The organism is Scytonema hankhaensis NUACC26 (assembly GCF_045865695.1).
In the GTDB taxonomy this organism is placed as follows: domain Bacteria; phylum Cyanobacteriota; class Cyanobacteriia; order Cyanobacteriales; family Nostocaceae; genus Scytonema.
The window spans coordinates 1-57,671 of record NZ_BAACAP010000218.1 but is presented as its reverse complement, the minus strand read 5'-3'; the positions used below and the strand labels follow the sequence as shown (position 1 = coordinate 57,671).

The following is a 57,671-nucleotide window of genomic DNA, read 5'->3' as shown; positions in this document are numbered from 1 at the left end:
AAGCCCAGGTTACTTTTCCAGCCATTAACAATAATGCAGGTGTACCTATAGGAGCAGTTGGGACTCCTGTTTCTTCTCTAGTCCGCCTTGGGGACAATGTTATCGATCCAGACGTTAATGCAGTTACAGGTATTGCTGTTATCAATGCTAACAACAGCAATGGCACTTGGTTCTACAGTTCTGATAATGGTACTAACTGGATACCTTTAGGATTGGTATCTGAGAATAACGCTCGTCTACTATCAGCTAATGCTAGTACTCGCCTGTACTTTCTTCCAAATGCTGGCTTTAACGGTCCTATTGATAATGTCTTAACCTTCCGTGCTTGGGATCAGACCGTTGGCACTAACGGTGGTAGTGCAGATACAGCACCCCCAGATAATGTTACCACTGCCGCCTTCAGCGGTAATACTAACAGCGTTACAATTACCGTTAATGCTGGTAACACTGCTCCTATCCTTAGCGATACTACTATTTCCTTAAGTATCAATGAAAATTCTGGAGTACCCACAGGAGCAGTTGGGACTCTTGTTTCTTCTTTAGTTGCTGTTGGTACTAATGTCACTGACCCAGACCTTAATGCTGTCACAGGTGTTGCGATCGCTGGTGCTAATACGACTAGCGGAAATTGGTTCTACAGCACGAATAATGGCGACACTTGGTCACCTTTAGGGGCTGTGTCTAATACTGAAGCTCGCTTACTAGCTGCTGATGGCATCACTCGTCTTTACTTCCAACCTATTTCCAACTTCAACGGCGTTATTAACGATGCGCTAACTATCCGTGCTTGGGACCAAACTAGTGGAACAAACGGCAGCACCGCAAACGCTACTGTAACGGGTGGGATCGCTGCTTTCAGCAGTACAACAGATACTGTTGCAATTACTGTTAACGGTGTTAATGATGCTCCTGTCCTGCTAGACACTGCCGTCACATTCTCTCCCGTTAGTCAAAATACGGGCGCACCTGTGGGAGCAGTTGGAACTCTTGTTTCCTCCTTAGTTAAGCTTGGTGTAAATGGAAACGTTACCGATTCTGATAGCAGTGTCACAGGTATTGCCATCACAAGTGCTAACACAACCAATGGAAGTTTCTACTACAGTATTGACAACGGTGTTAATTGGATACCTTTGGGAGTTGTATCTGACGCCAATGCTCGCTTAATAGCTGCTGACACCAACTCGCGCATTTACTTTCAACCTAATGCCAATTTCACTGGCACTATCGATAGTGCCTTGACTTTCCGTGCTTGGGACCAAAGTACTGGAACTAACGGCGGTACGGCAAACACCAGTGTCAATGGCACCACTACAGCTTTTAGCAGTGCAACTGACACTGCAACAATTACTGTTAATGCTGTGGGTGTTAATAATGCCCCTGTCCTGAGCGATATTAGCCTGAATCTCGCTACGGTTAATCAAAATGCAGGCGCACCTACAGGGGTAGTTGGTACTCTTGTTTCTTCCTTAGTTAGTCTTGGTAGTAATGTTACCGATCCAGACCTCAATGCGCTTACAGGTATTGCCATTACAAGTGCTAATACTGCTAATGGCAGTTTATTTTACAGCATTGATAATGGTAGTAACTGGATACCTTTGGGGTCTGTGTCCAACACAAACGCTCGCCTACTAGCAGCTAATCCCAATACCCGTATTTATTTCCAACCTAGCACTAACTTCACTGGCACTATCAATGATGTTTTAACCATCCGCGCTTGGGATCAAACTACTGGTGTTAATGGCAACGTTACGGATACAACAGTTAACGGTGGAATTACAAGCTTCAGCAGTGCCACTGATACAGTAGCGATTACTATTAATAGCAACAACACTGGCAACAATACTGCTAACAATGCTGGCAATAATGCTTTTGTTCTTAAACAACTATCTAACAATCTTTTCCAGTTGAACGATACTTCTGGTAGCGCTCGACCAAAGCTAGAAGTTGCTCTCGCGGGACGCAATTCTCAGTCAGTCAATGAACTGGGTGTATTTTTTGTTGATGATGACCAAGGAACAATTAATGGAATTGCTCCTGGTACAGACAATTATGCTCAAGCAGCGATTTCAAGAGCTACCACTATTTTCTCTGCGATCGCTAAAGTTCCTAACGGTTTTAGTACTGACATAAAACGACTACTGGAATTTAATTCAGGATCGCGCTTGCAATTCTTCTTAGTAAGGAATAGTAGTGTTGATGCCGTGCAAGCTGGTTTAACTCCTCTAAGTGATGTACTCTTTCCCAATTCTTCAAACCAAAAAGTTGTAGACTCAGGCAATGGCGAGTTTACATTATCTTGGAACGCCGGAGCGAATAGCAGTGCTTCTAGCTTCCAAGATTTGGAAGTCAAGATTAAAGCAACAAATCAACCCTTACCCTTGGGTAGCGGTATTCAAGGAAATCCTTCTGGAGAAATCATCGATTTGCGTAATGTGTCTACTCAGGTGAGAGCAGAATTTACTGCAAACCGAGAAGCACTCTTTGACAATGTAATTGGCTTCTACCGCATCGCTGATGTCAATGGTGGTATTGATACAGATGGCAATGGGACTATAGATTTCCGTCCCGGAGATGCAGGGTATACTCAGGCTGCAGTGAGAGGACGTGTCGCAGGACTTGACTTGACAACAAGCAATCAAGGTACTACCACATTTACAGGCACTCTTAGCCCTAATTCACTGTTTGCACCATTCATGATTGTTAATGGTAAACCGGAGGCAGTTCTAGACAATATTCCAAATAATGACCCAACAGCGTATTTCGCCTTCTTAGGAGCTAACACCGATAAAGCCGATCATATTCGCTTATTAAGCAATAACACCTTTGGCTTTGAGGATTTACCAGGTAATGGCGATCGCGATTACAATGACATGATTGTCAGAGTTAATTTGAGTATTGCTTAACGCATCCAGAACACAGAGATTGGGGAACTCAGCGTTCCCCTTTCAGATTCAGTAATCTTTTGATGGAAAGCGAGTAATGTGCTGACGCTCCAGATACTGGTTAATCCCAAGCAGAATTTTTTATCTCCTTGGATAGTAGGGATAATAGTTCCGATCGCGATCGCGGCGATTGTAATCCCTACCACCACGATAGTAGCGATCGCGATCTGGATATCGGCGGTTGAGCCTTCTTTCGTCTCTCCTCAAACGACGCATCTCTCGGCGAATTTCTCGGCGGCGGTTGCGAATTTCTTCTCGGTTTCGATAGTAATCGTCCCTGTCTGCTATGAGTACTGAGTTACGTCTAGTACCAATAATTTTCTGTTCTAATCCAAGAGTTTGTGAGTTAGACAGAACTGCAATAGCGGTAGGAGGCGTAAAAATAGAAAGCAAAGGAGCTGCTATTAAAGGTAAGCTGATTTTGAATAGAAGTGTTCGGTTCATACTCTTTACCTCTGGTTTTTGCCCAAGTCAATCTTCAAAGTGCAACACTAGCTTTTGAAGTTGTTTCAATACGTTAGCAAGGAAACATCAACAATCGAATCTGTCGCCCCATATCGCTATTGTACCGATTTTCTAACAGATGGACTCAGGCTAAGTGTTAAAGATATATTTACTTGAGACTAAAAAAGATGTATTCAAAGTACTCTTAGATAAGTATCTTTATTAGAAAATTTTATCTTCATTTCTCAATATACGACTCCTGCTCTTAAGCGGAGCGGAAGTTATATATAGCAATTTCCTCTTCCGTGAGGTACTCTAAGGAAGAATTAACCGTAGCCTGTAGTGGATGGACGCAGATAAATTTGTACCTCAGCAGACTAGGAAACGCTATATAGTTAACCCAACATATATTTATTTTTCAGGAAGCACCGTCTAAGTGGAAGTAAAGTGCCTCCTTTAACGTGTCTTTCTAGCTAATTTTTTAAGTCTGTTAATAGTATATCCAGCAGGAACGAGGTGCTGAACTACATTACTAAACAAACCACTGTGGCTTCCTAAACCGCGTACAATTGCTACAACTCCATGTGGATGATTGAGTTAAGTAGTGCTCCATTCAGATAGAGGTCGATTGTGTCAAAGCTTGTTAAACTGTAAGGACTATAGGCAAGATGGTTTTTTCTATGAGCAAACGTCCTATTCTGGGTTCATCTATCGAGCAGGAAAATAACGTAGAAAAAGATGACTTGCCACCCCTGACGTTTGAAACCATCCAGAGAGCCAGAGAAGGACTTGCAATGTCTCGCAATCCGGCGATTCGTAAGGCAATTCAAAAAGCACTAAAGCGAGTGACAGTTATTAGTGAGGGAGGTTCTGAATCTAGAGCCAGTGGTACTACTCGTCGTTTTGTTCTGCGGGCGTTTATTCAAACACTTTTTAAAGTTAAGGTTGAAAATTTGGAACGCCTTCCCCATGGTGCTGCGGTGCTTGCTGCCAATCACCTCAATCACATCGACCCTTTTCTATTGCTGTCTCAAATTCCTCCATCACCCTACTATTACATTTTTGGTGACGCACGCACGCTCCATAACAAATGGTGGAAGCGTCAAATTTTGAATTTTGCAGGTGGTGTCATACCTTTAGAACGGCGGTGGAAGGAAGAGATGGCAGCGATTGAGGGTGCTAAAGTAGGAAGAGAGGATTTGCACGATCTCGCCGGGGATAAATGCGATCGCCCAATCATCGGCAGTGCTAAAGTAGGAAGAGAGGATTTGCACGATCTCGCTCAAGCGATCGAACAAGATGTGCCGCCAGGAAATTCGATTCCAGTACTGCGACAAATTAACAGTACGATTCAGGCAATTTTTGCTCAGAACAACGGTATCCTCTTGTTTGCAGAAGGACGATTGGGAACACATGAGGGAAAACTGCACTTACCCCTAAAACAAGGTGCTGTCATTTACGCCTTGAAAGCAGGAGTACCAATTGTACCAGTTGGACTGATTGGGACAAAAAATCTCTATCTAGGAAAAGAGTTAACCATACGATTCGGCGAACCTTTGTACTTTCCCCAATCCAATCGACCAACACGACAGGAAGTGAGCACAGCCTTAGAAGCATTGCAGCACGCATTAATTTCCCTCTTACCACAAAACTATCAAGAGCCAGAAGGTTTAAAGCTCTTCCATCATTTCCTCAATCAAATGTTGTGCTAGAGTTCTCATTCCTCCATTCTGTTTTTGATAGTTGCAAGTCACTGCAAATACAGTAGTATCGGAATAATTTAAAGTTTTTGTTGAGCGAAGGTGGATTTATGTTCCCAGAAATTCCTGCTCAGCTTGCTTTTTCTTCTTCAGTTCTATATTTAGCCACAATAATATCATTACTATCATATTGGGAATAGTTAGCTGGCGCTGGTGGAAACAAAAGAACGCTTACAAATCTCTCCAGTCACTCCCCTCTCCGTCCAAACACTGGCTGTTAGGAAATGCCTCTCAAGTATTAGCAGCCGTCAAACAGAAAAAATACTTTCAATTATTGTTTGAATATACTGTAAGGCTAACAACTGTTCTTTTTCGGAATGGTTTTACAGCATTTGTAGGGGCGCAATGTCTTGCGCCCCTATGATTGTAGACAATTGTTGGAAAGTCAGTTTCCAAACCGTTTTTGGTATACTTTTAATCATTAAACTCTACCTTTAGGAGGATACTATATGCTCTCCTATCTACTAATGTTTTATACAATTTACTAAAGTTAAGAACAGGTTAAAAATAATTAGAACACTTATAAAAAGAGTATTAAACTTATGGAACAACCTAGTAAACACAAAGATATCGAAAGTTTTCTTTGCCCTCGCGCTAGCTATCGTGGTAAACTTACGCCTCAGCAATTGGTGTTTAACGCTAATCTACAGGAATTTTCTCATAAAGTTAGCTATATTGCAAGTCTACAGACGGGCGGAAAACTCAAGCCAAATGAAGCTTACGAACAGATTAAAGCTCTTTGGAAACAGTTAAAACGTAGTAAAAAAGAACTTGGGATCGGAAACGAACTCTCACATATTCGACCAGACTTACCAGATGAAAGTTGATTGTCCTATTATGCTTTCTTTCTCTGCTGATTGCTGCTGCTGGAATTCGGGGAACTCCTAGCGTTTTCATAGTTCCCCCAATTCTTCACGTACACTCGCAGTCGTCTCACGACTTGCAGCATCAAAACAAACGTGAGCGTGAAAACCAGTGATTTCAATAATATTTTCTTCGATCGCTATTAGCTCTACTTTTTGCTTTCAATGTCTAACATAATCGTAATCCCCCACGACGAGCGCAAAATTCCTCAGTTATAGTTGCAATAACCTTTTTATGCTCTTGGCAAAAGTTGCGAATGATTAAGAGGCATATATATATAGTGAATAGGAAGAAATTAAACTTAGATTTCGGGGAATTATGAATTTGGACGGACAACACTCAGTAAAAGCATGGCAGTTCCAAGGTGTGCTGCTCGAATCGTATCACTATGTCCCCGGTCCTTCATACACGCTCTTGCCCCACTTACACGAGGAGTATCAGTTCACTCTCAGCTTAACGCATACTGGGGAGTATTACTATCGAGGCACGAGTCATCCACATCCAGTTGGAAGTCTGAGTATAATTCATCCCGGCGAGGTACACTCCACGTGTCCTCCTGCTATCCGCTATGCTCCTAGGCAGTTTCGAGTGATGTACGTTCCTTGCGCTACGCTCAAACAAGCGGCAGTAGAAGTAGTAGGGCGCGAAATTAGCTTGCCGTTCTTTTCAATGCCAACAATTTCAGACCGAAACCTCGCTGCCCAGTTCTTAAGTCTCCACCAAACCCTTGAAGGGAATACTTCTCAACTTGAATCGGAATCACAACTTTTGCTCGCGCTGATACAACTGATTGTAAGTTATGGCGTAGACTATACCCTGCCATCTGCTTCTAGAGTAACACGTACCGTTATCAGGCGCGTTCGGGAGTACCTTCAGGAAAATTATTCCCAAAACGTCTCACTTGCAGAACTGGCAAGCCTTGCAGACCTAAGCCCCTTCCATTTGATCCGCATCTTTACCAAAGAAGTAGGGCTGACCCCCCATGCTTACCAGACACAGGTGAGGATTGGACGAGCCAAAAGCCTGTTAGCTAAAGGTTTACCCCCTGTTCAGGTAGCGATCGCTCTCGGTTTTTATGACCAAAGCCACTTTGGGAAACACTTCAAACAGCTAGTTGGAGTGACGCCAAGAAGGTATCAAGCAATCGCAATAATTTCCTAGACAACATTGGTTGACCCAGGTAAACTCTGTTGCAGGAAGCAACAAAAGCCTAAAACGTTAATAATCTGAAGGTGGTATGACAAAAAATCTTGACGGCTCTAAGGAAAGCGTAACAAACTCTCTTACCCGACGGCAGGTAGTGGTTGGAAGCACAGCCTTAGCGGGACTAGCAGCAGCGAGTACTTCCAGTTTCTCGCAGGAAGCAACACCGCAAACGGCACAAGCACAAACAACTTCGAGTGCAAAAGGTGGCAAGCTTTCTGGTCGAGTCGCTCCGATCGCTGGTGCAGCACGTGGAATCGGGCGTGCAACTGCTTTGGTGCTTGCACGTGAGGGAGCAGACATTGTTGCGATCGACATTGCCGATCCGAAAGCATTAGAGAACACCCTTGGTTATTCCCTAGCCACAACCCAAGACCTTATAGAAACAGAGCGTCTTGTCAAAGCATTGGGGCAACGCTGTCTTACCATCAAAGCAGATGTTCGCAATATGGCGCTCTTAAGGCAAGCGGTAGAGCGCACTATCAACGAGCTAGGCAAACTAGACATTTTGGTCGCCAATGCTGGTATCCTACCCCGTATGCCACTTGATAAGGTCACCGATAAGGTTTGGGATGACACTATCGGCATCAATCTTACCGGAGTCGGTAACGCAATCCGTGCGGTTGCTCCTCATATGATCGAGCGCAAAAGCGGAAGGATTGTCGCCATTGCCTCAGCTCACGCTCGCTATGGTGCCCACCAGCGACACGTCTACACAGCGAGCAAGTGGGGCGTCATCGGGCTGGTGAAGTCAGTAGCGCTGGAACTCTCCGAGCATATGATTACTGTTAACGCTGTCTCACCTGGTTTTATCCGCACTGGAATGACAGAGAATGCCGAGACATTCCGTCGCTTGAGACCCGATTTGGCAAACCCAACCTACAAAGATGTCGCCTCCGTGATTGTCAAGCAACGTCAAGAAGAAAACCTACTACCGATCGCGCTCTTAGAGCCGGAGGACGTGGCAAATGGCGTACTTTACCTCGTCTCGGATGAGGCAAGGTATATTACTGGGGTGGCGCTTGATATTACGGCTGGTGAAAACGCTCACTACACTGCTTAAAAAGCGAGCGGCGTCACCAATTAAGCATTTTGTAGCACTCTTTTGGCAGCACAGAGAGTAGATTGGGCGATAAGCTGGGTACGGCTTGCGCTTCGCGAACGCCTTTTTTGTATTTATGTTATCTTTTTTCTCTTTTGAATCCACCTTTCTCCACTCAGCAACGCAATTCCCAATGTGAATGAATGTGTATCGGATAACTCAAAATGTCTATCTCTAACAATAACAAAGCTGGGAAATGACGAATTATTTTCGCTCTCACATCGACTTAATGCCTGCTTATAGTCCTAGCGAGCAGATCGAACTCAATACCAAGATTATTAAACTTAACAGTAATGAGAACCCTTATCCTCCATCTCCTAAAGTTATGGAAGTGCTACACAACTTCAGTGGGGAGTTATTGCGACGATATCCAAATGCCTTTGCACAGGAGTTTCAACAAGCAGCAAGTCAAGCTTTAGGAGTTCCGGTTGATTGGATTATTGCTGGAAATGGAAGTGATGAACTGTTGAACGTTGTGATGCGAGCTTGTGCAGAACCTGGGCGGAAGGTAGTCTATCCAGTACCAACGTATATGCTGTATCGTACTTTAACCCAAATACAAGCTGCAGAAAGTGTTGAAATTCCTTACAGTGAGGACTATCGCTTACCCCTTGAGGAACTGATTGCTGTCAACGGCTCTGTAACATTTATTGCATCACCTAACAGCCCTTCAGGGCATATGGTTCCAATAGAGGATCTCCGAAAACTTGCAACTCATCTGTCAGGGATTTTAGTTATTGATGAAGCTTATGTAGATTTTGCTGAAGAAAATGCCTTAGACTTAACTCAGGAATTTGAGAATGTTATCTCTCTCCGAACCCTTTCCAAAGGTTACTCATTGGCAGGTTTGCGATTGGGATTTGCGATCGCAAACCCTAAGTTGCTTGGTGCTTTGTATAAGGTAAAGGATAGCTATAACGTTGATGCGATCGCAATAGCAGTTGGTGCGGCAGCAATGAATGACCAAGCTTATAAAAATGCTTGTATAGAAAAGATTAAAGCATCGCGAAAAAAGCTAGCAATAGAGTTGAAACAATTGGGTTTTCGTGTTTGGGACTCTCACACAAATTTCTTACTAGTGCAACCAAGAGAAGGTAATGCAGAAGAACTGTCTCAAAAGTTAAAAGAACGTCAGATTTTAGTGCGTTATTTCAAACAGCCAAGATTGGATGATAAATTACGTATCGCTATTGGTACTGATGAGCAAAATCAAATCCTCATAGAAACGCTGATTTCTCTTATCAAATAGAGTACTAGTGGTAATAGCTATCACTAGATCTAAAGAGCAGAGATTTTTTGAGTCATCCTTGAAGCAGGGACACGTATTATCTAAACAGATGTGGGAGTATGCGCGGTCTACACTGCTTCAATATTTGCCGCCCAATTATGGCTGAGGTACTTCTTCGTCGTTATGTTATGTTGAGATTTTAGATTTTAGCTCAATGTCAGATACCTTTATTTAATCAGACTTTTAATATCCTCTCGCTTTTTTGCAAAATAGTTGGTGACTTCTGCGGGACTAAGCGGTATCACAGTTGTTTCAGATCGAATGGGTTGTAACAAAGCGCTATGACTGCATTGAAAACTGTTTGCCTTTCTATATACTAATGCAGAATTCATACCAGGTATACGAAAATAATCACCTATTTGTAACTCTTGGAAAGTCATAAAAAAATCAAGACTTAACAACAATTTATATTATAGGACTCATATTTGATTTTTGAAATGTACGTAGGTAGGTAGGGCTAAAGCCTACCAAAAGCCTTACATGGTGGGCTTTAGCCCTACCTACAATACTTAAAATTTTTTATCAATCATTTATGATTCCTATATCACTATAATGATAGTCGGCGCTTACTCAAGGAGCGTGCAATTTTAGATAATTTAAGGATGCGCGAATAACCTATCCAAACTATTTTTGGAGTCCCTGCTGAAAGGTTTTGATGGCATCCACATGATTCACCATATTGATGCAACGCAACAGCAAATCTAGATCGATCCCTTTTATCTCCTCACTACTAAAAACTTTTTCATAGTTAAGTGTGTTGCCCTCACCCCGCAAGTGGTAAATTTCTAACACACCATCTTCCCAGAACCATACTTCTTTTATTTTCAGTCGCTTGTATGCCTCCAGTTTGTCGATACCGCCACTGGTAAATACAACTTCGATCGCCAAATCGGGACGCAATCGACCTGGAGCAAGTTTATATGATTCATCTGCCTCTCGCTTGACAGCACCCACTTCACTTTCTAAAGTCATTGAGCCAGTTGGAGTAAAGTCAAACCCTGCCATGAGCAAATACACTTCTATCAATGCAGCAATTCTCTTCTTAACAGTTTCGTGAGGTTCTCCTGGCATTCTTCGTATCTCCAAAACACCATCCAGGAAAGAAAGCCGATATCCTGGGCGGTCTAACAATTGCTCAACTGCTTTGAACTCTCTCCAAGTCAGTTCCTCAAACAAAAGGGGCGATTCTTTTTTGAGTGTTGCGATCGCTGCTGGGGTCATTTAAGTTCGCAATCTATTTTTAGATTAGAAATAGTAGTTTGGATGTCAATTTTTTCATCTTAACTTATTTTTGAAGCTATAGAACTGTTTGACGTAACTCCGGAAACACTTTAGACATCTTACTTAACAAATAATCTCCATAGGTTCCGCGAAAAGCATGAACGCTAGCCTTATCCCAACGTTCATTTTTCTCATCGCTCGCCATTACTCCTTTAAGTTCAATTGGTTTTACTTCCACATTAAAATTAGGCTCGAAGAAGAATGGGAACGACAAACGATCGCGCCCCGACAAATTCAGTACATGATGGACACAAATAATTTAGTTGAGCAACGGGCATAAATTCTATGCCCAATGCCTAATGCCCTAACTCAATCTCAGCGTACATTCTAAAATCAATTTTTGATTGACTTGGGAATAGGGCTGAATTTCCAAAGCAAGACGAAATGCTCTAATCGCTTCAGAATACTGCCCCAATGCGGCGTAACATAAGCCCATACCATGAAGTGCGCCAAAATGCACGGGGTTGATCTGAACAACCATCTGACAGTCTGATAAAGATTTTTGGTACTGACCGTTGATGTAGTAAAGAAAACCACGGCGATTCCAAGCCTCTGCAAAATCTGGTTGATCGTGAATGAGTTCTGTGAGAATTGTTTCGGCTTGATTCATTTCTCCCGCGTCCACTAGCTGTTGGCTGCGTTCGATGACTTCTAGCCCGTGAATCCCCTTTTGCTGAAACCAAATCCGCCAGAGTTTTTTGGTCGCCTCATCACGAACGGTCTCATCAGAATTTTTCAAATCTTCAAGTAAGTAATTGATAAATAAAGAATCCATGAATTCGCGGTCGGTAATAGTAGCTTTGGATCAAATTTCGCACATTGTTATCGAATTAGTCACCCTTGAAGTTACTAGAAGAATAAAGTGTAAAATAATATTTTTTTGAAGAAATTTGTAAAATTCTCCAAAATTTTACATGAAATAGCTGTTTTTCCCCCTTTATCCTTTATCCTTCATGCTTTTCTGTAGTCTCCAATACGATATAATGGCGAATTCAATCTTTAGAGTGAATAGCGATTGGTCAATAGTATCCCACATTTTTTTCAATTGGAATGTGCTGCTAGTTGCGATCGCTCGCTAATCGCTAAGAATTGAGCGCAAAAACACGAAAACTAACGACTATGCCAAAGCAAAACAGCATCTACAGGCATATTGTTCTCACTTCCCATCCCAGTCGCTTTGGTCCCAAACCAATTCCTATCGAGTGGGGAGAAGTCGATCCCATGCAAAGGGGTCCGGTAATAGCCACCCTAACCCAGCAAGCACACCGTAACGTTATTGGAACTCATTCTGGTGGTTACGCGGTGTACAGGGCATTAGCAGTAGCAAGCGGAGCACTTCAATCAGATCGCAGGGCAGATCTCACTAACACATCTCCAGTAGAGCACATTGGACCGCATCCAAGCTGGTTCGATCCAGATAAAATTGTCTCTCTTGACCCATTTGGCGCAGATGTTAGTGATGTTTTTGCGTCCTACTACACTCAGGGGTATGATATACGTCCAACGATTGCTATCACTAAGGCTCATATCAACATACCAGAACTACAAGAAGCAGTCTCTAATGGGCGCTTGCAAGTTGATGGCAAAATAATGAAATCTAATGGCGATTTGGTTGTAACCAAAGCAGCAATTGAGCCAGTTTGGTATTTACCAGGGATTGCCAAGCGCTTCCACATTTCAGAGGGAGAATTGCGACGCGCTTTATTTGAACAAACGGGGGGTATGTTTCCCGAATTGGTGACTCGATCCGATCTGGAAGTCTTTTTACCACCTATTGGAGGTATTACTGTATACATTGTAGGAGATGTGGCTGCAATTGACGATCCCAATAAACCTTTAACAGTTAGAGTCCACGACGAATGCAATGGTTCTGACGTATTTGGTTCAGATATTTGTACTTGTCGTCCTTATTTAGTCCACGGAATAGAAGTTTGTATCCAAACAGCACAAGAAGGTGGCGCTGGTATCATTGTTTACTGTCGAAAGGAAGGACGTGCTTTAGGAGAAGTTACAAAATTTCTGGTATACAATGCACGCAAGCGTCAAGAAGGCGGCGATCGCGCTGATGCCTACTTCAGTCGAACTGAGTGTGTGGCAGGCGTTCAAGATATGCGGTTTCAAGAACTGATGCCGGATGTGTTGCATTGGTTGGGTGTAACTCGTATCAATCGCTTGGTGTCAATGAGTAATATGAAATACAACGCTATCACTCAAGCCGGAATTGAGGTATTGGAACGGGTTCCCATTCCAGAGGAGTTGATTCCTCAAGATGCGCGAGTCGAAATAGAAGCTAAAAAAGCAGCTGGCTACTATACCACGTCTGAGGTATTAGATGCAGATGGTTTGGCATCTGTTCAAGGACGTTCTTTGGAAGGCTAGGGACTAGGGACACCGGGACTAGGGCGTAGGAATTCTCCAATCCCTAGTCCCCAATCCCCAATCCCAGTAATTTAGGGTGTATCGCAGGAAGAAAAAAATGGAGAGAAAAACTGTAGAGGCGTTGAGTTCCCAAAGGAAGGATGAAAGGGAGTTAGTTGATTATCTGCGATCGCCTACTGCTATTCGAGAACGGTGCGGTCAGTTATACAAACGAGTTATTGAAGGTAACTCGCGTCACTTCAATTGCGATTTGTCTCAATTAGAACGAGTAGCTGATTATACGATTCAGGTGATACGGGAGGAATATCCGAATTTAGAAATTCCTTTTCACAGCCGTTGGCGACATTTTGAGGTAGGGGGCGTACCTCGTCTGTTATTTTTGGATGAGAGGTTAGCAGGACTCACTCCTTTAGAGAAAGCTATTGCCAAGTTTGATTTGGCCATTATCAGTGTTTTACTGGATGCAGGAGCTGGAAAAAGTTGGTATTATAACGAGCCAGAAACGCAACTTCGTTTTAAACGTTCCGAAGGGTTGGCTGTTGCAAGTTTTCAAATGTTTTGTGCGGGAACGTTTGCAAGCGATGGTCGCACAACGCCTTTACAAGTGAATGCCGATCATTTACAAGCATTAACTGAAGAGGAATTAACACAAGGGTTCGGCGTTAGCAAGGAAAATCCCTTAGTGGGAATTCCTGGGCGTTTGAAGTTATTACAAAAATTAGGTTGTTCTTTAGTTTCTTCACCCGATGTATTTGGAGAACGAGATCCCCGTCCGGGTAATTTAGTAAGATACTTAATGACAAAAACTCGTAATAATCAGTTAGATGCAACTACAGTATTGAGTGCAGTTCTAGAAGGATTGAGTGATATCTGGTCTGGACGAATTGAAGTTGCAGGAATTAACTTGGGGGATGTCTGGTTTCACCCAGATGTCGTTGATGATGGTTTAGTGCCATTTCACAAATTGTCCCAATGGTTAACCTATTCCTTGTTAGAACCTCTAGAAGAACTCGGTTTAGAAATAACTGGTTTGGATGCCCTAACTGGATTGGCAGAATATCGCAATGGAGGGTTATGCCTTGATTTAGGGCTGATAAACGTCAAAAACCAAGATATTTTGCTCGAGCCTTACCCAGTTTCTTCAGAAGCGATCGTAGAATGGCGTGCTTTGACTGTAATACTTTTAGACTGCATTGCTGCCATGATTCGCGAAAAGTTGGGTATGAATGCTGAAGAATTGCCATTGGTGAAAATTTTACAAGGTGGAACTTGGACAGCAGGACGAAAAATTGCTGCCGAACTCCGAAAAGGTGCTATTCCTCCCATCCAAATAGAAAGTGATGGTACGGTGTTTTAACAGTGACCACCTGACCAGTGACCACCTGACCAGTGACCACCTGACCAGTGACCACCTGACCAGTGACCACCTGACCAGTGACCGGTAACTAGGTTTACAACTATTGGTCAAAATTCTATGCCCAATCCCCAATCCCCAATCCCTAATCCCCAATCCCTAATATGCACGATCGAATCACAATAATTAATCATCCATTAATTCAGCACAAACTAACGTTGATGCGTAAAGCTGAAACGAGTACGGCAAAATTTAGATCTCTTTTGAAAGAAATTAGCTTGTTGCTAGCTTATGAAGTCACTCGCGATTTACCTTTAAAGGACGAATTTATTAAAACACCTCTAGCGCCGATGAATGCGCCAATCCTTGCGCCGGAAAAAAAATTGGTGATTATTTCTATCCAACGCGCAGGTCAAGGAATTTTAGACGGAATGTTAGAACTGATACCCACTGCAAGAGTTGGGCATATCGGATTGTATCGCGACCCCAAAACCTTAATTCCTATTGAGTACTATTTTAAGGTTCCTCAAGATGTGGACAAACGAGATGTGTTGGTTATCGATCCGATGTTGGCTACTGGTAACACAGCAGTGGCAGCTGTGGAACGAATAAAATCAACCAATCCATTATCTATTAAGTTTATTTGCATACTTGCTGCACCGGAAGGTCTAAAGCATTTTACAGAGTATCATCCAGATGTACCTATTTATACTGTAGCTGTAGATGAGTATCTTGATGAGAACGGGTACATCATACCAGGCTTGGGAGATGCAGGAGATAGGTTATTTGGAACAAAGTAGCTTTCTTTTGAGCTATTAGGGATGTCCAAGAAATAAATTATCCATCTTGTGGGACGGGCTTCTAGCCCGTTCTTTATTAATGACGGGCTAGAAGCCCGTCCCACAAGAAAAAGTTGGTTATTTTTTTATTTGGAAGTCCCTTAACCCTTATCCACCATAAGACATTTCTGAAAAAGATGTAAGGGCGCAAGGTCGCCGCGCCCCTACCAATGACGAATGACTAACGACGATCCTCACTAGTTAACTTTAATTGTGCTGACTTACTTAGCTATCAGCAATTTTAGTAAAATTACTACTACCTGAAATAAATAAAAACAGCTACTCTATTAATATTTAAGCAGCTGCAAAACATCAAGGCTGCTGTGTTAAGGGAAGCGAAAGGATGAGAGACTGGATTAAAAGAACGGTAATCTGTATCTTGTTATTGTGCAGCATATTGTTAGAGGGGAACTATGCAGAGGCTAACCAACTTTCTGGTGTTTATATGCAGTCAATCAATACAATACCAGTTGTTGACAAGTTAGCTAATACTGACAATCCGGTTAAAGAGGTCAAAATAGAAGATTTTCGACGATATCACGAGATAGTTAAGAATACAGATAAGATAAACGGTCTCTTTACCCTGTATCGCCATCTAGAGTCCGAACGAATATATTTGGAAATTAAACCCGAACAGCTAGATAAAAATTTCTTGGGTGTCGTCACGCTAGAATCTGGCATCGGAGAAAGCGGTATTTATAGTGGGTTACCTTTACAGGATTTTCTCTTTTACTTCCGTCACATAAACAACAATTTACATTTTGTGATTCGGAATGTTAAATTCCGCACAGAATCAAATGAACCAGAATTGCGATCGCTTGCTCGTTCTTTCAGCGATTCAGTTCTTTACTCGCTTCAAATAGTTTGTATCGACCCATACAGTAAAAATATTCTTGTTAGTTTAAACGACTTCCTTATGCAGGATTTTCCTGGCTTAACTTCTTTATTGAAATATTCTTTGCAAGCGGATTATCATTTGGATGAACATAAGTCTTATTTTGGCAATATTAACAGCTTTCCTGAAAACGTAGAGATTGAGTCTATTTATGGTTTTTCATCGCCTGAAGGTGCATATTTAGTTACCGTACCTGACAGTAGAGCACTGAGTTTGAAAGTACATTATAGTTTTTCGCAACTACCTGAAAATAACGGTTATGTCCCCAGACTAGCAGACGATCGAGTAGGATATTTTATAACTGCTTTCCAAAACTTCTCCAGACATCAAGGGAAAGAGATGTTTGTCCGTTACATCAATCGTTGGCATCTCGAACCATCCGATAGTAACACTCAAATCTCCCCACCGAAAAAGCCAATTGTATTTTGGATTGAAAATGCAGTCCCTTTGGAATATCGCGATGCGATTGCTGAAGGCATTCTCATGTGGAACAAAGCTTTTGAAAAAGCTGGATTCCAAAATGCTCTTGAAGTATGGCAAATGCCAGATGATGCTGAGTGGCATCCAGCCGATGTACGCTACAACACCATTCGCTGGTTTAATTCTCTAGATGCAGGTTTTGCTAGAGGACCAGTGCGAGTGAATCCATTTACTGGCGAAATATTGGATGCAGATATCATTGTCGATGCAAGTATGGTGCGTTCTATTCAGCAAGAATACCGTACTTTGATGGAAGCAAATACATCTTTTGCTAATGGTTCTATTTCCCAGCTTGAAGATTTTTCTTGTCACAAGTCACCCCAAACTGCCTTGGAAAACAGGGCTGGTTACGTTGCAAACTTCAGAGATGACGTTTGCTACGGGATAGAATCCTCTTTTCAAGCATCTATGGGGGCGTTAGCACTGTCACTCGTACAAAACACCGTTCCGAATAGCGACCAAATGCAAAACTACGTGCATCAATATGTGCGATCGCTCATTGCTCATGAAGTCGGTCATACTCTTGGTTTGCGCCATAACTTTCAGGGTAGCACAATGTTACCTCCTGAAGAATTAAATAATACTGAAGTCACTCATACTAAAGGTCTGGTTGGTTCGGTGATGGATTACCTGCCTGTAAACATAGCACCTCAAGGAACGGAACAAGGTGATTATTTTCCGGCAGTTATTGGTCCTTACGATGAATGGGCAATTAAGTACGGTTATAGAAAATCTCCAGATTTAATTTCTGAAGCAGCAACTCCTTTTGCTGAAAAAGCTTTTTTGGAGCAAATTGCTGTGGCGTCGCCTCAACCAGAATTGTCTTATGCCACTGATGAGGATATTTGGGATATCAATCCTCTAGCAAATGTTTGGGATATGAGTAATGATGCTCTGCTTTATTCTCAATGGCAAATGGACAATGCTCGTTTAATGTTACAACGTCTAGATCGGCGTTATCCATTGCAAGGAGAGAGTTACAGTGACTTGCGCGTGTTGTTTAATAAGGTTCTCAAGTATTATTTTCGCAATGCTACGTTATTAACCCAGTATATTGGCGGGCAATCTTTTGGGCGTCATCATGCAAGTGGCAATATCAAATGGACGTTTGTACCCGTTTCTTTGGAAAAAGAGCGTCATGCATTGACAAAATTGCAGAAATATGTATTTGCAGGAGAGGCTTTCAATTTCTCACCGCAACTTCTCAATCAGCTTGCACCATCGCGTTGGCAACATTGGGGAAATCCCATCCCTGTTTCGCGTCTTGATTATCCAATCCACGAACGTATTTTGCGTTTCCAAAGTGGAGTCTTGCGATCGCTCTTAGATGGCGAACGTCTCAATCGATTGCGCGATATCGAATTGAAATCTCCGCCCAGCCAAGTCTTAACAATACCGGAATTGTTCGATACATTACAAAATGGCATTTGGACAGAAGTGTTCAATGCAAGCGAAGTGAAACCAATTTCTAGCATCCGCCGTTCGTTACAACGGGAACATCTTAATGTATTGTTAGCAATGGTATTGCGAACTGTAAATGTCCCTGAAGATGGTCGTACAATCGCTTGGTATCAATTGCGCCAACTACAGAAAGCTGTTGAAGTTAGTTTGCAGCAACAAGGTGAAAAGCTTGATATTTACACCCTGGCTCATTTAGAAGAAACTAGCGATCGCATTCATAAAGCACTCAATGCAAGATTGCTGTCTTATTAAGGTTTTCCAAGAAATAAATTATCTATCTTGTGGTGCGAGCATCCTGCCCGCCATTAAGTTTTTACATTTTCTGCGGAATGCCGATCGCTCGTTCTGTATATAGTTTATGACAAATTCAGCAAAACCTTTATACAAAAAGTAACAAAACAAACAGTTTTTTTGAGCTAGACTTAGATGCAAGCAGACATGGTATCTACGTATTTTTCCTGATAGAAAATTGATTCATAATTCCAATTCTCATATTTAAAAGTCTACAGTGTCCACACAAGTTAGAATTACCCCCCTTAGTCCCCCCTTGGAAAGGGGGGAAATCGAATATCCAGTTCCCTGCTGAGGATAAGGAAATCGAACATCCAGTTCCCTGCTGAGGATAAGGAAATCAAACATCCAGTTCCCTCCTGAGGATAAGGAAATCGAACATCTAGTTCCCTCCCCTTACCAAGGGGAGGGTTAGGGTGGGGTAAAAACAACGCTCAAACCTCAATTTGTAAGTTGTCAACGTGTACACAGTAGATACTTAAAAGTAGGGAACTAATTGGTCACTGGTCACTGTCTTATCGTATCAAATTTGACATATATCTAAGATGTTTGCATACACAGATCCAACAGGTTCAGATTTTCTTAAACTTCAAAATGCCCTAGAAATATATAGAACTGACATCGATCGCTTCTACAAGCGGTCTGCTTTCAGGCTGAATTCTGCTTTTACATTACTAGAAGCATTTGAGGGACTGACAAACGAAACAGGGCTTCAAGCTGAAACAATAAATTGGATTGCATTTCCCAAACTTGCAAATAGACCATTTGAAGCGATTGATAGCGATCGCTTTAATCTGCAGGACGAATACGTTGAATGGCAGACCGAGATTCAGGATGGAAAGGTAACGCGAGTTACTTTTACCACAGAGTTTCCTGAGTATTACGAAGCTCTAGCTCAAGTCAGTGTTGATGCCTTGATAGCAGGAATTCAAGATACGATTCCAGAAGCAAATCCCACACTTGAAGAGTTATTTGGTCTGGGATTCGATCCTCTATCTGCTTCACCACGAAGACGTGCAGAGCAATTTCGCCGACAGTTGCAACAAAATCCTTGGAACAACGGACAGAAGGGAATTCTTTGCCTAACTCAAACGAATAATACAGTAGCAGCACTATTCGGCTTAGTAGAACCTTGTTCAATCTCTCGATTTGACATTCCCGCATCAGCAATTTGCGGTCAAACTGCTTGCGTTCCCGGACGCAACTCAGATCCGGCTATTTGCCAAGCATCTCAGAATTTAGCCCGTAGCGATCGCGGTTTGAGCTTGGAAGATCCAGTAGGCATCAAGATGTCCAGGTTAGAGGGTATTTGGAAAATCAACGGTCAGGAAATCGATATCAATAATCCGAATGAAAATCAAGGTGCTTGGGTTATCAGTCGTAATGGTCGCCGTGCTGTCCTCGATGTTACTAAAGGGGTCACGATTGAAAACACAACTATTACTACTGGAGCACAAGTAGCAGCACAGTTAACAGTTGGAGCATCTGTCATTGCAGCGCCAGAATCAGTGCTTCCCGATTGGGCAGCAACTGGAGAAGAGTCTTCACGGTTAATTGGTCAAGTTTAGGAGCCTAAGAATAATGCGTAAATTTATCACAACAGCGATCGCATTCGTATTTTGTTTTTTCATCTTTACAAAGGTAGCCTTTGCTCAAGCTGCACCAGTTGCTCTAGCGCAAGAACAAAGTAGAGATGGGGCAAGAGTACAGCAAATTGCTTCAAGTACCTTCAGTTCTCTGGGAGATCCACTCTTTAATCTTGTTCTGAAAGAGCGTGCAGATGTTACAAATCTAGCTGAAATAGAAAATTTAATTAAAGGTCAACAAGGACAAGAGCGAACTTTCGTTGTCGATGAAACTATTGTCGATACTCGTCCAATAGTGGACAGTCAACCAGCTAGTAGAAGAGCCGTACTAACCTTTTCTGGTAACAATCAAGGAGAAGAGCTAGAGCGAAATGTTATGCTCTCCGTGTTTTTTAACTCCGAGAACTTCCCAGACGTACAATCGATTGAAGCTTTAGGTTGGGATAGTCAACGAGGTCGTTACAACTACTACAAGCTCGACCAACAAGGAACGCCAGGAAGGTTATCTTGGAAATTCCGCAACTCCAGCGTTCAAGCCGATTTACTACAATCCGCTCAACGAAGCGGAACTTGCTTGCAATGTCATATTAATGGTGCGCCAGTCATGAAAGAACTGGCTTTCCCATGGAATAATTGGCATTCATTTGCATTTAACGCTAATTACTTAAGATTAGATTGGCAGACAGGTACTAATCCTAGAATTGCTCAAAATTTAAACGGTGCTGAGAGGTTAGAAACTAACTTCATTCTTCCCGCAATTAATCAATTTAATGAAAAAAGAATTGAGGAAGGTATTACTCGCAATAATGATGGTAGCCCAATAGTAAATCCTGATGGTAGTCAACAAGTTATTCAAGGAAAACGCCTTTTACGTCCTCTCTTTGAAACTACTGAATTTAATTTAATCAGTAGCAATCAAGAAGTAGGAAACTTACATCCTTTTGCCAGTACTCCTACACCCGGACCTTTTGCTGATGTTCAAATTCCTAATACTTTCTTTCTTAACGCCAATTTAATCGGTGGTAATACACCTTCGATCTCGCAAGGTTTAAATATTGCAGAAAGTTTGGGGAAAATTCAACAGTTCTTTATCGCTAATCCAGTCACCTTCCTCACAACCCATAACTTTGAGCAGGATCGAATAGGTTTCATAATCGGCGTCTTTCCAATTTCCACTACTCAGCAAGTTGCGGAGTTGGGTGTAGTCTACATTGCGATCGCTCGACAGGTCATCAGTTTGTTGTATTCGGGTGTAGTCGCGGAGATTAGAACTTTCATCCTCGTTTTGATTTGTTGATTCTATCTTTTTTTGAGCAATACCCAACTTCCACATTGAAGGTATTATACCCTGTAAAAGGTTTTCTAGTTCTATAGCAACGATCCCCTCATCGAAAGCTCTTTGAATTACATCTAATTTATCAATATTGTCATAACCCAGCCCATCATAAAATCCTTGAGCAAAGACAATTGCTGCTCTATCTTGAATTGGCTGATTCATACCAATTACATAATTAACGTGTTGACCAATTGCCTCTGCTGCACTAGAAGAATAACAGGCATTCAGTAGTACACATTTCACACGCTCAGCGTGCAGCCTAAATAATGATACCAATCCTCTAGGGGATACAGGTTTATGGTTTCCACTCTCATCTTCTAAAAGCAGACTACCATCTTCTAACCCGTGTCCGCAAAAATGAACGATGGAGGGGCGCTCCTCTGCGATTGCACGACGAATATCTCTTGGTTGTACGGCGGTTATAATCTTAATGTCAAATGAATCTCGTTTTACTGCTCGTTTAATGGCTTCAACTATCTCCCGAATTTCTTTATCCAAACGCAATCCGTTAGGAATTGCTGCTAAAACTAAAATTTTCTGTGGCTCTTGATTTGACTCGCGGGCAACATTAGGCAATATAACAGGAGCTTCCGATGAAGGTATCTCCGGAGTTAACAATTCAGTTGCGATCGCATTCAACTGCGAATTTCCAGGATTTTCTTTACGTGCAGCCCGAACTAGCTCAACAAGCCATCCCTCAGCTTGCGCGATCGCTAAAATTCTTTCTCAGCACACAAATGTACTACTACAGAGCGATCGCCCTGTACCAGTTGCGTCATTTATGCTGGTACGCAAGTACTAAAATTGAGCGCTCGCCTGTGCCAGTTGCGTAAGTCCTGATTTATAACAATAAGCACAATATGAGGTGCGATCGCTGTTGACGTGTTACAGTTTGTAAATTCACTGGATTTAGGAGAATGACATTGCGGAGCAGCCAACCAGCATTGCTTGTAGTCACAGGTGCATCCGGCGCTGGGAAAACCACGCTGGTACGCGGGGTGGAAGTTCTCGGTATTCCTGGTGTAGGTTGCTACTACTTCGACTCCATTGGTGTCCCATCGCATGAGGAGATGACAAGTCGCTTCGGCAGTCCCAGACAGTGGCAGGTCGCTGCTCTTAACCATTGGATAAGTCTGTTGCTATGCAATGAGGACTCGGTTCAGGTGGCAGTGCTTGATGCACAGGTAAGACCGAGTGATGTCCGAGTAGCGTTTGAGTGCTTAGGTGCATACCTCACGCAGATTGTCCTAATTGACTGTAGCCACGCCGAGCGTAATGCTCGCCTACAGGGACCTCGCGCCCAACCAGAACTCGCGAATGCCGAGATGGACTGTTGGGCGGCTTATCTCCGTGGTCAAGCCTCGGCACTCGCTTTGCCGATTGTCAGTACGACCCAACTGCCTCCTGAAGATGCCGTTTCAAGCCTAATCGTTCATATACAAGACCTCGTGCAACGTCAGCTACAGTTCACTGTCACAACAAAGCGACAAAGTTTGTAGAGAATTCCGTATGGTGATGCGATACGGCAGTAAGCGCCGTAATCGCTCGCTTATCGCTGTTGTCCACCATGACCAGTATTGCCGATCGCGCAGCGCAAGCTGTACCCAGCTTATCGCACCTCGAACCGTTGCACCTCTCAAACCCATTGGGTATCAAACGCATCTTGTCCGGTTCCGTAAATCAAATCCCCGTATTCCTGCCAATGGGCTGTTTCTTGTGGGGAGAGTGGGGACGCATGGAGGACGGATAAGTTTTGAGCCAATTGCTGTCTGGTTTTTGGAGCAGTGAGTGCTAGATGGACTGCCGGATGGCTGAGCACATAACGGTAACAATCTGCTGCTGTGGGTGGTTCAAAGTGCCAGTTAGGATGACCTTTTAGCAGCGACCCCCAACGGGTGCAAGTGAATGCCACCAAAGGAATGTTAGCTTTTTGAGCGCTTGGTAAAACATCCTCTTCAGCTTTGCGATGTGCCATATTGTAGCGGTGCATGAGTACATCACATTGACCGCGTTCAATGATTTCTAGGGCAATAGATCGGTTGTGGGTGGTGACTCCTACGTAGCGAATCAGTCCTTTTTCTTTCTGTGAGTGCAATTCATCAAGTATCGCTCGAACTTGGTTCATGTCATCATCAGGAGAGACATATTCGATAAAAAACACATCCACTCCATCAACATTGAGGCGATGACGCACCCAGTTGAGGTAACGATCTAAAGAGCTAATATCTCGGTTTTCACTTCCTGTGGCAACCAAGACTTGTTCGCGCTTTGCTGTTAGGAGGAGTTTTAGTCCATCCAAAAAGTTTTCATAATCCAAATTGTAAAAAAAGAAGTAATTGATGAGAGCCTCAAAGGCTACTGCAACAGTTTCAGTGTCCATCTGCTGCTGTCCTGCTAAACCGAGAATGCTTGCTTTTTGTCCTGAAGAGTGTTGCGAGTTGCACTATCAACTGTACTTTTTATTCCACTATATATATTAGCAGAACGTCATAAATATATATTAGGTTGCACCCGCGTGGGGTTTGAACTTTATTTGTAATAATAAGCACATTGCTCTATTCTGCAAAAGCTACACTTGAGTTTGACAGTACCCCCCAGTGTACTTTGTGGCGGTTTTGGGGGATGGAGTGCGATCCGGATGTACTCCGTAATCGCTTCTTTATCGCTCTTCGGCACGTCTTCGTGCATCACGAGCGAGGACTGTCACCAAACACAAACAAAAATCCCCTGGCGGTAGGACTAGCCCTCCACTTTTTCCCACGTATTACACGGTATCAGCACAATCTCATCCTAATGAAGGTTTTTCCTTACTCTGTCAGGCATTAATCCCTCTCACCCTGACTGTTAGGAGCAAACGTACAGTAATTGACTGAGAACTTCAGCTAATTTAAGTAACTCAGGATAGATGAATAAATTTTTTCCGCTTAAAGTTCGTTCCAGAGCCAACTTCAAATATGCATAGAGCTAAAGAAAAGTAAGAAAAGTAGAAAAAATTTTAGTGTGAAAGATATTGAATAGAAGTGCTGAAATTGATATTTTAAAAGCACAGATGATTTTCTCTGGTGAGAGTCATAAAACCAGGTTAGGCTCTACCACTGAAATGCGCGAGTTTTACAATTGACTTTTACAATTCATTATTGCTTTGAAGCACTTATTTTATGACTACTCAAAAAAAATCAGTAAGATCCGACAAAAGTCAAAATAGTCTCATTCGCCCACAGACCACCTTACCCGAGTTAACGACTGATACTGTTATGGTGCCGCAGGGGAGCACTTCGCACACTCACCCAGAGGTACAACCATTATCCAGCCTTGCTCCTTCCCAGAAACGCAACCCCTTTTTCATACAATGGTTTTGTAACTTCCCTGTTAGTCACAAGCTGCTGATTGCTTTAATTGCCGCTCAACTTGTCACTATGGCAGGAATCTGTATAGGGGTGAGGTGGGTTATCACCTCGAAGTTGCTAACACAGTTGCAGGATCGAGCCAAATCAGAGGTCACTGTCACTGAGACTAATATTAACCTCAAAGTCAATCAAACAGGACTTGGCTTCCGGAGTCAGTCAGATAATCTTGCGATCGTTAACGCTGCTAAAGTTTATGCAAAAAGGTACACCATTACCCCTACTTTAAAAGAGCAAGTTAAGCACATTCTGCAAAACGAAATCAATGCCCGGAAAATTGAATATGTCACCCTGGTAGGGAGGGATTTTAGGATTATTGTCAATGCTAACGCTAATCGAGAAGGGGAGACTTTCAATCCTAACAACTTGGTTCGTAAGGTTTTTACTGATGGTAAGCAAATTAAAGCCAATGCAGTTGTAAGCTCGGCTGAATTGGCTAAAGAGTCTCCTCGACCGAGGAGTGCTTATCAAGATTTCCTAATGCGTTACACGCTCACGCCCATTCGCACTCCAGGTAAAACCAAAGTACTTGCAGTCTTGGTCTCCAGGGAAATTGTCAATGGCAACTTGCCAATTATGGCAGGAATCTTGAAAGATTTCAACGGCGGCTACAGTGGCATTTATTTTCGCAAACCCACAGGAGAACTCACCCTGGCTACCTCTTTAGACCAAGGCGAAACTACGGATCTAGAGCAAGCTAAACCCTACGTACCCTTGAGCGATACATCTCTAGTTACAGCAGCAGTAGCAGCTCCTGCAGGACAAATCGTGACCGGACGGATGGTCGTAGGAACCCAAACTTATACCATGAGCGCTAAAGCAATTCCTAATGTCATTATTCAAGATCGTAGTGGTCCTGTTCCTGTTTTTAGTGGTTTGCCCGTTACTATTCTGGTACGGGGAACCCCAGAAACTACTCTCAACAACTTGCTTAACCAAAAAATATGGCAAGAAGGGGTCATATTACTCCTGGCGTTAACGGTGTCTAGTATCTGGGTGCTCATTCTTAGGCAAACAATTATTAAACCTATTAAGAAGCTAGAGCAAGCCCATCAGGAATTTGCCGAAGGCAATCGCCAAGCGCGAGCCGAGGTTCTCTCCCTAGATGAGGTGGGTCAGTTAGCTGTCACTTTTAATAAAATGGCTAATAACATTGCGGTTTCTGAAACAACCTTGGCACAACAGGTTCGTCGCCAAGAAGCTGAAGCTAACCAAGCACGGTTACTAAATACAATCACCTCTCGCATCCGAGAATCTCTAAACAAAGATTACATCTTCACTACAACCGTGACAGAAGTCCGATCCGCTTTGCAAGCAGATCGAGTGGTAGTCTATCTCTTCGATGAGAATTGGCAAGGGCACATCTTTGCCGAATCAGTGAGTAGCGATCGGACTGTAGACCTAGGAACAAACATTGCTGACCCCTGTTTTGCTCAAGAGTATATTGAGAAGTATCAGAAAGGTCGTGTCAAAGACATCGAGAACATTGACGAAGCTAGTCTGACCGAAAGTTACCTCAACCAATTAGAACCATTTGAAGACAAGGGGAATTTGGTAGCACCGATTTTGGCAGAAGACAAGCTTTTGGGCTTGTTGGTAGCCCATCAGAGTTCTGAACTGCGTACTTGGGATATGTCAAAAATCAATTTCTTCAAGCAGGTGGCGATTCAAGTTGGCTTTGCCCTAGACCAAGCAACTCTCTTAGAACAGAGAGAACAAGCGCAACAAGCAGCTGAAATTGCTTCTCAAGAGCAACGTCAACAAAAAGAAGCCATCCAGCGTCAGGTGGTAGAACTGCTCAGTGATGTTGCAGAAGTATCCAAAGGCAACCTAACGATTAGTACTGAAGTTTCATCTGGTGAAATCGGCATAGTTGCCGACTTTTTTAATACCATCATTGAAAGCCTGCGGGAAATTGTGACGAGTGTGAAAAAAGCCGCTATCCAAGTCAACATTTCAGTTGGGGAAAATGAAGGTGCAATTCGTCAACTTGCTGATGAAGCGCTCAAACAGGCCGGGGAAATTAATTTCACCCTTGATTCGGTAGAGCAGATGACGCTTTCAATTCAAGCCGTGGCAGATAGTGCACGCCAAGCAGCAGTTGTGGCTCGCACTGCTTCTACCACCGCAGAAGCTGGAGGGGTAGCAATGGACTCCACAGTACAAAGCATCTTAAATTTGCAGGAAACGGTTGTAGCAACAGCAACAAAGATGAAGCATCTGGGCGAGTCTTCTCAACAAATTTCCAAGGTTGTTTCACTAATTAACCAAATTGCCCTGCAAACCAATATGTTAGCAATCAACGCTAGTATTGAGGCAGCTCGTGCAGGTGAGGAAGGTAAGGGCTTTGCAGTGGTGGCGGAAGCAGTCGCTCAACTGGCTGCGGAGTCAGGTGCAGCTACTCAAGAAATTGAACAAATTGTTGAAAACATCCAACTAGAAACCACTTCAGTGCTTAAGGCAATGGAACTAGGAACTACTCAGGTGGTTGAAGGAACCCATCTTGTCAAAGACACTAAGAAGAGTCTAGGGCAGATTTTAGATGTGTCTCGCCAAATTGACCAGCTGGTGCAATTAATTTCAAGTGCTACAGTGTCTCAGGCTCAGACTTCTCAAGCCGTTACTCATTTAATGAAGAAGATTGCCAATGTCTCTGAACGCACTTGCAATTCCTCTCGCCGAGTTTCTGCATCTCTACAACAAACTGTAGAAGTAGCGCAACAGTTGCAAGCGTCTGTGGGTGTGTTCAAAATTGGGGCAATAGAATAAAATTGCAAAAACTTGGTCCCCTCTGACCAGGTTTTTAAAGCTTGTAGTAAATCGGAGCGTGAGATTGGTATATAATAGAAATGCCATTAGATTTGCTCCTAGCAACCAATGCCCTTCTGTTACACCTTGAAGCCAAGGCACTAATGAACCTGCATTTGCACTACTTGGCTGAAAGGTTGGTTCTCTTAATGGCGAAACTTGGTACACAAGCATTCCACTGGCTCCCAATAGAAGTACAGAAAATCCAAGACTTAGAAAATAGAAGTGTCGAAAGCGTTGAAAAAACATACTTTAACTACGGTGATATAGAGATACTGCGATCGCTCTTGGTGGTGCTGAATTCAAAGATGATTGCACTTACCAAGTGGAGATGGATGAGAAGAGTGCTTAAAAAAAAGATATCCAAATCCTGAAATACCGTCCAGCAAACATTATTGGTTTAGCTGGGCGATCGCGCTCCCCCATACCAAATAAAAAAGGCAGACCGCAAATCTACCTAAAATACAGAAAAAGTTAATGAACCGATCGCTTCGGCGCAAGCTGTACTCAGCTTATCGCACAACCAACTCAATACCGTTTGGGGTATCCTCCATCCCTATTTCCTCGTCTAGCACCAAATGAAGAATCTCTGTCTTCCTTGGGCTTAGATTTATTCACCTTTAAACTACGACCCCTCTACTCAGCACTATCTAGACCCTCGAGCGCTGCTGCTTCTTCTGCATCCGATGACCCCTATCAAGGACTCAATCTCCAATCAGTAAGCTGAATCGCTACTTTATTATTCCGTTTTATCGATTCCGTCGGGTTTTACACGCTGCCCCGTAAAAGTGAACGTTCCCGTTACCGGAGCATCATCTTCGAGCGGATTTGCGTTTAGATCGAAGGTACGAACTGTGATTGTTGCTTGCACTGTTTGAGCATTAGGATCGAATGCCGCACGAAAATCACTCCTACCAATGGAGGCGGGGAATGTCGCCGTTGAGTAATTGAAGTTGACTGCCGTGCCAGTAATCTCTGTGTCTGAGGTACACTTCCAACTACCCTGTATGATACCGTAGGGTGGGTTGGCCGAACTGCCGCCTTGATTTGAGCCACTGAAGAAAAGATTGCCATCTTGGGTGTACGTTGAAATCCCACGAAACGAACCGAAGTCACCTGAGTTTGTTGTCGTGAGATACGTGCCTGTCACAATTTTGCGACAATCCGTTATAGATTCAGCTTTAACTTGGTGCAGATTCACGAAGAAAGTAGTTGTAAGTACCAACAGTACACAAATCGTTAACTTAACCAAAGCATTAAGAGTTTTCATTCTAAAACACCTGCTTAGAAGTACATAAACTGATTAACTCAAGTTAACTCTATAACTAAGCCTTATAGGTTACACGCGAGTTAAAACAGCTTACTTTCTAATTGGGTTCAGTAAAATTGACTTATGCAGTCATATTTAGGAATAAGCGTACAAACACCGTAATCGCTCGCTTATCGCAAGCAAACCTCTATGACTGACGAACCGACTTGAACATGACCGATACCGAAGGTTGCTGCTCTTGTGGCTAAAGGCTACAATCCGGATTTCGAGCACGATTTGGTAGAGGTTTTTGGTGAAGACGCACAAAAGGCAAAGAGGTTAACCCGGTTTATAGGGCTTATCAAAGGGAAAGCACCCGAAACCGATGAGGAGTGGCAAGAAGTTTTGGTAGCATGGGATAATGATTGCTTGGAGTAGAAAAAACCTTTTCCTAAAATTGGAATGAGTGGGCAGAACGCGCACTCAGAACAAAAATTTTCATCCAGCCTATTTTATATTTAAAACAGTAATGCTATCTGGTCAGCAGCTTAGAGAACTACAAAATGCCTTGATTGATGCTTTTCCTACTAAACCTCAGTTCGAGCAAATGTTATTTTTTGAGCTAGATAAGAGTTTAGACACAATTGCAAGAGACAATGATTTACAAGAAACTGTCTTTCAATTAATAAAAATAGCAAAAGCTCAGGGATGGCTTCTTGACCTAGCTCGCGCTGCGTGTATCTCAAACCCCGGAAATTTACGCTTAAAAGCTATTACTCAAGAACTGTTGGCTCCGGTTACATCTTCTTTCGCTCGTGACACTTTAGGGAAACAAAGAGTATCGGACTGGCACAATATTACGTCTGCGAATGAGTTGGTTAATGAAATTGAAAATTTAAAAGCCAAAATTCTTGATATAAGAAGGAAAATTTTTTCACCTCTAAAAAATTTAGAGGTACGAGATAAAAATTTCAAAGACAAAGCCAATAGCGTTATTGAAAAAATCGGTAATATCTCTTTTGAAGAGGAGGTTAAACAGTTAGACAAAGAAAGCCTAACAAAAGAAATTGAAGCTCTTCAAAAAATGCACGATCAATCTCTTATGGAAATTAAATATTTATTTGAATTTATTAGTAGTGCTTTAGATCGTGCCGAGCAAATGGATATAACTAGAGAGCAAAGAGTTGATGATATATTAGATAAAATATATCCCCAAACAAAGAATGATGAATAATATTTTTAGCAATTAAATTGGATGAATTTATAATATAAAAAATAAAATTTATAGATACAAATTAACATACTTTAAATAAAGTAAAGTTAAATTAAACTTTGAAAAGAATTCATTAAAATTAGATAGCACATTCGCTCAAATGGATGCTGACTCTTGTTCATAGATACTTGAAAAGCATCTCGATACAATGTCATATTGCTTGATGCTAATCTCAATAAACCTTCCCTCAGAGCTAGAGGGTTTATGCCAAAAGTATAGAGTAGTTCGGTATCATCAGCACGGAGGCAATGGGTAACAAGTTTGTCATACTCTATGAGATCTCTCTTAAAATTCTCTCTGTTTTCCTCTCGATGGAGAGGAAAAAGCTCATTATTTCTATCTAGATACTCATAATAAGTTTTAACAATTTTTTTATATTCTTCTCGGTCTCGATTTATTCTTTGTTTTAGTTCCTCTAATCTCTGTTCTAAGTGTCTGAGGTTAGTCATGTTTTTCTGTGTGTTAAAAATATTCTTAAGGAGGAGGATTCACTTAACTTATTCCAGCCTAAGAACATATATCAGGAAGCTTGTTTAACTCTGTAGGTTACCCCTGTTAAATAGAACCTTAGATATTGGCACTACGATCGCTTCAACTGTTCGGTGCTTTGAGACTATGGCGTTTAACCCATCTATAAGAACCATTAGGAAACTCAACTTGTACTTTAGAACCATGTCCTCAAAGTACTACTGCTTGAATCATAGCTGCTGCTACTGCTTGAATCATAGCTGCTACTGCTGTTATCGCAACTACTATTGTCTTGACTACTACTGCTTGAATCATAGCTGCTACTACTACCATAGTCATAGCTGCTACTACTGCCATAGTCATAGCTGCTGTTACCATCGGAACGATAACGGTTTTTGCCTCGATTGCGTGAAGCTCTGTTCTTACCTCGACTTGCAGCAGTCCATAGTACTACCAACACAATTACTACCAATACAACAATAAATACACCCATGACTATTTGTCCTCGCAGTAGTTAATAAGCTACTACAGAATAGATAACCATTATTCCGCAACGGCAAGTACCAATATCATTTAACCGCACCTGCCACTTACAGCAAGCCTTTAATGCATATATAGTCAGCAGTGCTTCCGACGGCAAGAGTGACAAACATAAAATAATAAGTCCTATTTTCAAACTAGGTAAGAAATTTCCTGGGGTTAGGTCAAAAAGTAATAAAGACTTACGTTATTGAAGTAGCAAATAAAGCAATTAAAAATTTACAAAATTCCGAAGAATTGCTTGAAGCTGGCTAAATTACTAACTTATTTAAGTAAGTAAATGAGAAAAACAAACTGTGTAAAGATATGTAAATCTACTAGAACCCTTAGAAGATGTTTGTAAAGTCTACCATTGTATCAAGATCCCCCCTAACCCCCCTTTAAAAGGGGGGGAAATACTCCAAAAGTCCCCCTTTTTAAGGGGATTTAGGGGGCTCGTGAATATTGGATACCTCAGTTATCACTTTTAAAACATCCTCTTACAAATAACCAATGACAAACAACAAATGACGCTCCTGACTAGTTAGCTTTACTTGTCGCTGTCGCAATTCTTGCAAACGTTCTAAATTGCGATCGCCTAGAGCAACAAGTTGTAGAACGAACGCAGGAATTACTTGAAGCCTTAGAACACCTTGCCCAAACTCAATCTCAATTGATACAAACTGAGAAGATGGACGCGGATGAATTTGTACCTCAGCAGACTGGGAAACGCTATAAATAAGTTTCCAGTCAGAGACTAGGAATGAGAGATGAAAGAGAGTCGTTATAAGGAAAAATCCTGATTTCTAGAAGGTTCCGTTTTGTTATTAGGTGTTGGTGTCGGACTATTAGGTGATAAATTTGGCTCTACTTTGATAGAAAATCCTTTTCTCTGTGGCGACTGATTAAATTTATCTGTCACAATAATTTCAATTTGAGATGGAAAGGCTGAATTTGCAATATACTGTTTTGAACCTTGAGGCTCAACGTTACCGAAGGGAGAAATTTGAACGTTAATATCTTCACCCACTACTTTCCATTTCAAGATCGCTGGTTGACCTTCTTGTAAAACTATATTTTGTTCTAAACTATTATTGATTGTAAAATATTCTATTTTAAATGATTTAGGGTTGATTCTAAATTTATTGGTTTCAAGTGCTTTTATGTTAGTTTGATTTATAGAATTAACAACAATAGGTTGAAGTGCTAAAGTATATGTTCCTGGTTGATTAACTGTTAGGGGAATATTTTCGCAGGTTACTTGCTGATTATCTTTCGTACAAAAAGAACTAATTTCCACTGGAATCCCTCGATCTAATTTATCAAATTCCCGTGCGATCGCTGCTACTCCATCTTCTTGTTTCCTCACAATCTGTAGTTGCTTTAATTGCTCTGGATGACGAATCTGCCAACTTAAACTGACTTTTTCATCTTTTTCATATTCAGATTTATCGACTCGAAAACTCACTACTTCTGGTACTGGATTTTGCTTTATCTCAACGGCTATAGGTGATATTATTTGGGATTCATTGTGACGATTGATGGCTTTCAGAGTAAAAGTATATTTACCTAGTTTGGAAACTCTAGTCGAAAAATTATTGCAGTTCAAAACTTTTTGTTGTATTCGACAACTTTTAGTTTCTTTCAGGTTCTCATCATATAATACATCTTGATTAATCTCCTCTCCTGTAGTTATCAAAGTTAAATTTTTTAGTTGCTCGATATTGCGAATCTCTAAGTTCAAATATACTGTATCTCCTTCTTTGTAATTTGGGCTACTTGACTCAAATTTTTCCAATTTCCAAGGTTCGGGGTATAAAATTAGCCAAACAATCCATGCTATACCTCCCAATAAACCTAAAACTAATAAAAACACGAGCAATAATTGCCATAAGGGGCGGGCTTTCCATTCTAGAGTACCAGAAGGCAATTTATCTGGAAGAGGAAATTCTTGTCGCTCTTGAATTTCAAGTTGAAAGCGAATCGCTCTCGATCCAAACAGCGATCGCTGCCACCAATGCTTGGGTTTAACTATCAGATTGACCCCTACATTTTTTCCTGGTAAAACTCTCACTTGGTGAGGTTGAAATTCGTAGGTACACAATTCTTCTTCATCTTGAGTTCTAGCATTGAAAGCTAGTTCGCGCAAAGTATTGCCCCGGTTATTCAATTTGACTTCGTACTTGCCAGAACTACGGCTCACTTTTCCTAAAATAGTATTCAATTCTATGTCCAAGTGATAAACCTCTGGAACTTGGATATATACCAAATCTAGCAGTACTAAATCGGGTGAATTATGAGAATGCAGACGAATTGTAGGAGAATAGTTTCCAGCTAAAGTATCTTTAGGAGGATGAAATTGTAATAAGATTTGACCTTGAGAACTGGGATTAAGTTCTAGTGCGCCACCACCAGATAGCAACCCCCCTCCTTCCAACCCTGTGGTTAAATATCGAATAGTAAACCAATTATCGTCAAAATCTGGGCAAGTCAAGCGAAAACGGTCTACTCGACTAGAGCGATTGTTAACTATAACTTCTAACTGCAAAAGCTCACCAGGCTTGAAAATGAGTGGTTTGCCAGGATTCGTAGTAGGCTTTACAGAGAAGGTAGGGTCGTGTTCTCGAATTACAGTATGTTCTTTGGGCAGAACTTTGATTTGTCGGCGATACGATATGGGTGTATGTTGGGGATAATGTTCGGGCGCATCAACGATTAGGGTATAGTCGTAAGTTCCTGTTTGAGCATGAATGGGAATTTGGAACTCAAAAGAGATTTCACTTTTTTGTTGGGGAGCAAGTGCAGTGCGTTGTCTTGGCGAAACAGTTGACTGGCTAAAAATTTGAAATGCTTCATCAAAAAATACATCGATCGCAGCACTCTGATTCCCTTGATTAATGATAACAGCATAGAGATGCAGGGTATCTCCCGGCATTCCCGATTGAACGCCAGGAGGATCGAAAATTACAAGCAGTGGGCTGGATTGAATTTGCATTCCATTCATTTCCTTATTCATTCAGGCGAAGTAAATTGACTGAGCAATGTTTAACACCTTGGCGGTTGACCTGACAGTTCTCTCCACCTGTAATAATGGTAGTGTTCTCGCTATTGACATCAATGCTGTTCAGTTTTTGATTGTTGAGACGTTTGATTTCTCTACCGTTAAATGCTGAAACTTCTCGTTTTCCCTCGTTCGTTAACAACCAAGCAACGACTCTTCCGTTATCTCCAGCACTCACTAACTGATGACTATCTGGTGCGAATGCTATACTACGTACTCCTTGTTTTCCGACTTCCCAGCGATCGCGAACGCAATCTTGACTAATCTCTTCCGATTGACTCTTGTTCCGATTCATTTGGCATTTTAAATCCAAAATTGTTATGTACCCATTCGAGTCAGCCGTTGCTAACAGCCCTGGTGCTTGAGGAGCAAACGCTAAACCCCAAATATAATCGTTATCTCCACGTCCAAATCCCGGTACTGTAACCGAAAATCTTCTTTGAAGACGATTCGTTTGGTTTAAATCCAACAATGTGAGATATTTATTGTTTCCAGCAATGGCTAGAGTTTGTTCGTCTTGACTCAAAGCCATCGATCGCGCTTGGTATCCCAGAGAAATTCTTTGTTGCGGCTGTGGCTGAAAGTTTTCTGTAGCTGATTTTCTTTCCCAAATCAACACTTTACCGCTACCATGTCCGCTTATCAGGTAACGTCTGTCTTTAGTAAATACCAAGTCAAAGACTTTATCTGTATTGTTTACCAGTTCTGGATCGCTAAGTTCATATTCGTGTTTGCGACGAGCTACATTCCATATTTGAATAACGCTATTGTCTAAGCCTGCTGCTACATGATTATTTTCTACCGGATCGAATCGCAATGCCCATACACGTTGCTTAGTATTTCCTAACACACCCTTTGACAGAGCGCCTTCGTTGTTACCCTCTGGCTCTAAACGATTACCATTGATTCGCCAACGTCTAATTGTTCGATCGTCAGAACCACTGACTGCAGACAGTGCATCGGTACTAAAACGAACTACATTCACGTAATCTGCGTGCGCGATCGCGTCTGGTTTAAACAATAAAGCTAAGAGAGCAGCAAGTAATCCCAGAAAAGTCAATTGCAACCACAACGGTAATACGGGTAAAACTCTTAACTCCAAAGATTGAGTAGGGGGTTCTGTGCTACCCAAACGCGGATCGGATAATGATGCACTCAAATCAAAGTGTAAAACTTTTGCCCATCCAATCCAAGGTCTTTTGGTGCTCGCTTCTAGAATTACCTTGGTTGTCTCGGATATACTCAATTCTGCATTTTCTGGTAATAGCCTATGCGACAATTTACAGTGATTCTTCCCTTGAAGCACAACATTAACTCGCTGTGATAAATTACTAGCATTTTTAAAAAGCAATTCAAACTCAGCTGAGTTGGAACGCCAGTTAGGTAACCATTGCCCTTGATGCGGGAGTGTTTGTTGTTGCGGTGTAGCAGTAAACTCTACAAAACCAACGGGTAGAACTTTCAAAATACCTTGAGTCGTATTTGAAGAACCATCCCGACTCATAGCTTCCACGGTAAAGGGATAGTCTTGGCTAGGTGCTTGGTTTACAGAAGGAGGTTGGCATTGAAAGGTTGTTTCGAGTTGAGCATTAGGTTCTAAAAACAATAGTCGTTCCGCACCACCGCTTAGCCAAGAAGGTTCAATACCCGCTAAACGCACGATCGCATTCATATGTTGTAGACTTAAATTCCGGACTCTGACGGGTATATCTACTGAATTACGGGGATAAACTTGAACTTCTTTTAGCAGTAAATCTATAGAAATAAGTTTTGTTTTGCTACCTGGTTCTATTTGCAAGCGGACTACAAGTCTGCGTTCTTGTCTTAATTGGGGTGAAAAAATCCTAACTGTAAGATTGACTGTACCGACAAATCCAGGTAAAGGTGTATCAAAAATGATGATTTGAAACCCAGTACTACTTCCAGGTGGCTTTGCTGCTGACACCTCCGGTGAAAGACGATACCACAAATGCCCGGAACTCGAGCTAGCTCCGGCGGCTAAGACTTCGAGTTGAAAGCTAGCAAATTGTTCGCTGTCATTGTTGACAGTAATATGAAATGAAACTGATGCACCACCCGGTCGAAATATTTGGCTTTGTGGGGAAATTCTGGCATCGATTGCACTGTTGTTCATACACCAGCTAGTTTATTATTTAATTAGCTAAGGCAGTTATAAAATTTACAATAGCAATGCATCCTGAAAATTCTTTGTATTAAAGCTCTTATATTGCTATAGTATAATCGTAATTCTGTCAATTGGGAAAATACTTACTTCTTTATTTTTATTTTACATAGATAAGTTATTGATAAATTTTACATTATGAACTCCCCAAATACACTTGATTCTTGGATTAATCGCTCGATTGGCGATCGCCAACGCTACCGTCTAGACAAGCGGTTGGGAATGGGCGGTATGGGAGATGTCTTCCTAGCAATGGACACTCTGTTAGGTCGGCAAGTCGCTTTGAAATTGCTCAAAGACACATTGGTAGCATCAGAGGATCTCAGAAAGCGTTTTGAACGTGAAGTGGCAGTGTCTGCAGCACTTAAAAGCAACCACATTGTTGAGGTTTGTGACTATGGAGTGACTTCTGAGGGTTATCCTTTCTACGTAATGGAATATCTACGGGGGGAGACACTAGGGCAACTATTACGACAACAGCAGAGTCTATCAGTTGAGCGGACAGTGAGTATCATCGCCCAGGTTTGTGAAGGACTACACCTTGCTCATGAAGGTGTGATTCTGTGGCGAGATTTTGCAACCTCTAGCGAGTCTGTTAAGGTCGTCCATCGCGACTTAAAACCGGATAATATTTTTCTAGTGCCGACAGCATTGGGAGAACTTGTAAAAATTTTGGATTTCGGTATTGCCAAAATTCGTAAAGATAGTGTAGAGAGTACGGAATTAACGAGTGCGTTTATTGGCACTTCCCATTATGCTGCACCGGAACAATTGGAAGGAGACAAAGATATTGATGGACGGGCAGATATTTATAGTTTAGGCATGATTCTCTACGAAATACTTAGTGGAACCGATCCATTTGGTCTTGGTTTGTATACAAACAACATTAGTCGGTTGTCATGGGCATTCGCTCATACCTCAAAGCAACCTGTGCCACTGCGATCGCAACCTAATTGCGAACAGTTATCTCCTGAATTAGAAGCGGTGGTGATGCGGTGTTTACAAAAGGAACCAAATGAAAGGTTTGCGTCAGTAGAGGAGTTGAAGCAGTCTTTACAAGCGGCTTTTACCCACCAGAACTCATCAGTCCCCCATACACACGCTAATAATGAAGATTTGACAGTTTCTCCTGCCGCATTAGGTGGTTCACAACCCTCTCCTATTGTGACAGACACCCAAGCACCAGAACTAGTAACTTCTCCTTCCCGTAAATTCTCTTGGTTACTGACTGGGGGTGGCATTACAGTTGCCATGGGTGTAATAACCGCGACTTATATATTTTTAGCAAGCTCGAAGCCTAGCGAAACGACAAATATAGATGAGATTGTAAATTTACAAGCACAGGCAAATTATAGTTTATGCGTGACTAAAGCAAAAACAGTGAGCGAGACTTCAAGTCTTTACGCCAAAGCTCAAGAACTTCTCTATCGGTGTCAGCTAAAACAAGCCAATCAACTAGCAGCAGAAAACAAATTAGCACAGGCAATTGCAGCAGCAAGTACCATCCCGAAAAATAGTCCTGTGTCTTCAAAAGCTCAGGAATTGAGTCAGCAGTGGTCTAATAGTATTATGACTACAGCAACAGATCTCTTCCAAAATGGGAAACTTGATGCAGCGATCGCTCAAATTCAAGAAATTCCAAAGACTAGTTCCGCATATCAAAAAGCTCAAGCTGCGATCGTTCAATGGCGAAAAGACTGGAAAGTTAGTGAAACTCAATTTAATGCTGCAAAAACGGCTTTAGACGAGGAAAAGTGGCAGGTAGCTATTGATGAATCTCATAAAATTCCAAATATTACCTTTTGGAAAGATAAAATCAAACCAGTTATCCAAGAAGCGCACTCCCAAATAGTAAAAGCAGAAGCAGAAAAAATCAAAGCCCAGCAGAATCCTCAACTCCAACAACCAACCTCAAATAAAGGAATTTCTTCCCCAGTTCTTCGTATCGATTCACAACCAGTCACCCGTTCTCAATCTAAATTACCCTCTCCTACTCCTTCAACACAAAATAGTTCTCCTAATGTATCCCCCCGTGTCCCAACCTCTTCTAGTGAGAGAGGATGGGAGGATTCTCCAAATGAAATTCAGCAACCAGATGGTATCTGATGTAAAACTCCTTGTTCTGTTGGAATGCAGAATCTGTACGGTCGGTGTGCAACGGGATTGTTAGACCGTGTTGATTTTGCGAAGTTCGACACAAATCTGCATCGTTAGCTGATAACCTTCCATCAATGACATTCCAACAAGCGGTTCTGAATCAGCTTCATCCACTGGAATGATTAGCAAGGTATCATCCCAAACGACACCAGCTTCATAAACGTTAAAAACTACTCACTGCCATCGCCCAGAATTGCTCGTCCTCGTCTTTTCCATTTCATGTTCAACTCAGCAATCAAATCAGGAGGTAACGAAAGCCAACCATTAAATCCTGTGTCTACGATCGCATTTTGTGTAAAGACTTTGCCATCAGCGCGACGAATTGAGAGTGGAACGATCGGTTCAAACTCGACGTTCACAAATCCAGTAATCATGCAGTTCTCCGGGTGCGTCCGCCAAATCGACGAACGTGACGAGAGCCAATGCGAACGATCCAAATTTGAGCATCAGGGTGACGGGCTTCGAGGCGATCGCAAGCAGCAATTTCGCTTCGATCGACTTCAAAATCTCCGGTTTCAATGTCGATCGCCACAATCTTGCCATGATTGCCTTCTTCAACTTGTGGGCGTACCTGAGATTCGTAAATCTCATCGCCACGTCGAGCAAATTCCTCTTTACTATAGCGGGGTTGTCTAATTGTCACAGGCTTAACCTCGTTTCACGATGACTCATCAATTTTAACTTGAGGTCATAGCCTATCTACATCAAAGATCGTGTTAGGTGTAGCGAACTGTAAACATAAACACTCAAAACTGCGAACAAGCTAAAATTGGCATCCTTGTTCTATCGGAATGCTAGCAATAGGTTGGAAAAGCTTGCTTTGTACGGGGAAATGCCGTACACTTATAAAAAAATAAATATTTGTTCATTCCATATAGTTATACTTACACAGAAATCAATATGAGTGTTTCAGCAAACTCCAGTCAAAAGATAAAGTCTGAGCGTTCAAAGACAGAACGTTTAGAAGCTCGTATTAGCAAAGAGCAGAAAGAGTTGTTCCAGTATGCTGCTGAAATTCAAGGACAAACACTAACAGATTTTATTGTCAATTAATCACAACGTTCATCCTTACCGCCCAGTAAAACAGTACGGCTTCCTCCTGAAGGACAATCGCGTGTACCTGAACGTTTAAATTCAATATTGAAACTCTTGTAAAAGTTATTAATGACATCAGCTGATTTTGGTCGATTTTCTGGTATTCCAGCTTTAATAATTTGGGGAGACGTTGGAGCAAAATTGAACGTTAAATCGCGAGGAAAAAGCCCATTTTTTCTAGCATTTTCTGCTTGAGTCATGAGATGATCGACCAGAATACCTAAATATTCTACATCGGTTCCACGTCCGTGTATACCAAAGACTTTACCTTTAGCATTAAATACGGGACCGCCACTCATGCCAGGTTGTGTTACAGAACTATAAGAGAGGCTATATCCACCATCAGAAGATGGAGATGCTTTAACTTCAATGACTTTACCAGACGAAAAACGGCGTTCTCTTCGAGGACTTTTATTCTGAGGAACTGGCCATCCGGAAACATAAGCTGGATTACCTTGAGTGACTTTGCTAAGGTTAATTGGTGCTAATGGATAGTTTTTGTCACTATCAAACTGAATAATTGCTAAATCAAATCCGTTAATAGTTACGTTTTGTCCTTCTCCTTGCTCTTTACCAAAAACATAAATATTGGAATTTTTATTTTGATCGTCTACTGGATGCACTTCACCATCATAAGTATAGACTCCATAGATACCACCTCTTCTATGCACGACGTGAAGGTTAGTTACAACGTAGTAAGTTTTACCTCGTTTGGCTACGATCGCTCCCGAACCCGATTCTTGTAACTGAATTTGTTTTTCAATGTCTCCTTTTTGTAAGCCAATAGCGATAACAACTGTCGTTTGTGCTGCAATTGCTTCAACTTCTGAAGCAGTTAAATTTGGAGCTTCATCAACTTGGTTTTGAGTCATCGTTTGTTGAGCAAGTGTATCTTTTTGCGAATTATTTAACGCATTCAGTTTTGAATTTTCTGAAGTCAGTGTTATAAAAATTAATGCAGTCATCGCTCCTAGTAAAAGCCTTTTATAAATAGTCATGATGTTTGCCCTCAATTTTATAAATGTGTCTAGAGCTCCGACTTCTCAAAGAAGTTGACGCTCTAACTTTTCACATATACTTAGGATTTTTATATAATGCTTTTCAATTGGGTGTAATACATAAAAAAGTTATGGAACCGCAGATGAACGCAGACGAACGCAGATAAAGATAAATCTGTATTTCATTTAAGTAAGAATCGCTATAATTGAGTTTGTCTGGGAGAAATTTTAGTAGCTTCTTGTTGAAAAGTAGCAATAGGAATTCCCCAACTAAGAGCCTCCATCTCCTGAAAAAGTTTTACAGATGGCTTAGTTCCATCTGTAAAAGTAAATACGTCTATTCCTTGTAATGGATACTTCAATCGACCATTGATGCCAATAATTTGTCCTCTTTTATTTAAAACGGGACCACCACTCATACCCTGCTCAACTTCATTGGTATAACCTAGACGATAGCCTCCGGATAAAGAACGATTTGATAGAAGAGAGACTTTTCCCTTCGTTAATCGAAACGCTCTTGTTCCCCAAGTACGAGTATCCTCTACAACATTTTTGCTTGGAAAATAATAATTGGGAAATCCTGATGCATATACTGGTTCGCCAACTGATAAAACATTAGAATCTCCTAAAATCCCTACCCTATAGGGCTTTTGACTCTCAAACTGGACAAGAGCTAAGTCGGCGTTTTTGATAGAGTGGACAGATTTGCGGCGAGCGCGATGAGTTAAGCCATCAAAAGTTAAAACACTATAGCGATCGTCTTGACTGTTTGCAACGACATGCAAGCAGGTTAAAACAGTATAGGTCTGACCCTGACGCTCAACAATCACTCCCGAACCCGAACCAGGTTCTGTTAAAACCCGAACCGTAACTTGCTCAGCAATTTCTGCAACTGTTATGCGGTTTTGTTGGTAAGTGAGGCTTGGGGTGTTAGCAGCGTATTTATCATCTAGAAGATCGTCAGAAGTTGATTGACTAACTAGAGTCATTGATGACAATTTCCAGAGTGATAAAAACACCAACAATCCTAGTAAACCGACAATGGTGAGAGATAGCTTCAAAATAGAGAATTGGTAAAATCCTTACTAATGACTAATGACGATCCTCAAAATAGAGAATTGGGATGAAATCCTTACTAATGACGAATAACCAATGACAAATGACTAATGACGATAAATTGTGCCGACTTACTTAGATGCTACTGTCCTGAGAGGAAGTTGGTTGTTGAATACTTGTATTAGCAGGTTGAGACGGAATAGGTTTTTGATTTTCAGACTGAGTAGGGTTAGGAGAATTAACGACTCCTTGAGCCTCAAAAGATTGCTCAACTCTCTCTCCAAAATTTGCATATCTTGGTAATTGACTGCTCTGATTAATAGAATTACCAGTACCTTTTACGCTAAAACTAACCAAACTGTCAAGAATTTTAGCTTCTTGACCGCGATCTTGCGATCGCAACGTCATTAAAATATTCCTATCATTACAAGCTCTTCCAGTGTCCTTAACGTAGCAAATCACTGACTTACCATTCACAACTCCATAAGTCAACAGTAAGTTTTTGAGCTTACCACCATTAGCTGCAACTGCCTTAGTCAGACGCTTGCTCACAATATTGCAGCGTTGCTTTGGCGTGTACTGAGAACCAAACTCCTTGCTATTCCAAGTAATGAGAGGAGGAGTTGTCCGTTCGCCCCTTTTAGCAACAGTAGCATAGCCACTACCCGCAGAAACACATTGAAAAACTGTTGCAGCAGAAGTTGGAGCAGGTTGCTGAGTTTGCGAAAGTGCAAAATTATTAGTTAATCCTACACTACTAGAGACAACCAGAGCCGTCATGAGAACTTTAGCAGTTAATTGAAAGGTCATTTTGAAGTCCTATATAAACTGTTACTACAAAACACCCTGATATTTACTACTACAAACTTTATACCTATAATTTCAGAAATCACCGTGTTTTTCCCAATTCATCTGCGTCCATCTGCGTTCATCTGCGGTTCCAAAACTTTTTATATCTTGCACCCAATTGAAAAACGCCATATTTATCTATCAGTAGGAATACCAACCGATAACCCAGCCGGTGCAGAAACAGGTTGGTTATCATCATTAAATCCATTAATATTTGTGACAGGCACTTGAATATAAATAGATTGGCTTGGATTATTTGGATCTGTCAAAAGTATAACACCACCAGCAGTATCGCTCTTATTGCTAAAACCAGCATTATATTCTACCGTTCTACCTTGGAAAGGCACAGGCTGACCGTTAACAGTACCAGTCACCGTCACAGTCCCTCTACGAGGATCTGAACCTTGGACAAAGTTAGAAAATGTGAGATTTGTACCAGTACTCGGATCGCTAAAATTAGTACCATTTAGAAAATTAGGATTATCAGTATCGCGATTTGTGACACTAAGAATACCCTGTATATTTCCCGGAGAATTAAACAATTGATATGCTTGCGAACGGAAATTAGAAACTTTCGCAGGATCTGCAAGAGCATTTTGTTCGCTATCCAATGCCGAGCGAAGAAAGTCACCAAATCCAAATCTTGGTAATTTTCTACTCTCTTCAAAAAAAGATGGTCTTAGCCGACGTGGTGCTTTTTGAGAGGAAGTTTGGTTAGTTGCAGATGGTTCAACAACTTTTTGCTGAGCCTTTGCTAATTTTACATCAAGTAGACTCAAAGAGAAACAGGTTGAAGACAATAAAATGATAAATTTAAAATAAACTTTGTCAGAATGTTTTTGTAGAATAGGCATACTATTTTCCTCTTTTAAAATCTAAATGTTGTACGAATCGTTCCTACATAAATTGTATTATTATTTTCTATATTTCCAGGGTTAGTTACGATAAAGAAACCAGGAGTGATAGAAATATTATTGCTGACTGTGAGGCGATAAAAAGCTTCAAAGTGGTAAGAAGTCGCACCTTCTCCCAGACCGCTTGAACCAGAGAAGTCTCCTACTTGAGCTAGCTTGGGAGGTTGACCAAACAAAACGGCTAATAAGTCTCCCTCTCTGCCAAATGGATCGGAATAGCCTAGAGAAAACAGATAAGTCGTGCTAACGGCAAATGCGTCTGTTGATGCAGCGTAAGTTCCAACAACACCTCCCCACGTGGCAAACGTCAGTTGCGGGTTGAGCCGCCATTGTAAAGTTCCATTCACAGCATAAATATTGGAGCGTTGATTAATAAAACCCGATGCATCTGCGATCGCACTACCAGTAAACGTGTTTAACCGACCATCCGGTGAGTAGCCATAAACAAAAGTCAGACCAGTGAGCACGCTGTTACCTGGTAAGAGAAGTAACTGCGCTCCTAAAGCATGAGCATCCTCTCCAAACAAAAAACCCTTACTCGCATTGTTAGCGTTTCTTGCTCCATAAGCAAATTGAAAACGCGCCCACTTGCTTATCAACCAGTCAAAGCCAAAACCAGCATCTAAGTCACCTATTTTAAAGATTGGGCTAGCCTCTGCAAAGCGTGAAAGCGTTCCTCGACCAGAATCAAAGTAAGGAGAGTTAGCAGTCAAAACACTGCTGAGACTAAAGCCAACTGGTCTAAACGTAAAGACAACGCGATCGCCAAATGCCGCAAAGCGATAATCCACTGATGATAACTTAATTCGGTTGTCAGTATCTGCTTGGAAAGAAAGCAAAGCAGCGTTAGTGTTGAGGACATCGGGGTTACCAAATCCAAAACCCTCAAAATTGCCAGCATCGAGTTCCAGTCGCAATCTGTCTTTGCCATTAAAAGTCGTAGTCGTTTGCAATCGCGTCAGATGTGTTAGAACTGCGTTAGATTCTCCCTTTCCTGGCGGACCTCCTCCAAAAGCTTGAGACAGCCCCAAAATGACTTCTCCTCCGAGGATAGTCGTTGATGAAGTAAATTGATTGGCTTTAAGATTGGCAACACTAGCTTCTAGAGTATCTACACGACTTCGCAGAGTGACTAACTCAGTTGCAAATTCTTCTCGAAGTTTTTGCAATATTTCTAAGTCTTCTTTTTTTACCCGATCGACTGTTCCAGCAGTGACCAGTTCATTCACTCTGTCTAGAGCTGCATTTAAACCAGCAGCAAATTCGTAGCGAGTCATAGCGCGGTTACCACGAAAAGTGCTGTCAGAATATCCAGCGATCGCGCCATATCTTTCTACAAGGGATTGCAAAGCCTGATAAGCCCAGTCAGTTGGTTGTACATCCGATAATTGAGAAACTGATGTTACCTGAGACATGGGGCTGTCAGATAAACTCACTTCATCAACAGTATCTCGTTCTATACAACACTTGGTTTCCTCTTCTTGCTTCCCGCCTTCTTCAGTTAAAGTCTGAGAAGAATTTGGAGAAAATTTTTCTTGAGGACTAACATCCATATTCTCTACAGTCAAATTTCCATCGGTAAATAGAGAATCTTCAGGTAAGTGCTTATTTTGTCGAGCTGTTATCAATTTTTTGGATAAATCTTGCCGTTCTGTTGGATTTGACCAAGCGACAGGAGTATTCAATAGAAATATTGAAAAGCTAGCAGAAAAAACTGTTATTTTCTTATTATACACTAAACTACCTCACACACATTAAAACATAAATGAAAAGTTGATTTTAAGTTCTTCTCTTCATCCTTAAGTTGACTTCTAGAGTTTTTTAAAAAATGTCTTTCCGCTTTTGCACCCCTAAAAGAAGACCGAACATGGCTACCATGAGTAAGCACAAAATACCCCAATACCCTGTCACATTCACCTTAAACATTGAGCCATAATCTTTATGAAATCTACTAATGACACCTTCAGCTCCACCAATAGCACTCTCATGCTCTTCTTTCCATCGACTGTAATCCTTTTGCCAACGTTCCACTGCTTTGTTGTATTTGTTAACCTGTTCTCGATATTCTGATAGCTTGAGTGGGTTATCGGGTGGATCGCCAGGAGCTTTTGGCTTAGCTGGTTCTGCTCGATCCACTGATGGATCGTATTTAGCTTGAATTCCAGGAAATTTACAACTCTTAAAAAGTTTTGGTCCCAAACATTGACAGCGTTTGTTCTTCTCTAATTCTGTGAGTTTTTTACGTTCTGTCTCTGGTAATTGCCAACAAGAATCAAGAGCAACGCTACGACCCAACTCAGTAATCGTTACTAATGCCTCAAAAGGCCACTTTGTAATTGTTATTTGGTTAATAAGTTGACCGGGTAAACCAAAGCTCTCTACAGGTAACATTCCACCACCAAAAGTGATCTGAGGAACTAAAAAGATAATTGTCAGTAAAGGAGCCATGTTCTGGTTGGGTGAGATAGCTGAGACGAGTAGCCCCATCACCATTCCTGCAACTGTAGCAAGTACTAGCGTGATATAGATACCTGTCAAAATTTCTATTGATTCGGGTATATCTACGGCTAGTTTTTTAGTTAGCACAAAGACAGCTGCTTGATACAAAGCTAACAACACTCCAATCCAAACTTTAGATAGGATATAAGGAATAATCTGCAACCCTATCATTCGCTCTCGGCGATAAATCTCCATTTCTTTCACAATCTCGCGCATTGTTGCCAGACTGCCAACCATAACTGCAATCAGAGCGGTGACAAAGAGCATAGTGATTGCTTGACCTGCATCACCTTTATCGAAATCAAATAGAGTGTGTCGCCAGGTAACAAAGTCCAGTAGCCCTAGAATAGGTGCGATCGCTAGCATGAGTATCAGGCTAGCTCGGTCTCGCATGAGAATAGTCAGATTTCGATGAGACAAGATCGGGAATTGTCTCCAACCAGAGATATGATTTATCTTACTCCCTGGCAATTGCTGCTTTAATCGGTTTTTTTGTTTATTAGGAAGAAACTCCTTAAGCGTCTGTTGGCGTTCTAATACGTATTTTTGATATTGATAAGATTGTTGATAACGCTGTTGCCACTCTTGAGGCGAGCGCTCATTTTCAACTTTGTTATAAATTTCATCAAACTCTTGAACGCCAAAGTATTGAGGTGCTTCTTGTGGCGAACCAAAATAGGCAACCCGACCTCCCTTAGCCAAGAACACCACCAAGTCACATAACATCACATTCTTAGTAGCGTGAGTAATCAGTAAGACAGTGCGTCCTTGGTCTGCTAGTTTTCTAAGTAGCCGCATGATTTGAGCCTCAGTACCCGGATCTAAACCAGAAGTTGCTTCATCCAAGAAAAAGAGGCTGGGCTTGGTAAGTAATTCTACACCAATAGACACCCGTTTGCGTTGCCCACCACTAAGATTTTTTACCGGGACATTACGCCTTTGAGTCAATTCCAGATCTGTTAAGACTTCCTGTAGTCGCTGTTGGCGTTCTGCAACACTCGTATCTGCGGGCATTCTTAACCGAGCAGCATAATCAAGTGCTTGACCAACTGTCAATTCCTTGTGAATGATGTCATCTTGAGGAACGTAACCTAATTCGGTACGATAGGCATTAAAGTTTTTGTACAAATCCGTGCCATTAACTAATACCGCTCCAGTAGTAGCAGGGCGAAAGCCATTGAGAGCATCAAGCAGCGTAGACTTACCGCCACCGCTTACACCTGCAATAACAACAAACTCTTTCGGTAAGATAGACAAGGAAATATCATCAAGTATTGTTGTCCTCTTACCCACAATTTTCCCAAGATGAATTGCATCCAGCCGCAAGTTACCTTGTTCGTCATGACGTACTATAGTTTCATCTATATTTAAGACAAGGCGACACGGACCAATGCGGATGGTGTCACCAGGTCTGAGGATGCGATCGCGACTAATCTGTTTGCCATTGACAAAAGTGCCATTGGTCGAACTTATGTCAGTAATGACGAGAGAGCCATTTTTCCGCTCTATATATGCGTGAAAACGCGATACAGAAGGATGCTCAATGACAGTATCATTTTTGGCATCGCGACCGAGGCTTAAGGTGGAGAGACCTCGTAGATCCAGTACCTTCATTGGTACTGATGCATAAAATGTGGCTGAAGACTGCTCGACTATTGTAGAATCTGGTGAAGGTAAAGGTAACATACCTACTTCAATGGAAAAGCGCAATTCAATCGCTCCCATGCGGAGAATATCACCATTTGCTAAAGGTGTAGGTACGTTGTGTTGCAATTTGCGATCGTTCACCCACGTTCCATATGAACTTCCAAGATCGATTATGCAGTAGCGATCGGACTTCCAAATAAGTTGAGCATGATAGCGAGATATATCTGGTTCGTTTAAGACAAAAATATTGTTCTGAGCACGACCTATACTAATAAGGTCACAGTCTAGGGCAAACTCCTGTTTAGCATCAATATTGCTGAGAATTTTAAGTCGCGCACGAGTTACCGTCATAGCATTAGTGAAATGTCATTTGTCAATAGTCATTTGTCATTAGACATCTCCAGAAATTAATTATGCATTACCTGAAAGTGCTTGGTAGGGGTGCAAGGCATTGCGCCCTTAGATCTTGTCTGGAGATGTCTATTGGTAAAGGTTGGTAAAAATTACTAAATTTCACAATTTTCATGAATAAGTGTTTGAGTCTTTGCATAAAAAGAGCTACCCTCTGGAATTTTTTTAGCTACAGCGATCGCTTCCTCACACTTGCTTTGTTTTGTTAACGTCTTAGCATATTCCATCTCGCACTCGTTTTGGAGTTCTTGAACCTCTTTATACAGGTTTGAATCTTGAGAAACTTTTTTCGATTGGTTAATACACTCTTTATAGTTTGCGTTTGTCTTCAAAGTTTGAATCTCATCCAAAAGTCCACGAGATGGCAATTGACTATATGCGTAAATGCCACCTATGACAGAAAGCCCAAGCCCTAATCCAAGAATTAACAAGAGATTGATAGAAATTCTTGGAAATCTCAGCGTTTTTTGTCTGGGTTGAGCGATTGTTTCTTCACGTTTGTACTCTCTAGAGTCGTTTGATATGGGAGCAATAGTTTTTGCTTCAGCGCTTTTTATTCGCGGCTGGGGTTGGGCAATTGTTTCTTCGCGTTTGCTGTTTGCTAGGGGAATTTGAGCAATTGTTTCTTCGCGTTTGCTTTCTCTAGGAGCTTGTAAAGGACGAGGGATGGTTTCACTATCAGAGCCTTCTGCTTGTAAAGGAATTTGAGCAATTGTTTCTTCGCGTTTGCTTTCTCTAGGAGCTTGTAAAGGACGAGGGATAGTTTCGCTATTGTTACCTGCTGGTTGTAAGGGAATTTGAGCAATTGTTTCTTCGAGTGTCCTTCTTGATATAGAACTAACTGCACTCTGTAGGGCTTGATTCAGTAGATCCATTGATGCAAAGCGCTTACCCGGTTCCTTTTCTAAACATTGCATCACGACTGCTTCTAGTTTTGGAGATAAACACTCGCAACCTGGTTGCGATCGCAATGGTATTGGTGGCTTAGAAGTATGAGCCTTGAGCCAGGAGACTTCACTGATATTACGAGTCTTGATACCAAGACCAAAAGGATCTGTATGACTGAGCATTTCATAGAGAATAGTGCCTAAGCTATAAATATCAGCCCGTCCATCAATATCTTTCTCACCTCTAAGCTGTTCTGGTGAAGCATAGCGAAGTGTACCGATAAACGCACTCGTTAGATTTGTTTGTTCGGCAGATTCATTGCAAATCTTAGCAATACCAAAGTCCAATATCTTTACCCACTCTCCCAGTTCTGTAGGTATTAAAAAGATATTATCTGGCTTCAGGTCGCGATGAATCACCTTGATGTGCTCGCTAACAGTTGCTCCATCTCGCCAGAGAGTGACTCCTTCATGAGCAAGCTGTAAACCTTTACATACTTGAGTGATAATATACGCAGTTCGTTCGACTGATAACCGCTTTTCTCGCTGTAGTAATTGTCGTAGAGTTTCTCCACGCAAATACTCCATCACATAGAAGGGATAGCCTTCAGGAGTGACTCCATAATCACTGACCTTAACGATACGATCGTTTTGGAGAGCCGCACAAACTGCTACCTCCCGCTCAAAGCGTTTTCTCATCTCTTGTGATGCGACTAACGTATCTTTAAGCAGCTTCAAAGCCACCTGATGACCGACACGAGTATCCATTGCAAGGAAAACATCCCCCATTCCGCCTCCGCCCAAGCGCTTATCTAGGCGGTAGCGTTGGCGATCGCCTATTGAGCGACCAATCCAAGAATTTGGAGTCGAAGGAGTGTTCATCTGATAGACATTATATTTATATTACAGATAGCAATGGAAAGATAAATGCAACTTTGGTTCGTCTGAAGTAATTGATACAGCGAACTATCGCGGTTTTCAATTGAATACATTACAGTTCTAAGGTGATTTCGGTGAAAATCAACTACCGGGAAATCGGCAACCTATCGTAGGGGCGCAATGCCTTGCGCCCCTACAGTGGTCAAATTTTTCTCAGAAACTGCTTAACGTAACTGTTTTGTAAGAGAGGTGAGGACACTTGCCCTCTAAATTAGGGCGGACGGGGTATACACTTAATAAGAGCTATAGCAATCCTATCTGATTTGTGAACAAATCTCAGTACTGTAGGGTGGGCATTGCCCACCAGTAGTATCATATGGTGGGCAATGCCCACCCTACTTGTATTTCAAAAATCAAATAGGAGTCCTATATATTTAATACCGCTAAAACTAAATAGCTATGTATTCATTTAGACGCTATCATAATGTTATCGAAAAAGCAATACCAGATTATCATTATATTGAAATGCTTCAATAAGTTGAAAAACCTCGATAGTAGAAAAATATCATTGTTACTAATAACAACTTTTTATGTGGAAATTCCGGAAAAATATTGTGTTAATTGTGAAAAATAATCTGTAAGTACTGTGGAGAATACAGAATGACTAATGCGCTTTCTATAGCAGCAGTGACAGCAGTACTGAAAAACTTGCTAGAGAATGGTTTGGTTAAGGATGCGATCGCCACTAGTCTTGGCGATGTCGTTGTGAGTGCTCTCCCACCCGATCGCATTTCCCAAGGTACAGATGAACGCGCTCAAATCAACCTATTTCTCTATCAAGTCACGCAAAACCGCAATGTTGATTGGATATCTGAGGAGCGCAACAAGTTACAACAACCACGATCGCGCTCTCAAAATCCACCCTTAGCGCTTAACCTGCATTACTTACTGACAGCTTACGGGGCAAAAGATTTTCAAGCAGAGCTTTTACTCGGTTATGCCATGCAGTTACTGCACGAAATGCCTGTTCTGCTCCGCGATGTCATTGAAACTTCTTTGAAAAATGCAGCAATTAATACCAATAGCATCTTGTCGCAAGCGCTAGCGGCTGTGTCTGTCTCCGATCTAGCAGAACACATTGGACAGATTAAAATTTCTCCAGAGTTTTTTAACATGGAAGAGACTTCTAAACTTTGGTCTTCCTTACAAACCCACTATCGCCCCTCTGCAGCCTATCAAGCATCAATGGTATTGATAGAAAGTTGTAACGTAAAATCTTCTACTGCCGTCACACCTTTTTCTGAGCCAGTCATTGAACAAGTTACATCAGGGGGATCTAGGGATAACATTATTGTGGTGGGGAGTCCTTTAATTATTCGCGGTAAGCATTTACGCGGTGACATAACGTGCATCCGACTGAACGGGATGGAGAAGTCGATAGAGCCTTCTGTCGTTCAGGAAATGCAGATGAGCGTGTCTATGCCTTCTAACTTGTACGCTGGTATTCATGGCGTCCAAGTCATACATCTAAAAATAGGAACTCCGGCAATGCCACAGTGTGAAGTTGCATCGAATTTGGCAACTTTTGTGCTGCATCCAACTATTGATTTTACAGTGGCTCAAGTGCAGGATAGTGGCAAAGATTTGCGCTCGGCAGAAATTACTGTGAAGTTTAAGCCAAAAGTAGGTAAAACACAGCGAGTCGTTTTATTACTGAATGAAGTCGCTAGTGATGGGGGACAAGCCTATCGCTTTCCCTTATCACCACGTCCAGAAGATACTGACTCAGTAACCATTCCTGTAAAAAACATTAAAGCAGGAACTTATTTTGTCCGGGTGCAGGTAGATGGGGCAGAAAGCCCTCTCGGTAAGAATCAAGCAGGGAAATACGATTCGCCACAGGTAAAAATTTTATGAATGTTTTCAATTGGGTGCAATACATAAAAAAGTTATGGAACCGCAGATGAACGCAGACGAACGCGGATAAATATGTACCTCACTCAGATGCAAACCGCTATAGGACTAAACTAATTGGAGATGTACCATGACCCCACAGCTCGAAGCCGCGATCGCCGCCATCCAACTGCTCTCATCCACAGAGCGCCTACAACTGCTGCAAATTCTCACCCAAATCGATTCAGCCTCAAATTCCCAAACCGATCTCAAAACCCTCAGTGCCCAGTTTTGGCAAGACACCACACTCAAGCAGCTACTCGCCACCCAAAGCCTCATGACCGTTCATAACCTCAAAGATCTCGCTTGTGACTTTTGGCCGGAAGAAGACTCCATTGAGGACTTCCTCACCTTCCTGCAACAACAGCGCCAAGGAGTAATCTAACCAAATTTCATGGATGCTTCAACAATGAGTACAAACTGGCACGAAGCCAACCAGCGTTATTTATCAGCAGCTTTAGCAGTTGTGAGGAGTGCTTTACAAAAGTACGCGGCTTCGGAGCAACAACCTGAATTTGAAGCGCAAGAAATGACAAGGCAGCAAGCTTTACAAGAGGCGGCTGTAGCTATGCCTGCACCTTCGGCATTAGAGAAATTGTGTAGAATCTTTGGTTTGTCAACTTTTGAAAGAGATTTGCTGCTGTTGTGTGCGGGTGTAGATTTTAGTGGAGAATTTGCTAAGTTGTGTGCGATCGCTCACGGAGATCCACAACGGCTTTATCCTACTTTGAGTCTTGCTCTAGCAGTGTTACCCAATCCTCATTGGGATGCGATCGCTCCCAATTCTTCCCTACGTTATTGGCGACTCATTCAAATTGGTGAAGGTTCTGCTCTGACTCTCAGTCCTTTACGTATTGACGAGCGGATATTGCATTATCTTGCTGGGACGCAATATATAGACGAACGTCTAGTTGACATTATCGAGCCGTTAAGTTTTGTTGGTGAGTTGGTTCCTTCTCAGCAAGCTCTTGCTGAACGAGTTGCAGGAGTGTTATCTCATCCCAAAACAAAGCTATTGCCAATCGTGCAATTGTGTGGTCTTGAAAGTGCCAGTAAACGTGCTGTTGCAGCAAAGGTATGTAAAATCCTGGGTTTGAACTTGTATGTTATGCCAGCACAAGTCGTTCCATTAGTTCCTCGCGAACAGGAGAATCTCATTCGCTTGTGGACTCGCGAAACAATTTTAAGCCCAAGTGCCTTACTGATAGATTGCGATGAGATAGATACGAACGATGTTGCGCGTATTACAGCAATTGTACGTTTGTGCGATCGCATAAACGGCGTCCTAATTCTCAGCAGCCGAGAAGGGATGCGGATGTCGCAACGTCCATCAGTACGCTTTGAAGTGCAGCAACCAACTTCCAAAGAGCAAAGCACAGTTTGGCAGGAAGCACTGACTGAGTTAGTACCGCAAATCAACGGGCAAGTAAAGACTTTAGTCAATCAGTTTAACCTGAGTGCTACAACCATTCGCGCTGCTTGTGCGGAAGCAGTAGGATATTTGAGTCAAGGAAAAGACGACAATATTGGCAATATATTATGGGATGCCTGTAGAGTGCAAGCCCGTCCGCGTCTAGATGAACTGGCTCAACGCATAGAACCTGCCAGTGACTGGGAAAGTTTAGTGTTACCAGAGTCACAGAAACAAATTTTACGTGACATTGCAGCTCATGTACGGCAACGTGATACTGTCTATGAAACTTGGGGTTTTGCTAGCAAAAGCAAGCGAGGTTTGGGAATCAGCGCTCTATTTGCTGGTACTAGCGGTACTGGGAAAACTTTAGCAGCAGAGGTGTTGGCAGAGGAATTGCGGCTTGACCTCTATCGCATTGATTTGTCTTCTGTTGTCAGTAAATATATTGGGGAAACAGAGAAAAATTTACGACAAGTATTTGATGCGGCGGAACAAGGTGGGGTAATTTTGCTGTTTGATGAGGCTGATGCGCTGTTTGGTAAGCGGAGTGAGGTGAAAGATGCACGCGATCGCTATGCTAATATTGAAGTCAGCTATCTACTGCAACGTATGGAATGCTACCCAGGGTTGGCAATTTTGACGACCAATATTAAGAGTGCAATTGATACAGCCTTTATGCGGCGTATCCGTTTCGTAGTGCAGTTCCCGTTTCCTGATGCTGTGCAACGGGCAGAAATTTGGCGGCGAATCTTCCCACAAGATACCCCAACCCAGGGTTTAGATGCGACTCAACTAGCACGGTTAAATGTGGCAGGAGGTAATATTCGTAACATTGCCTTAAATGCAGCTTTTTTAGCAGCAGATGTAGGAGAGCCAGTTCAGATGAAACATCTGTTGCGTGCGGCTCAAAGTGAATATGCGAAGTTGGAGAAGCCACTGACGGATGTAGAAATTGGCGGTTGGATATAATACTAAATCCATTTTTATCTTAGCCCAGGCGATTTCAATCGCGGCTATACAAAGAAAGTCAGCCTACACGGACTAAATTATCGAGGGGGTGTAAGATGCGGATTTAGTAGAACAAGCTATTTACTCTTATCAAGAGTTAACGTTGCCTTCTATGTCAAAAATCAAAAAAGTTTGAGCGGACTATGGCAGATTCAGAAGTTCAGGCGGGTGCGGATAGTCCCAAATCGTTTCCCAAGAAAGTGAGTTACGGTAAGAATTACCTGGAGAAATTTCGCAAACACGCAGAACAAATTCGTCGGACTACGGGCAGAAAAGAAATTGGTAAAGTTTCTTCTGCTGAAGGACAAGAACAAATCAAAACACTGATTGAAGAGATTGTAATGACTGGAGAAACTCGACAACAACGCTATATGAAAATTCCTGATGCGCTATGGAGCCGAAAAGACAATGCCATTGTCATTCGACAATCGAATGGTGAATTCGTTACATTTCTAGAAACAGGAAAAGGAGCCGCGTTAGGATGGGAAAATTAAAAGGACAATTTCAGGCATTGCTAGGGCAGACGATCGCCTCTGTTGCTAGAGTTGCCCTGGCACAAGACAACGATACGTCACCGCTAATGGATACCCTGCTATTTACACTGACAGATAGTAGAAACTTTGAGTTGCTAGTCGAGCAGGATACAGTAAAGTTTGAGGAACTATCCACAACTAACGGTTTATTTGCAGGCTTTGAACTAGAACCGAGGGAAAAATTGGCGATCTTGCCCTCTGAGGAAATTGCTGGAATACCTCAAAAGGTGGCGAGTTTGACGGAGATATGGGCAGGCAAGGGAGAAACCGAGTTTTTAGTTGCCGTTAGTTTCTGGAATCGAGATAAACAGCATATTGTGTCAGTGTGTACAGAAGGAGACGAAGCAGAGCTAATGAATCTTGAGGAGTTGCGGCAGCGAATTGATGACATGATTTTCAGTTATGGCACTTTGTCGCACCAACTGTACACGAGTGCTAGAGAAGACACGAGATCGCCAGTCACCTTGGCAGCCTCGTAGGTAGGTATCTTCAGTCATCGAACTAGTTGGTTCATCTGTATTAAAGTATAAGAATACACGAAACTCATTTCCTCTGAGACGGCAATGGGTAGAGCGTTAATTGCAGTTAGCGAATTTTATAAAGCAGTCGATGACCAAATGGATACTCCGTTGTAAAGTTGTTACACTATTGCTCTAAAAGGTAGTTTCACGTATTTTAACCATCTACCAATGACCAAAAAGCGATAGTTCAGTATGGCAAAAGACCTTTTTCACAACATCGTTAAAACTGCACTTCAAAAAGATGGTTGGATTATCACCCACGACCCTTACCAATTGCGCTACGGTGTTGTAGATGTCTATATTGACCTAGCCGCAGAATCCGCGATCGCAGCCTATAAGGAAGGACGTAAAATAGCAGTAGAAGTAAAAAGCTTTGTTGGTGGATCGACGATTTCGGAATTTCATACAGCCTTGGGTCAGTTCCTCAACTACCAAGCTGCCTTAGAAGTTTCCGATGAGCCAGAACGCATTCTATATCTTGCTGTACCCACAGATACCTATCAAACCTTTCTACGTTTTGAACCAGCTAAAACAGTCATTGAAAAATACAAAGTTCGATTAATTAGTTATAATCCCGTTCGGGAGGTCATAGAACAATGGATCGAATAGATGAATACCGCCGAATTGTATGTGATTTTTTACAAGAATTTGCTACTAACGATGTGCAAGCTCAGTTAGTTTTCGATTCAGTACGCGATCGGTATTTAGTCATGCATAACGAATGGCGAAATGAATACCGCATTTATGGATGCGCGATGCAGCTAGATATTATCGAGGGTAAAATTTGGATTCAGCACAATAGCACTGAGATTTTTATCGATCGAGAACTAATTCAGCGTGGAGTTGACCACAAAGATATTATTCTAGGTTTTCGTTCTCCAAGTATCCGCAAACTTCTTGCTGCGAAGAATGGAAAATAACTTTTGAACCACGTACTGGTCGTCCTGCCCAAACAAACTGCTCGGGAATGGGCGTAGTTTACTTCACAAGAGAAATGGCATCCTCATAGCCTACATTTCATAACTCGCGCTAAGATAAATACAGCAAATTCAAAGATGATCGCGCTAAAGTGCCACCTTATGCTGGAAGTAGATATTACCGACACATCTGTTACCGTTAATCAACTGCTTAATCAAATTGACAATGGCGAAGAAGTGATGATTATTCGGCATGGCAAACCGATCGCACGATTATCGCCAATGTCATCTACCCCCCGTCCGTTATCATCTCGCAGAGAGTTGAGATCCACTCAACCTCAAACATCTACTAGCAATTTAGAAATCATCCAGAGTTTACGTCAAGAGGCAAGATATTGATTTATCTTGATACAAGTTTTGTAGTGCCTTTCTACATTCACGAAGCAACTAAGTAAGTCGGCGTGGAAATTTATCGCTATGTAACGAAATGTTAACCAATCAAGCTAGAGTTAAATTTAATACGTTGCGTACTATAGTTTCCTCTTTCCCCTCTAGCTTCAACCCCATTAATTACAGCGTAAGCAAGCTCTAACTCGTCGTTAAACACCTGTCCTGATAGCTCATCTTTTTTGAGGTGTTGCCACTCCAATTCAATTGGGTTCATTTCCGAGCAATATTTGGGCAAAAAGAAGACATACAAACCCATACGTTCCCACTTTGTCCATAACTGCTGAACATCCTGACATATATGTATTGGGCCGTTATCCTGTACTACTACTCTGATACGGCCAGCCTTCTGAGCATCAAGGGCTTCATGTTCCATCATCTGGATGTAAGATTTACGACTAACACCTCCGATTACCAGACCGTAAATGAAACTGATTAAGGGTTGAAAAATTCTACATACCAACCGTGTGCATTTAACCTGATTACGTCTGCTCGGTCTTTGACTTTCTGTGGTACATCCGCAGTTCTCAGATTTAACAGGGTTTTATCTTGCTCACGAGTTAGAAATACCCTTAAACGAGCGCCCATATCTCAATCACCTCGGTAGATACATTCTCCGTATTTACTTATCTTAACATAGTTTGTTTTTTTCACGCCGACTTATTCTAGATAAAATTTCTAAGAAGGTAGGATAACTCTCGAATATGCCTAATAATAAAGAGCGCGATCTATGAGTATTTTCATATTAGAGCGATTGCATCGAGCTATTGGTCTTAAACAAACCGTCCGAGGTATAAATTTGTCAGGTCTTGATTTGCGTCGGGTAGATCTAACAGGACTAGTTGCAGAGGGTTTGCTAGCTCAGAACGCACAACTCGGCTATGCTTTACTTACAGAAGCACAGTTGATGGAAGCGGATTTTACTGGAGCAAATTTAGATCCCCCATTCCGCACCCCAACTGTCACAAACGGAAATTCCTGAATAAAATCTCTAAAATAAGGATAAAATTATACTGT

The 57,671-nt window shown here is 41.9% G+C and carries 49 protein-coding genes and 1 pseudogene (1 of these 50 running past the window's edge); 27 read left to right on the top strand and 23 right to left on the bottom strand.

What is annotated here, in order from left to right; all coding sequences use genetic code 11:
* On the top strand, positions 1 to 2,903 hold the 3' portion of the coding sequence (locus tag ACKTT2_RS29630; protein WP_407893415.1) for a DUF4347 domain-containing protein. 1,480 nt of this gene lie to the left of the window's left edge; only the last 2,903 of its 4,383 coding nucleotides appear in the window; the start codon falls outside the window, past its left edge; it ends in the stop codon at positions 2,901 to 2,903.
* A gap of 120 nt (positions 2,904 to 3,023) precedes the next feature.
* Here ACKTT2_RS29630 and ACKTT2_RS29625 read toward each other — a convergent pair whose 3' ends face one another.
* Positions 3,024 to 3,386 carry a hypothetical protein gene (locus ACKTT2_RS29625; protein ID WP_407893413.1) on the bottom strand — a complete coding sequence of 121 codons (363 nt, stop codon included), beginning with the start codon at positions 3,384 to 3,386 and terminating at the stop codon, positions 3,024 to 3,026.
* A 680-nt stretch (positions 3,387 to 4,066) separates the two neighbouring features.
* On the opposite strand from ACKTT2_RS29625, the gene ACKTT2_RS29620 reads away from it, so the two are divergent.
* The 5 genes from ACKTT2_RS29620 to hisC all read left to right on the top strand — a co-directional run bounded on the left by ACKTT2_RS29620 (position 4,067) and on the right by hisC (position 9,564).
* The gene (locus tag ACKTT2_RS29620) at positions 4,067 to 5,098 is read left to right on the top strand and encodes a lysophospholipid acyltransferase family protein (RefSeq protein WP_407893411.1); all 1,032 of its coding nucleotides are present in this window, start codon (positions 4,067 to 4,069) and stop codon (positions 5,096 to 5,098) included.
* Positions 5,099 to 5,688: 590 nt separating this feature from the next.
* Entirely contained in the window at positions 5,689 to 5,973 is a 285-nt protein-coding gene (locus ACKTT2_RS29615; RefSeq protein ID WP_407893409.1) for a DUF7219 family protein, read from the top strand.
* Between the two features lie 355 nt (positions 5,974 to 6,328).
* Positions 6,329 to 7,171, top strand: coding sequence for a helix-turn-helix domain-containing protein (locus tag ACKTT2_RS29610; RefSeq protein ID WP_407893407.1), 843 nt, complete (start codon positions 6,329 to 6,331; stop codon positions 7,169 to 7,171).
* Positions 7,172 to 7,247: 76 nt separating this feature from the next.
* A complete protein-coding gene (locus ACKTT2_RS29605) occupies positions 7,248 to 8,276 on the top strand; it encodes a mycofactocin-coupled SDR family oxidoreductase (RefSeq protein ID WP_407893405.1) in 1,029 nt (342 codons plus the stop codon).
* 235 nt (positions 8,277 to 8,511) lie between these two features.
* On the top strand, positions 8,512 to 9,564 hold the full coding sequence (hisC, locus tag ACKTT2_RS29600) for a histidinol-phosphate transaminase (RefSeq protein ID WP_407893403.1): 1,053 nt from the start codon (positions 8,512 to 8,514) through the stop codon (positions 9,562 to 9,564).
* A gap of 663 nt (positions 9,565 to 10,227) precedes the next feature.
* Here the strand turns inward: hisC and ACKTT2_RS29595 are convergent.
* The 3 genes from ACKTT2_RS29595 to ACKTT2_RS29585 all read right to left on the bottom strand — a co-directional run bounded on the left by ACKTT2_RS29595 (position 10,228) and on the right by ACKTT2_RS29585 (position 11,659).
* Positions 10,228 to 10,824, bottom strand: a complete 597-nt coding sequence (locus ACKTT2_RS29595; RefSeq protein ID WP_407893401.1) for a Uma2 family endonuclease — start codon at positions 10,822 to 10,824, stop codon at positions 10,228 to 10,230.
* A 76-nt stretch (positions 10,825 to 10,900) separates the two neighbouring features.
* On the bottom strand, positions 10,901 to 11,062 hold the full coding sequence (locus ACKTT2_RS29590; protein WP_407893399.1) for a hypothetical protein: 162 nt from the start codon (positions 11,060 to 11,062) through the stop codon (positions 10,901 to 10,903).
* 126 nt (positions 11,063 to 11,188) lie between these two features.
* Positions 11,189 to 11,659 (bottom strand): tetratricopeptide repeat protein, encoded by a 471-nt coding sequence (locus ACKTT2_RS29585; RefSeq protein ID WP_407893397.1) that lies wholly within the window; start codon positions 11,657 to 11,659, stop codon positions 11,189 to 11,191.
* Positions 11,660 to 12,003: 344 nt separating this feature from the next.
* On the opposite strand from ACKTT2_RS29585, the gene ACKTT2_RS29580 reads away from it, so the two are divergent.
* The 5 genes from ACKTT2_RS29580 to ACKTT2_RS29560 all read left to right on the top strand — a co-directional run bounded on the left by ACKTT2_RS29580 (position 12,004) and on the right by ACKTT2_RS29560 (position 20,151).
* The gene (locus ACKTT2_RS29580) at positions 12,004 to 13,263 is read left to right on the top strand and encodes a GTP cyclohydrolase II (RefSeq protein WP_407893395.1); all 1,260 of its coding nucleotides are present in this window, start codon (positions 12,004 to 12,006) and stop codon (positions 13,261 to 13,263) included.
* A 97-nt stretch (positions 13,264 to 13,360) separates the two neighbouring features.
* Complete coding sequence (locus tag ACKTT2_RS29575; RefSeq protein ID WP_407893393.1) at positions 13,361 to 14,620, top strand: URC4/urg3 family protein; 1,260 nt, start codon at positions 13,361 to 13,363, stop codon at positions 14,618 to 14,620.
* Positions 14,621 to 14,781: 161 nt separating this feature from the next.
* Positions 14,782 to 15,417 (top strand): uracil phosphoribosyltransferase, encoded by a 636-nt coding sequence (gene upp / locus ACKTT2_RS29570; RefSeq protein WP_407893391.1) that lies wholly within the window; start codon positions 14,782 to 14,784, stop codon positions 15,415 to 15,417.
* A 382-nt stretch (positions 15,418 to 15,799) separates the two neighbouring features.
* A complete protein-coding gene (locus ACKTT2_RS29565) occupies positions 15,800 to 18,544 on the top strand; it encodes a zinc-dependent metalloprotease (protein WP_407893389.1) in 2,745 nt (914 codons plus the stop codon).
* Positions 18,545 to 19,128: 584 nt separating this feature from the next.
* Entirely contained in the window at positions 19,129 to 20,151 is a 1,023-nt protein-coding gene (locus ACKTT2_RS29560) for a DUF8225 domain-containing protein (RefSeq protein ID WP_407893387.1), read from the top strand.
* A 1,066-nt stretch (positions 20,152 to 21,217) separates the two neighbouring features.
* On the opposite strand, the gene ACKTT2_RS29555 is transcribed toward ACKTT2_RS29560, so the two are convergent.
* On the bottom strand, positions 21,218 to 22,081 hold the full coding sequence (locus ACKTT2_RS29555) for a CHAT domain-containing protein (protein WP_407893385.1): 864 nt from the start codon (positions 22,079 to 22,081) through the stop codon (positions 21,218 to 21,220).
* Positions 22,082 to 22,168: 87 nt separating this feature from the next.
* Positions 22,169 to 22,216, bottom strand: a pseudogene (locus tag ACKTT2_RS29550) (hypothetical protein); the annotation flags it as partial.
* 206 nt (positions 22,217 to 22,422) lie between these two features.
* Between ACKTT2_RS29550 and ACKTT2_RS29545 the strand changes: the two are divergent.
* Positions 22,423 to 23,004, top strand: coding sequence for a hypothetical protein (locus ACKTT2_RS29545; RefSeq protein ID WP_407893383.1), 582 nt, complete (start codon positions 22,423 to 22,425; stop codon positions 23,002 to 23,004).
* Positions 23,005 to 23,141: 137 nt separating this feature from the next.
* Here ACKTT2_RS29545 and ACKTT2_RS29540 read toward each other — a convergent pair whose 3' ends face one another.
* Complete coding sequence (locus ACKTT2_RS29540) at positions 23,142 to 23,885, bottom strand: aldo/keto reductase (RefSeq protein ID WP_407893381.1); 744 nt, start codon at positions 23,883 to 23,885, stop codon at positions 23,142 to 23,144.
* Between the two features lie 778 nt (positions 23,886 to 24,663).
* Between ACKTT2_RS29540 and ACKTT2_RS29535 the strand changes: the two genes are divergently transcribed.
* Together ACKTT2_RS29535 and ACKTT2_RS29530 are read left to right on the top strand one after the other, a co-directional pair.
* Entirely contained in the window at positions 24,664 to 27,678 is a 3,015-nt protein-coding gene (locus tag ACKTT2_RS29535) for a methyl-accepting chemotaxis protein (protein ID WP_407893379.1), read from the top strand.
* Positions 27,679 to 27,758: 80 nt separating this feature from the next.
* On the top strand, positions 27,759 to 28,091 hold the full coding sequence (locus ACKTT2_RS29530; RefSeq protein WP_407893377.1) for a hypothetical protein: 333 nt from the start codon (positions 27,759 to 27,761) through the stop codon (positions 28,089 to 28,091).
* 365 nt (positions 28,092 to 28,456) lie between these two features.
* Here the strand turns inward: ACKTT2_RS29530 and ACKTT2_RS29525 are convergent, their stop codons facing one another.
* A complete protein-coding gene (locus tag ACKTT2_RS29525) occupies positions 28,457 to 28,918 on the bottom strand; it encodes a hypothetical protein (RefSeq protein ID WP_407893375.1) in 462 nt (153 codons plus the stop codon).
* Positions 28,919 to 29,227: 309 nt separating this feature from the next.
* Between ACKTT2_RS29525 and ACKTT2_RS29520 the strand changes: the two genes are divergently transcribed.
* On the top strand, positions 29,228 to 29,404 hold the full coding sequence (locus tag ACKTT2_RS29520; protein ID WP_407893373.1) for a hypothetical protein: 177 nt from the start codon (positions 29,228 to 29,230) through the stop codon (positions 29,402 to 29,404).
* Between the two features lie 91 nt (positions 29,405 to 29,495).
* A complete protein-coding gene (locus tag ACKTT2_RS29515) occupies positions 29,496 to 30,200 on the top strand; it encodes an effector-associated domain EAD1-containing protein (protein ID WP_407893371.1) in 705 nt (234 codons plus the stop codon).
* Positions 30,201 to 30,286: 86 nt separating this feature from the next.
* Here ACKTT2_RS29515 and ACKTT2_RS29510 read toward each other — a convergent pair whose 3' ends face one another.
* From ACKTT2_RS29510 to ACKTT2_RS29495, 4 genes are all read right to left on the bottom strand, one after another.
* Entirely contained in the window at positions 30,287 to 30,688 is a 402-nt protein-coding gene (locus tag ACKTT2_RS29510; RefSeq protein WP_407893369.1) for a hypothetical protein, read from the bottom strand.
* Positions 30,689 to 30,917: 229 nt separating this feature from the next.
* Complete coding sequence (locus tag ACKTT2_RS29505; protein ID WP_407893367.1) at positions 30,918 to 31,070, bottom strand: hypothetical protein; 153 nt, start codon at positions 31,068 to 31,070, stop codon at positions 30,918 to 30,920.
* Between the two features lie 940 nt (positions 31,071 to 32,010).
* The gene (locus tag ACKTT2_RS29500; protein ID WP_407893365.1) at positions 32,011 to 34,221 is read right to left on the bottom strand and encodes a hypothetical protein; all 2,211 of its coding nucleotides are present in this window, start codon (positions 34,219 to 34,221) and stop codon (positions 32,011 to 32,013) included.
* A gap of 13 nt (positions 34,222 to 34,234) precedes the next feature.
* Positions 34,235 to 36,421, bottom strand: a complete 2,187-nt coding sequence (locus ACKTT2_RS29495; protein WP_407893363.1) for a hypothetical protein — start codon at positions 36,419 to 36,421, stop codon at positions 34,235 to 34,237.
* Between the two features lie 186 nt (positions 36,422 to 36,607).
* Here ACKTT2_RS29495 and ACKTT2_RS29490 point away from each other — a divergent pair, with 186 nt between their 5' ends.
* Positions 36,608 to 38,575, top strand: coding sequence for a serine/threonine protein kinase (locus ACKTT2_RS29490; protein ID WP_407893361.1), 1,968 nt, complete (start codon positions 36,608 to 36,610; stop codon positions 38,573 to 38,575).
* Positions 38,576 to 38,796: 221 nt separating this feature from the next.
* Here ACKTT2_RS29490 and ACKTT2_RS29485 read toward each other — a convergent pair whose 3' ends face one another.
* Both ACKTT2_RS29485 and ACKTT2_RS29480 read right to left on the bottom strand, forming a co-directional pair.
* On the bottom strand, positions 38,797 to 39,000 hold the full coding sequence (locus ACKTT2_RS29485; RefSeq protein ID WP_407893359.1) for a hypothetical protein: 204 nt from the start codon (positions 38,998 to 39,000) through the stop codon (positions 38,797 to 38,799).
* The gene (locus ACKTT2_RS29480) at positions 38,997 to 39,269 is read right to left on the bottom strand and encodes a hypothetical protein (RefSeq protein ID WP_407893357.1); all 273 of its coding nucleotides are present in this window, start codon (positions 39,267 to 39,269) and stop codon (positions 38,997 to 38,999) included. Before ACKTT2_RS29480 ends, ACKTT2_RS29485 begins: the two co-directional genes overlap by 4 nt.
* A 257-nt stretch (positions 39,270 to 39,526) precedes the next feature.
* Between ACKTT2_RS29480 and ACKTT2_RS29475 the strand changes: the two genes are divergently transcribed.
* Positions 39,527 to 39,679: a type II toxin-antitoxin system TacA family antitoxin gene (locus ACKTT2_RS29475; RefSeq protein WP_407893355.1), complete on the top strand. Its 153-nt coding sequence runs from the start codon at positions 39,527 to 39,529 to the stop codon at positions 39,677 to 39,679.
* Here the strand turns inward: ACKTT2_RS29475 and ACKTT2_RS29470 are convergent.
* The 7 genes from ACKTT2_RS29470 to ACKTT2_RS29440 all read right to left on the bottom strand — a co-directional run bounded on the left by ACKTT2_RS29470 (position 39,676) and on the right by ACKTT2_RS29440 (position 49,864).
* Positions 39,676 to 40,719, bottom strand: a complete 1,044-nt coding sequence (locus tag ACKTT2_RS29470; protein WP_407893353.1) for a S1 family peptidase — start codon at positions 40,717 to 40,719, stop codon at positions 39,676 to 39,678. The two genes, ACKTT2_RS29475 and ACKTT2_RS29470, sit on opposite strands and share 4 nt — an antisense overlap.
* Positions 40,720 to 40,919: 200 nt before the next feature.
* Positions 40,920 to 41,708 (bottom strand): S1 family peptidase, encoded by a 789-nt coding sequence (locus tag ACKTT2_RS29465; RefSeq protein ID WP_407893351.1) that lies wholly within the window; start codon positions 41,706 to 41,708, stop codon positions 40,920 to 40,922.
* A 202-nt stretch (positions 41,709 to 41,910) separates the two neighbouring features.
* Entirely contained in the window at positions 41,911 to 42,585 is a 675-nt protein-coding gene (locus ACKTT2_RS29460; RefSeq protein ID WP_407893349.1) for a COP23 domain-containing protein, read from the bottom strand.
* Between the two features lie 173 nt (positions 42,586 to 42,758).
* Positions 42,759 to 43,478 (bottom strand): hypothetical protein, encoded by a 720-nt coding sequence (locus tag ACKTT2_RS29455; RefSeq protein ID WP_407893347.1) that lies wholly within the window; start codon positions 43,476 to 43,478, stop codon positions 42,759 to 42,761.
* Between the two features lie 14 nt (positions 43,479 to 43,492).
* A complete protein-coding gene (locus ACKTT2_RS29450) occupies positions 43,493 to 45,223 on the bottom strand; it encodes an iron uptake porin (RefSeq protein WP_407893345.1) in 1,731 nt (576 codons plus the stop codon).
* A 136-nt stretch (positions 45,224 to 45,359) separates the two neighbouring features.
* A complete protein-coding gene (locus ACKTT2_RS29445) occupies positions 45,360 to 48,035 on the bottom strand; it encodes an FHA domain-containing protein (RefSeq protein ID WP_407893343.1) in 2,676 nt (891 codons plus the stop codon).
* Positions 48,036 to 48,190: 155 nt separating this feature from the next.
* Positions 48,191 to 49,864 (bottom strand): serine/threonine protein kinase, encoded by a 1,674-nt coding sequence (locus ACKTT2_RS29440; protein WP_407893341.1) that lies wholly within the window; start codon positions 49,862 to 49,864, stop codon positions 48,191 to 48,193.
* Between the two features lie 657 nt (positions 49,865 to 50,521).
* Between ACKTT2_RS29440 and ACKTT2_RS29435 the strand changes: the two genes are divergently transcribed.
* The 8 genes from ACKTT2_RS29435 to ACKTT2_RS29400 all read left to right on the top strand — a co-directional run bounded on the left by ACKTT2_RS29435 (position 50,522) and on the right by ACKTT2_RS29400 (position 56,606).
* Positions 50,522 to 51,778, top strand: coding sequence for a Pvc16 family protein (locus tag ACKTT2_RS29435; protein ID WP_407893339.1), 1,257 nt, complete (start codon positions 50,522 to 50,524; stop codon positions 51,776 to 51,778).
* 127 nt (positions 51,779 to 51,905) lie between these two features.
* A complete protein-coding gene (locus ACKTT2_RS29430; RefSeq protein WP_407893337.1) occupies positions 51,906 to 52,199 on the top strand; it encodes a hypothetical protein in 294 nt (97 codons plus the stop codon).
* A 9-nt stretch (positions 52,200 to 52,208) separates the two neighbouring features.
* Entirely contained in the window at positions 52,209 to 54,197 is a 1,989-nt protein-coding gene (locus tag ACKTT2_RS29425) for an ATP-binding protein (protein ID WP_407893335.1), read from the top strand.
* Between the two features lie 182 nt (positions 54,198 to 54,379).
* Positions 54,380 to 54,730 (top strand): hypothetical protein, encoded by a 351-nt coding sequence (locus ACKTT2_RS29420; RefSeq protein ID WP_407893333.1) that lies wholly within the window; start codon positions 54,380 to 54,382, stop codon positions 54,728 to 54,730.
* Entirely contained in the window at positions 54,718 to 55,248 is a 531-nt protein-coding gene (locus tag ACKTT2_RS29415; protein ID WP_407893331.1) for a hypothetical protein, read from the top strand. The genes ACKTT2_RS29420 and ACKTT2_RS29415 overlap by 13 nt, the downstream gene beginning before the upstream one ends.
* Positions 55,249 to 55,482: 234 nt before the next feature.
* Positions 55,483 to 55,899: a XisH family protein gene (locus tag ACKTT2_RS29410; protein WP_407893329.1), complete on the top strand. Its 417-nt coding sequence runs from the start codon at positions 55,483 to 55,485 to the stop codon at positions 55,897 to 55,899.
* Positions 55,887 to 56,210, top strand: a complete 324-nt coding sequence (locus tag ACKTT2_RS29405) for a XisI protein (protein ID WP_407893327.1) — start codon at positions 55,887 to 55,889, stop codon at positions 56,208 to 56,210. The genes ACKTT2_RS29410 and ACKTT2_RS29405 overlap by 13 nt, the downstream gene beginning before the upstream one ends.
* 159 nt (positions 56,211 to 56,369) lie before the next feature.
* The gene (locus ACKTT2_RS29400) at positions 56,370 to 56,606 is read left to right on the top strand and encodes a type II toxin-antitoxin system Phd/YefM family antitoxin (RefSeq protein WP_407893325.1); all 237 of its coding nucleotides are present in this window, start codon (positions 56,370 to 56,372) and stop codon (positions 56,604 to 56,606) included.
* Positions 56,607 to 56,697: 91 nt separating this feature from the next.
* Here ACKTT2_RS29400 and ACKTT2_RS29395 read toward each other — a convergent pair whose 3' ends face one another.
* Together ACKTT2_RS29395 and ACKTT2_RS29390 are read right to left on the bottom strand one after the other, a co-directional pair.
* The gene (locus ACKTT2_RS29395) at positions 56,698 to 57,117 is read right to left on the bottom strand and encodes a transposase (protein ID WP_407893323.1); all 420 of its coding nucleotides are present in this window, start codon (positions 57,115 to 57,117) and stop codon (positions 56,698 to 56,700) included.
* Positions 57,090 to 57,242 (bottom strand): hypothetical protein, encoded by a 153-nt coding sequence (locus ACKTT2_RS29390; RefSeq protein ID WP_407893489.1) that lies wholly within the window; start codon positions 57,240 to 57,242, stop codon positions 57,090 to 57,092. Before ACKTT2_RS29390 ends, ACKTT2_RS29395 begins: the two co-directional genes overlap by 28 nt.
* A 142-nt stretch (positions 57,243 to 57,384) precedes the next feature.
* On the opposite strand from ACKTT2_RS29390, the gene ACKTT2_RS29385 reads away from it, so the two are divergent.
* The gene (locus ACKTT2_RS29385; protein ID WP_407893321.1) at positions 57,385 to 57,636 is read left to right on the top strand and encodes a pentapeptide repeat-containing protein; all 252 of its coding nucleotides are present in this window, start codon (positions 57,385 to 57,387) and stop codon (positions 57,634 to 57,636) included.
* The last annotated feature ends 35 nt before the right edge of the window (positions 57,637 to 57,671 follow it).

Bases quoted from the DNA above. Each gene is read 5' to 3' on its own strand.
- ACKTT2_RS29625 (WP_407893413.1), bottom strand. From the start codon at position 3,386: ATGAACCGAACACTTCTATTCAAAATCAGCTTACCTTTAATAGCAGCT.
- ACKTT2_RS29620 (WP_407893411.1), top strand. From the start codon at position 4,067: ATGAGCAAACGTCCTATTCTGGGTTCATCTATCGAGCAGGAAAATAAC.
- ACKTT2_RS29615 (WP_407893409.1), top strand. From the start codon at position 5,689: ATGGAACAACCTAGTAAACACAAAGATATCGAAAGTTTTCTTTGCCCT.
- ACKTT2_RS29610 (WP_407893407.1), top strand. From the start codon at position 6,329: ATGAATTTGGACGGACAACACTCAGTAAAAGCATGGCAGTTCCAAGGT.
- ACKTT2_RS29605 (WP_407893405.1), top strand. From the start codon at position 7,248: ATGACAAAAAATCTTGACGGCTCTAAGGAAAGCGTAACAAACTCTCTT.
- hisC (WP_407893403.1), top strand. From the start codon at position 8,512: ATGACGAATTATTTTCGCTCTCACATCGACTTAATGCCTGCTTATAGT.
- ACKTT2_RS29595 (WP_407893401.1), bottom strand. From the start codon at position 10,824: ATGACCCCAGCAGCGATCGCAACACTCAAAAAAGAATCGCCCCTTTTG.
- ACKTT2_RS29585 (WP_407893397.1), bottom strand. From the start codon at position 11,659: ATGGATTCTTTATTTATCAATTACTTACTTGAAGATTTGAAAAATTCT.
- ACKTT2_RS29580 (WP_407893395.1), top strand. From the start codon at position 12,004: ATGCCAAAGCAAAACAGCATCTACAGGCATATTGTTCTCACTTCCCAT.
- ACKTT2_RS29575 (WP_407893393.1), top strand. From the start codon at position 13,361: ATGGAGAGAAAAACTGTAGAGGCGTTGAGTTCCCAAAGGAAGGATGAA.
- upp (WP_407893391.1), top strand. From the start codon at position 14,782: ATGCACGATCGAATCACAATAATTAATCATCCATTAATTCAGCACAAA.
- ACKTT2_RS29565 (WP_407893389.1), top strand. From the start codon at position 15,800: ATGAGAGACTGGATTAAAAGAACGGTAATCTGTATCTTGTTATTGTGC.
- ACKTT2_RS29560 (WP_407893387.1), top strand. From the start codon at position 19,129: ATGTTTGCATACACAGATCCAACAGGTTCAGATTTTCTTAAACTTCAA.
- ACKTT2_RS29545 (WP_407893383.1), top strand. From the start codon at position 22,423: ATGACATTGCGGAGCAGCCAACCAGCATTGCTTGTAGTCACAGGTGCA.
- ACKTT2_RS29540 (WP_407893381.1), bottom strand. From the start codon at position 23,885: ATGGACACTGAAACTGTTGCAGTAGCCTTTGAGGCTCTCATCAATTAC.
- ACKTT2_RS29535 (WP_407893379.1), top strand. From the start codon at position 24,664: ATGACTACTCAAAAAAAATCAGTAAGATCCGACAAAAGTCAAAATAGT.
- ACKTT2_RS29530 (WP_407893377.1), top strand. From the start codon at position 27,759: ATGCCATTAGATTTGCTCCTAGCAACCAATGCCCTTCTGTTACACCTT.
- ACKTT2_RS29515 (WP_407893371.1), top strand. From the start codon at position 29,496: ATGCTATCTGGTCAGCAGCTTAGAGAACTACAAAATGCCTTGATTGAT.
- ACKTT2_RS29510 (WP_407893369.1), bottom strand. From the start codon at position 30,688: ATGACTAACCTCAGACACTTAGAACAGAGATTAGAGGAACTAAAACAA.
- ACKTT2_RS29505 (WP_407893367.1), bottom strand. From the start codon at position 31,070: ATGACTATGGCAGTAGTAGCAGCTATGACTATGGTAGTAGTAGCAGCT.
- ACKTT2_RS29500 (WP_407893365.1), bottom strand. From the start codon at position 34,221: ATGCAAATTCAATCCAGCCCACTGCTTGTAATTTTCGATCCTCCTGGC.
- ACKTT2_RS29495 (WP_407893363.1), bottom strand. From the start codon at position 36,421: ATGAACAACAGTGCAATCGATGCCAGAATTTCCCCACAAAGCCAAATA.
- ACKTT2_RS29490 (WP_407893361.1), top strand. From the start codon at position 36,608: ATGAACTCCCCAAATACACTTGATTCTTGGATTAATCGCTCGATTGGC.
- ACKTT2_RS29485 (WP_407893359.1), bottom strand. From the start codon at position 39,000: ATGATTACTGGATTTGTGAACGTCGAGTTTGAACCGATCGTTCCACTC.
- ACKTT2_RS29475 (WP_407893355.1), top strand. From the start codon at position 39,527: ATGAGTGTTTCAGCAAACTCCAGTCAAAAGATAAAGTCTGAGCGTTCA.
- ACKTT2_RS29470 (WP_407893353.1), bottom strand. From the start codon at position 40,719: ATGACTATTTATAAAAGGCTTTTACTAGGAGCGATGACTGCATTAATT.
- ACKTT2_RS29465 (WP_407893351.1), bottom strand. From the start codon at position 41,708: ATGACTCTAGTTAGTCAATCAACTTCTGACGATCTTCTAGATGATAAA.
- ACKTT2_RS29460 (WP_407893349.1), bottom strand. From the start codon at position 42,585: ATGACCTTTCAATTAACTGCTAAAGTTCTCATGACGGCTCTGGTTGTC.
- ACKTT2_RS29455 (WP_407893347.1), bottom strand. From the start codon at position 43,478: ATGCCTATTCTACAAAAACATTCTGACAAAGTTTATTTTAAATTTATC.
- ACKTT2_RS29445 (WP_407893343.1), bottom strand. From the start codon at position 48,035: ATGACGGTAACTCGTGCGCGACTTAAAATTCTCAGCAATATTGATGCT.
- ACKTT2_RS29440 (WP_407893341.1), bottom strand. From the start codon at position 49,864: ATGAACACTCCTTCGACTCCAAATTCTTGGATTGGTCGCTCAATAGGC.
- ACKTT2_RS29435 (WP_407893339.1), top strand. From the start codon at position 50,522: ATGACTAATGCGCTTTCTATAGCAGCAGTGACAGCAGTACTGAAAAAC.
- ACKTT2_RS29430 (WP_407893337.1), top strand. From the start codon at position 51,906: ATGACCCCACAGCTCGAAGCCGCGATCGCCGCCATCCAACTGCTCTCA.
- ACKTT2_RS29425 (WP_407893335.1), top strand. From the start codon at position 52,209: ATGGATGCTTCAACAATGAGTACAAACTGGCACGAAGCCAACCAGCGT.
- ACKTT2_RS29420 (WP_407893333.1), top strand. From the start codon at position 54,380: ATGGCAGATTCAGAAGTTCAGGCGGGTGCGGATAGTCCCAAATCGTTT.
- ACKTT2_RS29415 (WP_407893331.1), top strand. From the start codon at position 54,718: ATGGGAAAATTAAAAGGACAATTTCAGGCATTGCTAGGGCAGACGATC.
- ACKTT2_RS29410 (WP_407893329.1), top strand. From the start codon at position 55,483: ATGGCAAAAGACCTTTTTCACAACATCGTTAAAACTGCACTTCAAAAA.
- ACKTT2_RS29405 (WP_407893327.1), top strand. From the start codon at position 55,887: ATGGATCGAATAGATGAATACCGCCGAATTGTATGTGATTTTTTACAA.
- ACKTT2_RS29400 (WP_407893325.1), top strand. From the start codon at position 56,370: ATGCTGGAAGTAGATATTACCGACACATCTGTTACCGTTAATCAACTG.
- ACKTT2_RS29390 (WP_407893489.1), bottom strand. From the start codon at position 57,242: ATGGGCGCTCGTTTAAGGGTATTTCTAACTCGTGAGCAAGATAAAACC.
- ACKTT2_RS29385 (WP_407893321.1), top strand. From the start codon at position 57,385: ATGAGTATTTTCATATTAGAGCGATTGCATCGAGCTATTGGTCTTAAA.